54 protein-coding genes (2 of these 54 cut by a window edge) are annotated in these 56,775 nt (G+C 62.6%); 38 read left to right on the top strand and 16 right to left on the bottom strand.

Translation table 11 applies throughout. The features are described 5' to 3' along the window. Positions 1-224, bottom strand: partial view of a hypothetical protein gene (locus tag M1D88_RS00875; RefSeq protein ID WP_458112749.1) — the 5' portion only. 214 nt of this gene lie to the left of the window's left edge; 224 of the gene's 438 nt are visible here — the first part of the coding sequence; its start codon is at positions 222-224; its stop codon lies beyond the left edge, outside the window. Positions 225-415: 191 nt separating this feature from the next. Further along, on the bottom strand, positions 416-1,867 hold the full coding sequence (locus M1D88_RS00880; RefSeq protein WP_458112750.1) for an amidase: 1,452 nt from the start codon (positions 1,865-1,867) through the stop codon (positions 416-418). A gap of 151 nt (positions 1,868-2,018) precedes the next feature. Between M1D88_RS00880 and M1D88_RS00885 the strand changes: the two genes are divergently transcribed. The 3 genes from M1D88_RS00885 to M1D88_RS00895 all read left to right on the top strand — a co-directional run bounded on the left by M1D88_RS00885 (position 2,019) and on the right by M1D88_RS00895 (position 3,679). Next, entirely contained in the window at positions 2,019-2,345 is a 327-nt protein-coding gene (locus tag M1D88_RS00885) for a rhodanese-like domain-containing protein (protein ID WP_458112751.1), read from the top strand. A 40-nt stretch (positions 2,346-2,385) separates the two neighbouring features. Further along, on the top strand, positions 2,386-3,369 hold the full coding sequence (gene pheA, locus M1D88_RS00890) for a prephenate dehydratase (RefSeq protein ID WP_458112752.1): 984 nt from the start codon (positions 2,386-2,388) through the stop codon (positions 3,367-3,369). Positions 3,370-3,460: 91 nt separating this feature from the next. Further along, on the top strand, positions 3,461-3,679 hold the full coding sequence (locus M1D88_RS00895; RefSeq protein ID WP_458112753.1) for a hypothetical protein: 219 nt from the start codon (positions 3,461-3,463) through the stop codon (positions 3,677-3,679). A gap of 66 nt (positions 3,680-3,745) precedes the next feature. Here the strand turns inward: M1D88_RS00895 and M1D88_RS00900 are convergent, their stop codons facing one another. Next, a complete protein-coding gene (locus M1D88_RS00900; RefSeq protein WP_458112754.1) occupies positions 3,746-4,834 on the bottom strand; it encodes a diacylglycerol/lipid kinase family protein in 1,089 nt (362 codons plus the stop codon). Positions 4,835-4,913: 79 nt separating this feature from the next. On the opposite strand from M1D88_RS00900, the gene serS reads away from it, so the two are divergent. After that, complete coding sequence (serS, locus tag M1D88_RS00905; protein ID WP_458112755.1) at positions 4,914-6,194, top strand: serine--tRNA ligase; 1,281 nt, start codon at positions 4,914-4,916, stop codon at positions 6,192-6,194. Between the two features lie 8 nt (positions 6,195-6,202). On the opposite strand, the gene M1D88_RS00910 is transcribed toward serS, so the two are convergent. From M1D88_RS00910 to M1D88_RS00920, 3 genes are read right to left on the bottom strand one after another with little or no spacing between them, the layout of a single operon-like run. Then, the gene (locus M1D88_RS00910; RefSeq protein WP_458112756.1) at positions 6,203-7,321 is read right to left on the bottom strand and encodes a Gfo/Idh/MocA family protein; all 1,119 of its coding nucleotides are present in this window, start codon (positions 7,319-7,321) and stop codon (positions 6,203-6,205) included. After that, positions 7,306-8,001, bottom strand: a complete 696-nt coding sequence (locus M1D88_RS00915) for a ThuA domain-containing protein (protein WP_458112757.1) — start codon at positions 7,999-8,001, stop codon at positions 7,306-7,308. The genes M1D88_RS00910 and M1D88_RS00915 overlap by 16 nt, the downstream gene beginning before the upstream one ends. A 1-nt stretch (position 8,002) precedes the next feature. After that, positions 8,003-9,181 carry a Gfo/Idh/MocA family protein gene (locus M1D88_RS00920; protein ID WP_458112758.1) on the bottom strand — a complete coding sequence of 393 codons (1,179 nt, stop codon included), beginning with the start codon at positions 9,179-9,181 and terminating at the stop codon, positions 8,003-8,005. A 239-nt stretch (positions 9,182-9,420) separates the two neighbouring features. Between M1D88_RS00920 and M1D88_RS00925 the strand changes: the two genes are divergently transcribed. Then, on the top strand, positions 9,421-10,464 hold the full coding sequence (locus tag M1D88_RS00925) for a LacI family DNA-binding transcriptional regulator (protein WP_458112759.1): 1,044 nt from the start codon (positions 9,421-9,423) through the stop codon (positions 10,462-10,464). Between the two features lie 14 nt (positions 10,465-10,478). Here M1D88_RS00925 and M1D88_RS00930 read toward each other — a convergent pair whose 3' ends face one another. After that, positions 10,479-10,865, bottom strand: coding sequence for a nuclear transport factor 2 family protein (locus tag M1D88_RS00930; protein WP_458112760.1), 387 nt, complete (start codon positions 10,863-10,865; stop codon positions 10,479-10,481). 89 nt (positions 10,866-10,954) lie between these two features. Here M1D88_RS00930 and M1D88_RS00935 point away from each other — a divergent pair, with 89 nt between their 5' ends. Both M1D88_RS00935 and M1D88_RS00940 read left to right on the top strand, forming a co-directional pair. Continuing rightward, positions 10,955-11,563 carry a TetR/AcrR family transcriptional regulator gene (locus tag M1D88_RS00935; RefSeq protein WP_458112761.1) on the top strand — a complete coding sequence of 203 codons (609 nt, stop codon included), beginning with the start codon at positions 10,955-10,957 and terminating at the stop codon, positions 11,561-11,563. Positions 11,564-11,688: 125 nt separating this feature from the next. Next, complete coding sequence (locus M1D88_RS00940; protein WP_458112762.1) at positions 11,689-12,633, top strand: HAD family hydrolase; 945 nt, start codon at positions 11,689-11,691, stop codon at positions 12,631-12,633. Between the two features lie 24 nt (positions 12,634-12,657). Here M1D88_RS00940 and M1D88_RS00945 read toward each other — a convergent pair whose 3' ends face one another. Continuing rightward, positions 12,658-13,257: a MarR family transcriptional regulator gene (locus tag M1D88_RS00945; RefSeq protein WP_458112763.1), complete on the bottom strand. Its 600-nt coding sequence runs from the start codon at positions 13,255-13,257 to the stop codon at positions 12,658-12,660. Positions 13,258-13,438: 181 nt separating this feature from the next. Here M1D88_RS00945 and M1D88_RS00950 point away from each other — a divergent pair, with 181 nt between their 5' ends. Then, positions 13,439-15,844, top strand: coding sequence for a phosphoketolase family protein (locus M1D88_RS00950; protein ID WP_458114599.1), 2,406 nt, complete (start codon positions 13,439-13,441; stop codon positions 15,842-15,844). Positions 15,845-15,904: 60 nt separating this feature from the next. Here M1D88_RS00950 and M1D88_RS00955 read toward each other — a convergent pair whose 3' ends face one another. Continuing rightward, entirely contained in the window at positions 15,905-16,396 is a 492-nt protein-coding gene (locus M1D88_RS00955; RefSeq protein WP_247041291.1) for an inorganic diphosphatase, read from the bottom strand. Between the two features lie 148 nt (positions 16,397-16,544). Here M1D88_RS00955 and dacB point away from each other — a divergent pair, with 148 nt between their 5' ends. From dacB to hpt, 4 genes are all read left to right on the top strand, one after another. Next, positions 16,545-18,032, top strand: coding sequence for a D-alanyl-D-alanine carboxypeptidase/D-alanyl-D-alanine endopeptidase (gene dacB / locus M1D88_RS00960; protein ID WP_458112764.1), 1,488 nt, complete (start codon positions 16,545-16,547; stop codon positions 18,030-18,032). An 82-nt stretch (positions 18,033-18,114) separates the two neighbouring features. Continuing rightward, complete coding sequence (locus tag M1D88_RS00965) at positions 18,115-19,233, top strand: zinc-dependent metalloprotease (RefSeq protein ID WP_458112765.1); 1,119 nt, start codon at positions 18,115-18,117, stop codon at positions 19,231-19,233. Positions 19,234-19,340: 107 nt separating this feature from the next. Next, positions 19,341-20,390 (top strand): tRNA lysidine(34) synthetase TilS, encoded by a 1,050-nt coding sequence (tilS, locus tag M1D88_RS00970; RefSeq protein WP_458114600.1) that lies wholly within the window; start codon positions 19,341-19,343, stop codon positions 20,388-20,390. Between the two features lie 30 nt (positions 20,391-20,420). Continuing rightward, on the top strand, positions 20,421-20,972 hold the full coding sequence (gene hpt, locus M1D88_RS00975) for a hypoxanthine phosphoribosyltransferase (protein ID WP_458112766.1): 552 nt from the start codon (positions 20,421-20,423) through the stop codon (positions 20,970-20,972). A gap of 48 nt (positions 20,973-21,020) precedes the next feature. On the opposite strand, the gene M1D88_RS00980 is transcribed toward hpt, so the two are convergent. Beyond that, positions 21,021-21,398 (bottom strand): YegP family protein, encoded by a 378-nt coding sequence (locus tag M1D88_RS00980; RefSeq protein ID WP_458112767.1) that lies wholly within the window; start codon positions 21,396-21,398, stop codon positions 21,021-21,023. A gap of 248 nt (positions 21,399-21,646) precedes the next feature. Between M1D88_RS00980 and M1D88_RS00985 the strand changes: the two genes are divergently transcribed. Next, positions 21,647-22,744 (top strand): alanine racemase, encoded by a 1,098-nt coding sequence (locus M1D88_RS00985; protein WP_458112768.1) that lies wholly within the window; start codon positions 21,647-21,649, stop codon positions 22,742-22,744. Positions 22,745-22,784: 40 nt separating this feature from the next. On the opposite strand, the gene M1D88_RS00990 is transcribed toward M1D88_RS00985, so the two are convergent. The 3 genes from M1D88_RS00990 to M1D88_RS01000 are packed head-to-tail and all read right to left on the bottom strand — an operon-like array spanning position 22,785 to position 26,323. Next, positions 22,785-23,810: a LacI family DNA-binding transcriptional regulator gene (locus tag M1D88_RS00990; protein ID WP_458112769.1), complete on the bottom strand. Its 1,026-nt coding sequence runs from the start codon at positions 23,808-23,810 to the stop codon at positions 22,785-22,787. 17 nt (positions 23,811-23,827) lie between these two features. Then, entirely contained in the window at positions 23,828-25,408 is a 1,581-nt protein-coding gene (locus tag M1D88_RS00995) for a family 43 glycosylhydrolase (protein WP_458112770.1), read from the bottom strand. A 6-nt stretch (positions 25,409-25,414) separates the two neighbouring features. Further along, positions 25,415-26,323, bottom strand: a complete 909-nt coding sequence (locus M1D88_RS01000) for a DUF6807 domain-containing protein (protein ID WP_458112771.1) — start codon at positions 26,321-26,323, stop codon at positions 25,415-25,417. Positions 26,324-26,607: 284 nt separating this feature from the next. On the opposite strand from M1D88_RS01000, the gene M1D88_RS01005 reads away from it, so the two are divergent. The 17 genes from M1D88_RS01005 (at position 26,608) to M1D88_RS01085 (ending at position 44,634) form a co-directional block, all read left to right on the top strand. Continuing rightward, complete coding sequence (locus M1D88_RS01005; protein WP_458112772.1) at positions 26,608-27,912, top strand: ABC transporter substrate-binding protein; 1,305 nt, start codon at positions 26,608-26,610, stop codon at positions 27,910-27,912. A 32-nt stretch (positions 27,913-27,944) separates the two neighbouring features. Continuing rightward, positions 27,945-28,898, top strand: a complete 954-nt coding sequence (locus tag M1D88_RS01010; RefSeq protein WP_458112773.1) for a carbohydrate ABC transporter permease — start codon at positions 27,945-27,947, stop codon at positions 28,896-28,898. Between the two features lie 10 nt (positions 28,899-28,908). Further along, on the top strand, positions 28,909-29,817 hold the full coding sequence (locus M1D88_RS01015) for a carbohydrate ABC transporter permease (RefSeq protein ID WP_458112774.1): 909 nt from the start codon (positions 28,909-28,911) through the stop codon (positions 29,815-29,817). A 72-nt stretch (positions 29,818-29,889) separates the two neighbouring features. Further along, positions 29,890-31,917, top strand: coding sequence for a pectinesterase family protein (locus tag M1D88_RS01020; protein ID WP_458112775.1), 2,028 nt, complete (start codon positions 29,890-29,892; stop codon positions 31,915-31,917). Position 31,918: 1 nt separating this feature from the next. Further along, complete coding sequence (locus M1D88_RS01025; RefSeq protein ID WP_458112776.1) at positions 31,919-33,424, top strand: pectinesterase family protein; 1,506 nt, start codon at positions 31,919-31,921, stop codon at positions 33,422-33,424. A gap of 72 nt (positions 33,425-33,496) precedes the next feature. Continuing rightward, positions 33,497-33,676, top strand: a complete 180-nt coding sequence (locus M1D88_RS01030; protein WP_458112777.1) for a PspC domain-containing protein — start codon at positions 33,497-33,499, stop codon at positions 33,674-33,676. A 200-nt stretch (positions 33,677-33,876) separates the two neighbouring features. Beyond that, entirely contained in the window at positions 33,877-35,943 is a 2,067-nt protein-coding gene (ftsH, locus tag M1D88_RS01035; protein WP_458112778.1) for an ATP-dependent zinc metalloprotease FtsH, read from the top strand. Positions 35,944-35,952: 9 nt separating this feature from the next. Further along, complete coding sequence (gene folE / locus M1D88_RS01040; protein WP_458112779.1) at positions 35,953-36,597, top strand: GTP cyclohydrolase I FolE; 645 nt, start codon at positions 35,953-35,955, stop codon at positions 36,595-36,597. 9 nt (positions 36,598-36,606) lie between these two features. Then, the gene (folP, locus tag M1D88_RS01045) at positions 36,607-37,527 is read left to right on the top strand and encodes a dihydropteroate synthase (RefSeq protein ID WP_458112780.1); all 921 of its coding nucleotides are present in this window, start codon (positions 36,607-36,609) and stop codon (positions 37,525-37,527) included. Positions 37,528-37,556: 29 nt separating this feature from the next. Next, positions 37,557-37,916, top strand: coding sequence for a dihydroneopterin aldolase (folB, locus tag M1D88_RS01050; RefSeq protein ID WP_458112781.1), 360 nt, complete (start codon positions 37,557-37,559; stop codon positions 37,914-37,916). Next, positions 37,913-38,461 carry a 2-amino-4-hydroxy-6-hydroxymethyldihydropteridine diphosphokinase gene (gene folK / locus M1D88_RS01055; protein ID WP_458112782.1) on the top strand — a complete coding sequence of 183 codons (549 nt, stop codon included), beginning with the start codon at positions 37,913-37,915 and terminating at the stop codon, positions 38,459-38,461. Before folB ends, folK begins: the two co-directional genes overlap by 4 nt. A 3-nt stretch (positions 38,462-38,464) precedes the next feature. Beyond that, on the top strand, positions 38,465-38,992 hold the full coding sequence (locus tag M1D88_RS01060) for a DUF3180 domain-containing protein (RefSeq protein ID WP_458112783.1): 528 nt from the start codon (positions 38,465-38,467) through the stop codon (positions 38,990-38,992). Beyond that, complete coding sequence (locus M1D88_RS01065) at positions 38,973-39,485, top strand: PH domain-containing protein (protein ID WP_458112784.1); 513 nt, start codon at positions 38,973-38,975, stop codon at positions 39,483-39,485. The genes M1D88_RS01060 and M1D88_RS01065 overlap by 20 nt, the downstream gene beginning before the upstream one ends. Further along, positions 39,482-41,089 (top strand): PH domain-containing protein, encoded by a 1,608-nt coding sequence (locus tag M1D88_RS01070; protein WP_458112785.1) that lies wholly within the window; start codon positions 39,482-39,484, stop codon positions 41,087-41,089. Before M1D88_RS01065 ends, M1D88_RS01070 begins: the two co-directional genes overlap by 4 nt. After that, the gene (locus M1D88_RS01075; RefSeq protein ID WP_458112786.1) at positions 41,082-41,990 is read left to right on the top strand and encodes a Rossmann-like and DUF2520 domain-containing protein; all 909 of its coding nucleotides are present in this window, start codon (positions 41,082-41,084) and stop codon (positions 41,988-41,990) included. The genes M1D88_RS01070 and M1D88_RS01075 overlap by 8 nt, the downstream gene beginning before the upstream one ends. Beyond that, positions 41,991-42,893 carry a pantoate--beta-alanine ligase gene (panC, locus tag M1D88_RS01080; RefSeq protein WP_458112787.1) on the top strand — a complete coding sequence of 301 codons (903 nt, stop codon included), beginning with the start codon at positions 41,991-41,993 and terminating at the stop codon, positions 42,891-42,893. It abuts the gene before it with no gap. A 166-nt stretch (positions 42,894-43,059) separates the two neighbouring features. Beyond that, on the top strand, positions 43,060-44,634 hold the full coding sequence (locus tag M1D88_RS01085) for a DHA2 family efflux MFS transporter permease subunit (protein WP_458112788.1): 1,575 nt from the start codon (positions 43,060-43,062) through the stop codon (positions 44,632-44,634). Positions 44,635-44,790: 156 nt separating this feature from the next. Here M1D88_RS01085 and M1D88_RS01090 read toward each other — a convergent pair whose 3' ends face one another. Further along, a complete protein-coding gene (locus M1D88_RS01090; RefSeq protein WP_458112789.1) occupies positions 44,791-45,624 on the bottom strand; it encodes an alpha/beta fold hydrolase in 834 nt (277 codons plus the stop codon). Between the two features lie 130 nt (positions 45,625-45,754). Between M1D88_RS01090 and lysS the strand changes: the two genes are divergently transcribed. The 4 genes from lysS (at position 45,755) to M1D88_RS01110 (ending at position 50,891) form a co-directional block, all read left to right on the top strand. Further along, positions 45,755-47,287: a lysine--tRNA ligase gene (gene lysS / locus M1D88_RS01095; RefSeq protein ID WP_458112790.1), complete on the top strand. Its 1,533-nt coding sequence runs from the start codon at positions 45,755-45,757 to the stop codon at positions 47,285-47,287. Between the two features lie 3 nt (positions 47,288-47,290). After that, positions 47,291-47,479 carry a hypothetical protein gene (locus tag M1D88_RS01100; protein WP_458112791.1) on the top strand — a complete coding sequence of 63 codons (189 nt, stop codon included), beginning with the start codon at positions 47,291-47,293 and terminating at the stop codon, positions 47,477-47,479. 178 nt (positions 47,480-47,657) lie between these two features. Then, positions 47,658-47,984, top strand: coding sequence for a histone-like nucleoid-structuring protein Lsr2 (locus M1D88_RS01105; protein WP_458112792.1), 327 nt, complete (start codon positions 47,658-47,660; stop codon positions 47,982-47,984). A gap of 414 nt (positions 47,985-48,398) precedes the next feature. Beyond that, positions 48,399-50,891: an ATP-dependent Clp protease ATP-binding subunit gene (locus M1D88_RS01110; RefSeq protein WP_309106030.1), complete on the top strand. Its 2,493-nt coding sequence runs from the start codon at positions 48,399-48,401 to the stop codon at positions 50,889-50,891. Positions 50,892-50,987: 96 nt separating this feature from the next. On the opposite strand, the gene M1D88_RS01115 is transcribed toward M1D88_RS01110, so the two are convergent. Continuing rightward, the gene (locus M1D88_RS01115; protein ID WP_458112793.1) at positions 50,988-53,138 is read right to left on the bottom strand and encodes an amylo-alpha-1,6-glucosidase; all 2,151 of its coding nucleotides are present in this window, start codon (positions 53,136-53,138) and stop codon (positions 50,988-50,990) included. A gap of 54 nt (positions 53,139-53,192) precedes the next feature. Beyond that, positions 53,193-54,278, bottom strand: a complete 1,086-nt coding sequence (locus M1D88_RS01120) for a glycosyltransferase family 4 protein (protein ID WP_458112794.1) — start codon at positions 54,276-54,278, stop codon at positions 53,193-53,195. Positions 54,279-54,525: 247 nt separating this feature from the next. On the opposite strand from M1D88_RS01120, the gene M1D88_RS01125 reads away from it, so the two are divergent. The 4 genes from M1D88_RS01125 to dhaM all read left to right on the top strand — a co-directional run. Then, positions 54,526-55,035 carry an amino-acid N-acetyltransferase gene (locus tag M1D88_RS01125; RefSeq protein ID WP_458112795.1) on the top strand — a complete coding sequence of 170 codons (510 nt, stop codon included), beginning with the start codon at positions 54,526-54,528 and terminating at the stop codon, positions 55,033-55,035. Positions 55,036-55,117: 82 nt separating this feature from the next. After that, on the top strand, positions 55,118-56,119 hold the full coding sequence (dhaK, locus tag M1D88_RS01130; RefSeq protein WP_458112796.1) for a dihydroxyacetone kinase subunit DhaK: 1,002 nt from the start codon (positions 55,118-55,120) through the stop codon (positions 56,117-56,119). Next, positions 56,119-56,748, top strand: coding sequence for a dihydroxyacetone kinase subunit DhaL (dhaL, locus tag M1D88_RS01135; protein WP_458112797.1), 630 nt, complete (start codon positions 56,119-56,121; stop codon positions 56,746-56,748). Before dhaK ends, dhaL begins: the two co-directional genes overlap by 1 nt. Beyond that, on the top strand, positions 56,745-56,775 hold the 5' portion of the coding sequence (gene dhaM, locus M1D88_RS01140; protein WP_458112798.1) for a dihydroxyacetone kinase phosphoryl donor subunit DhaM. 674 nt of this gene lie beyond the right edge of the window; the window shows 31 of its 705 coding nt (coding positions 1-31); the start codon lies at positions 56,745-56,747; its stop codon lies off the right edge, out of view. Before dhaL ends, dhaM begins: the two co-directional genes overlap by 4 nt.

Genomic DNA, 56,775 nt, shown 5'->3' on the forward strand with positions numbered 1-56,775 from the left:
CCTACCGTGAATCCCTCGAAACCAAGGCCCGACTCAAAGACGTGGTGGTACATGCCGAAGTCTCCAAGTTCAGGCATTTCCCGAAGAACGGCTAGAAACGCGGCCATCCGGGGGTCCTCCTCGAACACCTGCGTTTCGCCGGCAGCGAGCCGCGCGAGGATCTCCCGCTCGATTGGCCAATGGATGCGCAGTTTCCGCACTCGCTTCATGCCCGAAATTCCCATGTGATTCCTTTTTCCTGTGGCCAGGCCTTGCCTGGGAACGCTCCTGTGCGTTCACTTGTGCCTTCATGGTGACACACCTCACTGATCATAACAAGCACGTACATATGTTCATTATGCACACATGATGGAAACGCAGGCGCTCCAAAAGCAAGGAAGAGCCAGATGTGCCACGAGCAAAAAGGAAAAGGGGCTTAGAAGCCCAGTTGCGCGGCGACCTGGAGGAGAAGCGCTTCCGAACCCATCGGCCCGATGAGCTGGATTCCCATAGGAAGGGAAGTTCCTGACGTTTCATCAGTCCAGTGGACGGGCAAAGTGATGGCAGGGAGTCCGCAGGCATTGACCATCGATGACCACGGCGCGTACTCGCACTGCCGGCGGTAGTCTCCGTCGGCGTCGCCCGCCCACTCGGTTGGCCAGGGCCCGTCTCCATGCGTTCCAGTGAACCAACCCACGGGCCTTGGCGTCTGCGCCAAAGCCGGAGTCATGATGAGATCCCACGCCGCGTACTGAGCGATGGTGTCACGCTGGAACTGGCGCAGAAAACCCACCGCTTCGGCGAGCTTGGTGGCGCTCCGCTGCTGGGCCCGCCGCCTGAACGTCCGGGTGAGCGGGGTCAGGAGCGGCTCGCGCCGTGGGCTGATACGCGCGGCACCCACTCCGGCAGTCCAGGCAGTGGTGAACGCATCCGGGTAACGGTTGTCATAGCGGATGGCTGCCTCCGACGTCGAATGTCCTGCCGCCTCCAGCAGCCTCACCCCCTCAGCTAGAGCCTCGAGGGCCTCCGGGTCTGGAGTGAAAGGGAAAATGCCCTGCCACGGGCTGTCCAGGCTGATGCCAATACGGAGCTTTCCGGGTTCTCGTTTCAGTGTTTCAAGATAGCCCCCCGCGGGACCCCTCTGTTCCGCGGCGTCGGGCTTCAGGGGGTCGAGCGTCAACGCGTCCAGCATGAGCGCCGCGTCCTCGGCCCGCCTTGCAAGGGGGCCCGTGACTACCAGGCCCGCCGGGTCGCCGGTGCTTTCCCCCGCTGGCACCAGCCCGCGCCCAGGCTTAAGTCCGACAAGGCCGCATGCTGCAGCAGGAATTCGAACGGACCCGCCGCCGTCGGTCCCGGGAGCGAACGGGACGAGCCCTGCTGCTACCGCCGCGGCGCTGCCACCGGAGGAGCCACCGGAACTCCTGCTCATCGCATAAGGATTGCGCGACGGCGGCGCGACCCTGTTTTCGCTGTAGGCCGTCAGCCCGAACTCGGGAACCTGCGTCTTTCCGAGGGAAATGACTCCCTGCGCCCTGAGTGCTGCTGCCAGTACTCCGTCAGCAGGAGCCGGCCGGTGATCCAGCGCAGCGCTTCCGTGAGTGGTCACAACACCGGCCACGTCCGTCAGGTCCTTGAACGCTACCGGCACGCCATGGAGGAGTGGAAGGGCATCTGCACCGGAATCATTGGCCGTCCGCGCGTAGAGTTCATCAGCGGCCGCAGCGTCGCGCATTGCCTGGTCGGCCGTCACCGTGATGAAAGCACCCAGCCCCTTGTTCCGTGCCTCGATCCGGCGAAGGTAATGTTCCGTTGCTTCCCTGGCGGACAGCTTGCCCTCCGCGAGGGCGTCCCGCAATTGCACAGCGGAGAGTTCATGGAGGTCAGCCACGACAGGCCGTCCTTGTGATGGTGGCTCTTACCGGCACGCGATTCTCCTTTGCGTTGTCCACAGAAAGCGTAACGTGGCACCTGCTGGGGGATGGCTCCGGCTGCTGGCGATACGCTGGAGTCAGACCTAGAAAATCCAGGAGAGGACTCCCATGAGCGATTTCGAAACCGTAAAAGTGAATGACATTCCTACCGGTGCCCGCCTTCTTGACGTGCGGGAGGACTATGAGTGGTCAGCCGGGCACGCTGAATCTGCGCTGCACATCCCGTTGGAACAGCTTCCCGCGCGCCTCGATGACCTGGATCCGGACGAGGACCTCTACGTTATTTGCCGTACCGGCGGACGCTCCTTCCGCGCTGCCCAGTGGTTGGTGGGCCAGGGATATTCCGCTTTCAACGTGGCGGGAGGCATGGACCAGTGGCTTGAATCCGGTTTGCCTTTGGTCTCCGAGAGTGGCCTCAAGCCCGTCATCCTGTAGTCCCTCTTCCGCCTCCACCCGTTCAACTGAAGGATTGCCGATGTCCGCAGTTCCCGTTACCTACACCTTCCTGGGCCCCGAGGGTACCTTCACCGAAGCGGCCCTGCTGCAGGTTCCGGGGGCTGCCGATGCGATGCGCATCCCGTCGTCGAACGTCAACTCGGCCCTGGACAAGGTGCGGGACGGATCCGCCGACGCCGCAATGGTGCCAATCGAAAACTCTGTGGAGGGCGGTGTGACGGCCACGCTCGATGCCATAGCCACAGGGGAGGAGCTGCGGATCATCCGTGAGGCCCTTGTTCCCATCAGCTTTGTGCTTGTGGCAAGGCCCGGGGTGAAAATTTCGGACATCCGCAGCATTTCCACGCATGGACATGCCTGGGCGCAGTGCAGGCTGTGGGCCGAGGCCAATATTCCAGGTGCTGAATATATTCCCGGCTCCTCCACTGCTGCAGCGGCGCTCGGCCTGCTAACCGACGACGGCGTCCATTACGACGCCGCCATTTGCGCCCCCATTGTGGCTGAGGAGCAACCAAGCCTGCAGGTACTGGCAGAAAACATCGGGGACAATCCTGGAGCTGTAACACGCTTCGTACTCGTCAGCCGGCCTGGTTTACTGCCGGAGCGCACGGGCGCAGACAAGACGACTGTGGTGGTGCCGCTGCCGGAGGACCGTCCTGGAGCCTTGATGGAGATTCTGGACCAGTTCGCTACGCGGGGAGTGAACCTGAGCAGGATCGAGTCACGCCCCACCGGACAGTATCTGGGGCACTACTTCTTCAGTATCGATGCTGACGGCCACGCAGCGGACGCCCGGATGGCGGATGCCCTAGCAGGTCTGCACCGGATCAGCCCCGCAACACGCTTTCTTGGCTCCTACGGCAGGGCAGACGCGCAAAGCCCGGTGGTGGAGCCCCACACCTCGGACGAAGCATTCCAAGCGGCGCATGCATGGGTACAAGGAATTCTCTCAGGCGCATCTGTAAGCCCGGATCCGGCCCCTGAGGCTTCGCGCACAGCGTAGACAAATGCCGCTTATGGCACTTCCGCCCCTGCTGAACTGTGCGTATGCTTGCCAGATCAATGGGGGAAACCTCTACCGGAGGGAGCGGGACATGTCAGCAGCCAGTACCGAGAATGACGGCCAAGGGATGATCGTCAATCCGAAGCCGCGTGCCGAAAACCAGGACTGGGACGGCGATGAGGCAGACCGCGCCGATCGACTCCGTTTTGAAGAAGAGCAGGCCATGATTCGCGAGCAGACCGAAGCCCGTGCGGCAGCGAAGGCAGCCGCGGAAAAGCTGGCCGCTGAAGCAAAGGGATCCGGCTCCTGAGAGCAGCCTTGACCTTATAGGGGAAACCAGTCCCGGAAGGTGACCTGATTTCAGGGGCGCCGCGCGCTAGAGCGTAGAACCGTCTGGCATCCAATGCGCCGCGGAGGTGCCCTTGACCCGGACCAGCAGTGACCGGGGGTCAACCCTGACAGTTACCGAGGTGGCCTCCCCTGACGGATCCCCGTCCAACTGGGTAGGCATGGGCTCAGCGCAGCGGATCACTGCCTTGCCTGAGCGGTAGTAGGTCATCACAGGTAGATGCCGCTTGTGCTTGAAGACGATCTTCGCATACATGGCCACCCAGCCGATGGCGCTCCGCGGACTCATGACCACAACGTCGAGCATGCCGTCGTCGATCATGGCCTGCGGGACAAAATCGATCCCGCCAGGGATGAGTCCGCAGTTCGCAAAGAGCAGGCTTCGGATTTTCCGTGTTTGCTCCGGCTGGTCATCCAGGGCGATGGACACCTTCTTACGTCTGCCCGGCATGTGGCGAACGCCGGCCTCCGTGTAAGCCAACCAGCCGACGGCCCTCTTCAGCCCGTCATTGGTATCGCCAAGGATCTCCGCGTCCAGGCCGATCCCTGCGATCACCAGGAAGGTGTGTTTGGACGAATGCCCGGTCCGTGAATTGACGATGCCCATTTGGGCCGTGTCAATGAAGCGTTGATGGCCGAACAGTGCTGTGTCGATACTCCCGGCCAGGTCATAGACGTCCAGGTCCAGGTTGCGGGCCAGGAGATTTCCGGTTCCCAGCGGTACCAGGCCCATGGGGATCTTGCTGCCGGCCAGCGTCTCAGCCACAACCCGGACGGTTCCGTCGCCGCCGCCCACCAGAACGACGTCGGCCGCGTACGCAAGCGCCGCTCGCGCCTGTGAAAAGCCGGGATCCTCAATGGTGGTTTCAAAGAAACGGGGTTCATCCCACCCGGCGGCGAGACAGGCTCGTGTGATGGATGCGCGCGCTTCCTCGGACTTGGCCTTGATTGGGTTTAACACGACCGCCACTTTTTGCTTTTCCAGGCCAGGGTGGTGGGCCTCTTCGCGCACGGCGCTGCGGACATGCCGTTCCTTTAGCTTGCGCACACCCCACCAACTGGAGAAGGCGAACGCCAGCGCGCCGAGGGTGATGAGGTAGATCAGCAGGTCGCTCATTGTGCTCCAACAGTATCCCGGCCCGGAGGTTCGCCAGGGCCCGCGTCGGTGTGCGTGGTGGATTAGATACTCTTGTCTGGTGATCGACGTAAAAGACCTCAGCGACAATCCGGACAAGTTCCGTGCCAGCCAGCGCGCCCGCGGCGCCGACGAATCCGTAGTGGATGCGATCATTTCGGCTGATTCGGCTCGCAGGGCGGCTCTGATTCGCTTTGAGAACCTGCGCGCCGAGCAGAATGTCTTTGGCAAGAAGGTGGCCCAGGCCAAGGGCGAGGAAAAGCAGGCCCTGCTGGCTGAGGTCAGGGAACTCGCCAACTCCGTGAAGGCTGCCTCCGCCGAGGCTGACGCCGCCCAGGCCAAGCAGGAGGAGCTGCTGCGCAGCATCCCTAACCTGATCGAGGACGGTGTTCCCGAAGGCGGCGAGGATGACTACGTCGTAGTCAAGACTGTCGGCACTCCGCGTGAATTCCCGGACTTCGAGCCCCGAGACCACCTGGAAATCGGCGAGCTGATTGGCGCCATCGACATGGAACGCGGCGCCAAAGTCTCCGGATCCAGGTTCTATTTCCTCCGCGGAGTGGGCGCCCGGCTCGAAATGGCCCTCCTGCAGATGGCCATGGAACAGGCCATCGACGCCGGATTTGTTCCCATGATTACCCCTACCCTGGTGCGCCCCGAAACCATGCAGGGGACCGGCTTCGATGTTAAGCACGACGCCGAGATCTACCGCCTCGCCGAAGACGACCTTTACCTTGTGGGAACGTCGGAGGTTGCCTTGGCGGGGTACCACGCCGACGAAATCCTCGACCTCTCCAATGGTCCCGTCCGGTACGCGGGCCAGAGCTCCTGTTACCGCCGCGAGGCGGGATCGCACGGTAAGGACACCCGCGGGATCATCCGTGTGCACCAGTTCAACAAGGTGGAAATGTTCATCTACACCACGGTGGAGGAAGCCGCTGCCGAGCATGAGAGGCTTCTGGCGTGGGAAGAGGAAATGCTGGGGAAGTGCGAGCTGCCGTACCGGGTCATTGACACTGCTGCCGGCGACCTCGGCATGTCCGCCGCCCGGAAGTTCGACTGCGAAGCCTGGGTTCCCACGCAGGGCGCCTACCGGGAGCTCACCTCAACGTCCAACTGCACCACGTTCCAGTCCCGGCGGCTCAACATCCGTGAGCGCACGGTCAATGAAGAAGGCGTCTCCAAGGGAACGCGTGCGGTCGCAACCCTCAACGGAACCTTAGCCACCACCCGCTGGATCGTAGCCATCCTGGAGCACCACCAGAACGAGGACGGTTCCGTCAACGTCCCGGTGGCCCTGCAGAAGTATCTCGGCGGCCTCGAAGTCCTGCCGGTGCTGTAGTCGGTTACCTACGAGCGGACCGGCTGGGCTCTGGAGTCCTCCGGCGATGCTGTCAGTTGCACGGGTTCCGGTCGCGATGCCCTGCTCCGGATCGGGACAGTGACGCCGGTGCGGGCTGACTCGAGCACCGACTCCATCACCTCGAGTACGTGATAGGCCAACCTGCCGCCGGCGCGCGGTTCTTCTCCCGGCGGTGTTAGTGCGAGGTCTGCGATGCCGAATCCTCTGCCGGAGTCGATGTACCCGGCCGATACCGGTAGAGTCTGCCAGGAGTCGGCACCCAGCGTGAAAAGTTCGACATCTCCGTCAAAGAGATTCGGGTCCGGGATGGCCAGGGAACCGCGCTCGCCATGGACTTCGATGTTTGACGCCTTCGTCCTGACGGCGTCGAAGCTCATGACGAGCGTGGACAACGCCCCGCTTTCGTGGGTCAGGACGCCGGTTACATGGGAGTCGATGCTGACCGGTATCACCTCTCCCTGCCGTGAGCCGGAACCGATAGTGCGTTCGGCACGGGTGTGGCTGGCCGCGCCTGTCACCGAGACCACCGGCCCCAGCAGGGTGACCAGGGCACTGACGTAGTAAGGGCCCATATCCAGCAGGGGACCGCCGCCGGGTTGGTAATAGAAGTCGGGGTTGGGGTGCCAGCGCTCGTGGCCCGGGGTGACCATCGTGGCGGTCGCCGAAATGGGCGTTCCGATCAGTCCGTCGTCGATCGCTTTACGGGCTGTCTGGATTCCGGTTCCGAGAACGGTATCCGGGGCGCAGCCGACGGCGACGCCCGCTGCTTCCGCTGCTCTCAGTACCTGACTGGCTTCGGCAGTGGTAGCTGCCAGCGGCTTTTCCCCGTAAACGCTCTTGCCTGCGGCAATCGCCTTGAGTGCGACGCCGGCATGGGCGGCAGGGATGGTCAGGTTCAGGACCAGGTCAACGTCACCGGCGCCGATCAATCCGTCAACGGTCAGAGCCCGGACGCCGTCGTTATCATCGGCTACAGCCTGGGCCCGTAACGGGTCCAAATCCGCTACTGCCACGAGTTTGATGGCTTCCAGGCGGTGGAAGGTGGCGAGGTACTGGGCAATGATGGCCCCGCAGCCGATAATTCCGACGTTTATCGGCTTGCCCACAGAAGGCCCCTTTCGATGATGGTGCGGACATTTCTGTCCCGGAGAACTTCCAGATTGTGGCCCGGAGTGGAGACGAAGATCCGCCCCTTGCCCCATTGACGCGTCCAGATAGCGGGCGATATCACTTCGCGGTTCCAGGGATCCCACTCACGGACCTTCTGTGTCGTAGTAGCCAAAACGTCAATGTAATCGTCCGCCAGAACCCAATACTGTTCGGTGACGAGGTCGAAATCGCCGATGCCTCGTGTGACGGGATGGTCCAGGCCGGGGAGCATGTTGATGGTGTACGGAACATAGTTGTCGTTCTGTTCCCCCGTGCGTTCGTCAGGGTGTTTGCCCGGATGGCAAGCGAATTGCCCTCCTATGAGGTGGAGGTAATCGGAGGTGTTCCGGTAAGAGTCGGCGATTCCTCCGTGCCACCCGGCCAAGCCGGTGCCGTTTTCGACAGCGGTGCGGAGCCCTTCGAATTCCTCTCTTTCAATGGTGGACATGGTCATGCATTGCATGATGAGGTCCACACCGGCGAGGTAGCCGGCATCGACATAGATCTTAGGGGATTCCTCCACCCGTACGTCGTAGCCGTTCTCTTTCAGATGTGGAATGAAGAGGTCTGTCGCCTCGACCGGTTGGTGTCCGTCCCATCCGCCGCGGACCACCAGCGCTGTTTTCGCCTCTGTCATCTCAGACTTCGTGCCAGCGGCTGGCGGCGGCAGCGCTCGATTCGACGGCGCCGAGTACCCGCTGCACCTGCAGGGCGTTGGCGAAGGATGGTTCCGGCTGGCGTTTCCCGGCAATCGCGTTCACCAGGTCCACCACCTGGTGGGTGAAGCCGTGTTCGTAGCCGAGACCGTGGCCCGTGGGCCACCAGTTCCCCACATAAGGGTGTTCCGGCTCCGTGACCAGGATCCTCCTGAAACCGGCGTCCGGCGAGTCATCATCGTCATAGACGGAGAGGACGTTCATGTCCTCGAAGTCGAAGGCGAGGGATCCCTTTGTGCCGTTGAGTTCCAGCCGCATCGCGTTTTTCCGGCCCAGGGCGTAGCGGGTGGCTTCGAAGACGCCGATGGGACCATTCGCAAACCGGGCGGAGAATATAGCGGCGTCATCAACCGTTACCGCGCCCCGTGGAGCTTCTCCCGTAACGTCGCCGTGGCCGCCAAGGCCGACCCGGTCACCGGCAAGCGGGCGTTCAGTGACGAAGGTTTCCAGCAGCGCCGACACGCCCGTGATGTTCTGACCTGTGACCCATTGTGCGGCGTCGATGATGTGGGCGCCGATATCGCCCAGCGATCCGGACCCTGACTTCGCTTTGTCCAGCCGCCACGTCATAGGGGCGTTTGCATCGCTGAGCCAGTCCTGCAGGTATTGTGCGCGGACCTGGCGGATGGTTCCGAGGCGGCCCTCATCCACCATCCGTTTGGCCAGCGACAAAGCCGGAGTACGTCTGTAAGTGAAGCCGCACATGGAGTAGATCCCGCGGCCGAAGCCGGCTTCTGCTGCCTGGGCCATACGTTCTGCTTCGGCCACTGAGTTTGCCAGCGGCTTTTCGCAGAGCACGTGCTTTCCGGCTTCAAGTGCGGCGACCGCGATCTCGGCATGTGTGTCGCCAGGAGTACAGATGTCAATCAGGTCAATGTCGTCACGCTCGATCAGGCGCCGCCAATCCGTTTCAACCGAGGTCCAGCCAAGCTTCTCTGCTGCTGCCGTGACGCCTGTCCGGTCGCGCCCGGCCACGGCCGTAAGCTCCGGCGCAAGCGGCAGGTCGAAGAACCGGGGTGCGGTCTGCCATGCGTGGGAATGGGCGGCGCCCATGAAGGCATAGCCCACCATTCCCACCCGTAATGGCTGTGCGGAAGTCATCGAATACCTTTCGTGAAAGCTCGGTCAATGTTTGTCTTGCTTTGGCTGAATTGATCCTGAACTCCGCGCCCAAAGCTCCGAAAAGTTTCGCCAGGATAACGGGAGAGTGAGATAAAAGTAATCGTGAGCACAGGGGTTGGTCAAGCCTTTCGGCAACAATTACATGGCAGTTGATTGACGTTCAGCGGTCCCACTGCAAGACTTACTCGTCGAAATATTTCGAAGTTCTAGGAGTGGCTATGCCTGCCATTGAGCCCAAGCCAAAACTGACGCTGGCGGCAGTTGCTCGCGAGGCAGGGGTTTCTGCGCCGACCGTATCCAAGGTGATCAACGGACGCAACGACGTAGCGGAGGAAACCCGCTCCAAAGTCATGGCGGTGCTGGCGCGGACCGGGTACAAATCGCCGCTTCAGCAGCGCAGGAGCCTCACCGGCAGGCAGGCCGTCGAGGTGGTCCTTGACTCACTGAACACCGCCTACGCAATCGAGGTCCTCAATGGAATCCTGGAAGCAGCGGGGGAGTCGAACATTGAGGTCCTGCTCAAAGTCACGAGTAAGCAGGGCGCCCCGCGGCTGTCTGCGGAACAGCGCGCCGCCCGGATAATCGACGAAGGCCGCTGCGGAATGATTGTGGTGACATCCGCCTTCAACGAGGCCCAGTTGGATGCCTTCCGCCGCAGGGGAGTACCCACCGCAGTCATTGACCCGTTCAATCCGCCTCCCGGCGATGTGGTGAGCGTTGGGGCCACCAACTGGGCAGGCGGCAAAGAGGCAACCTCCCACCTGCTTGAACTTGGACACCGCAGGATTGCTTACTTGGGCGGGCCTGACGGCGTCGAATGCAACCAGGCGCGGCTCCATGGATATTTTGCCGCTATGGGGGCAAGCAGGGTAACGGTGGATGAGCGCTCTATCATTTCCGGATCTTTCCGGTCCGAACACGGAGTTGAGGGGCTGAAGTCCCTGCTTCAACTGGAACAGCGACCCACCGCCATCTTTGCCGCAAATGACAGCATTGCCCTGGGTGTGCTTGCCGAGGCGCGTCGGCAGGGAATTCGGGTGCCGGACGACATAAGTCTGGTCGGATTTGACGGCACCTCCCGGGCGGAGGAGTCCGTGCCTGCCCTCACTTCAGTGGCTCAGCCGCTGCAGGAGATGGGACGCGCCGCTCTGCGGTCCATCCTCAGCCAAATGCACGGAGAAGCGCTGAGTTCCCGCAGGGTGGAGCTGGCTACGCACCTCGTAATCCGTGAATCCACGGCCCCGCCGCCAGCTGATGCCTAAGAACATCCCAAGGCTTACTGAATCGCCGTCGCCTGTGACCACACAGCCTGCCATTCACCGTCGTTCAGCTCGTAGGTATCGGTGTGCCAGTATCCGGTCCGGGCAACGCGATGACCGCTGAAGATGACTTCGAGATCTGCCTGGTATCGGACCGTCGCAAAGGGCCCGGAGTGCCGGACGTTAATGAGCCCCGGCTCCCAGGAGACGTAGGAGATCTGGCCCGTTGCAATGGCTCCCAGGCACTGCTCTTTGTTGAGGAGCGCCCCGATCGGTGTAACGAGTTGGAAGTCGCTTGAGTGCAGCGGATCAGCAGTCTGAATATCGCCGCCGACCAGCGCTTTGAGCCGGGATCGTTCGACGCCGCGGATTCGTTCCGCTTCGAGGTTGGCTTCTGTGCTCACTCGGCTGTCCAATCGTGTGTGGCGGGATGTCTTCCCGTTCGCGTTTCGACAGATTGACACTTTGTGCCCAAACTGTCAATGTTTTTATCGTGAGTTCTTCTGAATCGAAGTCCGATGGAATTCTGGACGCGTCGCTGGCTGTGTTCTGCCGTTACGGATTCCGGAAGACATCCATGCGCGACATCGCCGAGGCAGCCGGAATCTCTCGTGCCGCGGTCTATCTGCATTTCAAGAACAAGGAAGAAGTGTTCCGGGCCGGCTCCATTCGCGCCCACGGGCAAGTAATGCACGCCGTCGAGCGTGAGTTGTCACGGAATCTGGAAGTTTTCGAACGGATTGAAGCTGCGCTTTCCACCTACTTCGCAGGCCTGCTGGAAGAAATCAGCGGGAGCCCTCACGGGTCCGAGCTCTTTGATGCAAACGTGGAACTGGTCGGCGACGTCGCACACGAGGCGCGGCAACGGCTCGTCCGGCTCATCGCCACTGCCCTCAGCGAGGCTGACCATTCCGGCGAGATAAAGCTGGCGAATATTGGCGCTTCGAGCGAACAGCTGGCAACCCTGATTTTCGCCACGATTGATGGCCTCAAAAATGCCGGCGCACCTGCACTGCCGGGACGGTCAGGGCTGGCTCTGCAGCTGCAAATGATGGGGGCATCGCTCGGAACTACTCAATCATCTGCAGGGAGGCCCCGCTGAGCCCCCGCTCGGAGAAAAGTTCGAGGGCAGCAGCAACCACTCATTTGGCCACTCGTTAGCGAACACAAGATGAATCTGTGGTCTGCGTCCTAGCGAGGACCGGGGGCGTCTGCTCTACTAGATAAATGAGTACATTGACTGAAACCTCAGTCGCTGGCAACGATGACCGGCGAAATGAAAATAAGAGAAACAAACTGACCGCCTTTCTGCCCGATGCTGCCAGCCAGCCAACGAGCCAAAAGGGCAACGGCCACGGGCACAACGGCAGCAACGGTTTCAAACACAAGCTGATGGTTGCCCTGGACGTGGACGGCACCCTGGTGGACCACGATGGCCACATGTCCGCCCCAGTCCGGGAAGCGGCCCAGGCCGTGGTTGCGGCCGGTCACGAAGTGATGATCGCTACCGGCCGTTCGCTCAACGCCACGCTTCCCATCATTGAGCAGCTTGGAATTGAGACCGGCTACGCCGTGTGCTGCAACGGGGGAGTGACCCTGCGGCTGGACCCCGCCCACACCGACGGCTACAAGGTCCTCCACAAGGCAACGTTCGACCCCGGCCCTGCACTCCGCGCACTGCGGGAACGTCTCCCCTCGGCCAAGTACGCGCTGGAGGATGCCGACGGTAATTTCCTGTCCACGGAGCGGTTCCAGGACCCCAGCTTCGGTGTCGAGGCCGTCGGCGTCGACTTCCACACCCTGCTCCAGGCAACGGCCGTCCGTGTGGTGGTTTTCAGTTCAGAGAACACGCCGGAGGAATTCACGGAGGCGATCCAGCACGTTGGCCTGGCCGGCGTGACGTACTCCGTGGGATGGACAGCCTGGCTGGACATCGCCGCCGCCGGGGTCACGAAGGCGAGTGCCCTTGAGCGGATCCGAGGCCACCTGGACATCCCCGAGCACCGCACCGTGGCCATCGGGGATGGCCGGAATGACATCGAGATGCTCGATTGGGCAGGCCGTGGTGTAGCCATGGGCCAGGCGCCGGATGAAGTTGCGGCAGCGGCGGATGAAGTCACACTTTCTGTCTACGACGACGGCGCTGCCCACGTGCTGCGCAGCCTGCTGTAGAGGGGACGGGCCGGCTCTACAGCGTCAGCGCGCTTCCAGGATCATGTGCAGCAGCCGTGCAGCAGCGGGGCGGGCGGCATGTTCATCAGCCCATTGGGCCCTTGCCACTGCTTTGCTGACCGCCTGTGTGGTGATGCCCAGTTCTTCGGCCACAGCTTTCTGCTGCCCCCGCACTCCGGGTGTCAGCAGATCCAGCACCCGCCATTCCGCAGGGCTCCTGCCATGCACAATGTTGCCAAGGAGCCGCAGCACGGCCTCGGCCTCCCCGGACAGGTCCGCCAAGGGCCCTTCGACTGCCACCGGAACCCTGTCCTTGCTGTTCCGCAGCCGGTCCACTGCCCGCCGCGCATAGATGAGTCCATGACCGGACGCGTCCTTGATCTGATTGGGCAGGGGTTCATTGACTGGCCCCACACCTATCCCCACAAACCAGCTGCCGCAACGCAGGGCGATCAGGGCGGCCTCCACTGCCTGCTCAGGGGCGTCCACAATGCCCTGGACTTCGTCCTCCACTGACCGATCGAAATCCAGGCGCGCGGGGATGTGGCGCAGGTCCTTGAGGAGCTGCGGAACCCGGTCACCATCGCGCCGGCTGTCCCTCTGGTTGATGGTCAGCGTGAACATTGTGGGTCAAAGACTACCGGCTGCCACTTAAGAGGCAAGTTGAATTCTTCTCCGGTGCGACGGATCCCGGGCCCGAAACAAGAATTACGCTGCGCAGCAGAACACGGTGGCTCATAGGTTGTGCCGGCGCAATGAAGATGTTGCCATGGGAGTTGGCATTGCCGGCAATGGTGAGGACGTCATGGATCAGAACACGGGCACATCAACGACGACGGAACTGGACCTCGTGGACCGCTGGTGGAGGGCAGCCAACTATCTCTCAGTGGGCCAGATCTACCTTCGTTCCAACCCCCTCCTCTGGAAACCCCTGAGCGCGGAGGACACCAAGGCCAGGCTGCTGGGCCACTGGGGTACTACGCCTGGCCTGAACTTCGTTTACTCCCACCTGAACCGGGTCATCCGGCGGGACCGGCAGGAGATGCTGTTCATCGCAGGCCCGGGCCACGGCGGACCTGCGGTGGTCGCCAACGCCTGGCTGGAAGGGACTTACTCCGGGATCTACAGCAACGTAGGCAACGACGAACAGGGGCTGGCCGAGCTGTTCCGACAGTTCTCCTACCCGGGCGGAATCCCCAGCCATGCGGCTCCCGAGACGCCCGGCTCCATCAGCGAGGGCGGCGAACTGGGGTATTCGCTTGCGCATGCCTACGGGTCGGTATTCGATAACCCAAAGCTGATCACCGCCGTCGTTATCGGTGATGGCGAGGCGGAAACCGGCCCACTGGCTGCTAGCTGGCACTCCCATAATTTCCTGGACCCGGTGGCTGACGGCGCCGTCCTGCCCATACTGCACCTGAACGGTTACAAGATCGCCAACCCCACGGTGCTGGCCAGGATGCCCGAAGCCCAGTTGGAACAACTGCTTCGCGGCTACGGACACTCGCCGCACTTTGTCACAGTGGATGACCCTGACAACACGGTCCAGGCGCACCGGGACTTCGCCACGGTGCTGGACAAGTGCCTGGCCGAGATCCGCGCTATCCAGGAGGAGCGCCGGACCGAGCAGGATTCACCAAGGGATGCCGCGCCGAACGATGCTGCCCCGCAGTGGCCCATGATCGTTCTGCGCTCGCCGAAGGGCTGGACCGGTCCCCGGATAGTGGACGGGCAGCAAGTGGAGGGGACCTGGCGCAGCCACCAGGTCCCTCTGGACCAGGTACGCACTAACCCTGATCACCTCGTACAACTGCAGGAGTGGTTGGAGTCTTACCGGCCCGAAGAATTGTTCGACGACGACGGTCGCCTCCGCGCCGACGTCGCCGCCAACGCCCCCGAAGGTGAGCTGCGGATGAGTGCCACTCCCTACGCGAACGGCGGCGTCCTGCTCCGCGACCTGAAGCTGCCGGACTACGACCAGCATGCCGTCGAGGTTTCCAGACCAGGGGTGGAGCGTGTGAGCCCCATGATCGCCCTGGGCTCCTGGCTGCGCGACGTCATTGCCGGGAACCCGGAGACGTTCCGGCTGTTCGGCCCTGACGAAACGGCCTCAAACCGGCTGCAGAACGTCTACGAGGCCACGGACAAGGTGTGGCAGTACAGGATTGACGCCCTGGATGAACACCTTGCCCGCGCCGGACGGGTCATGGAAGTCCTCAGCGAACACTTATGCCAAGGGTGGCTGGAAGGATACCTGCTGACCGGCCGCCACGGAGTGTTCAGCTGCTACGAGGCGTTCATCCACATTGTCGATTCCATGTTCAACCAGCACGCGAAGTGGCTCAAGGTCCACCGGGCGCTTCCCTGGCGCCGGCCGGTGGCATCGCTGAACTATCTGCTGTCCTCCCACGTCTGGCAGCAGGACCACAACGGCTTCTCACATCAGGACCCCGGCTTTATTGACCACGCCGTGAACAAGAAAGCTGAGGTCATCCGCGTGTATCTGCCACCGGATGCCAACACCCTGCTTTCCGTGATGGAGCACTGCCTGCGCTCCAGGGATTACGTGAACATTGTGGTGAGCGGCAAGCAGCCCTCACCCACCTGGCTTGGACCGGAGGAAGCCGCCCATCACTGCCAGCGTGGACTGGGGATCTGGGAGTTTGCCGGCTCGGAAGTCCCAGGCGAGGAGCCCGACGTCGTACTGGCCTGTGCGGGCGACGTGCCCACTTTGGAGACGGTTGCGGCGGCGGAACTTCTGAAAGCTGGAGCTCCCGGACTGAAGGTAAGGGTTGTCAACGTAGTGGACCTGATGCGGCTCCAGGATGCCGGAGAGCATCCTCACGGACTGACATCCCGGGACTTCGACGGCATTTTCACCGCCGCTAAACCCATCATTTTTGCCTACCACGGCTACCCTTCCCTGATCCACCGGCTGGCCTACCGGCGTACCAACCAGGAAGGCCTGCACGTTCGTGGGTATAAGGAAGAGGGCACCACCACCACGCCCTTCGACATGGCCATGCTTAACGGGATTGACCGCTTCCAGCTCGCCATCGATGCCATCGACAGGGTGCCCGGACTCACGGAAAAACACTCGCTGTTGCGCCAGTCGCTTCAGGACCGCAGGATCAAGGCACGGAACCACACCAGGAAGCACGGTGAAGACCCGGAGGAAATCCGCAACTGGTCACGAGCTGGCCGGCCTTAAACGTTCGACGGCGGTGGTGGGGTTCGAAGTGAACCGCACCACCGCCGTTGTGGTTGAGCGTCAGTGCCCTGCTGCCGGAACGTAGCGCTTGATGGAGGCTTCGAGCTCGGCTTCGGCTGCGGCGCGGTCCGCCCAGCCTTCGGCCTTGACCCATTTGCCGGGCTCAAGGTCCTTGTAACGCGTGAAGAAGTGCTCGATTTCCTTGATCAGGAATTCGCTCACGTCGGTGACTTCCTGGATGTGGTCGAAACGGGGATCCGCCGGAACGCACAGGACCTTGGCGTCTCCGCCGCCGTCGTCGGTCATGTTGAAGACGCCAATGGGGCGGGCCTCAACGATGACGCCCGGGTGGAGATCGAAATCCTGCAGGAGCACCAGTGCGTCCAACGGGTCGCCGTCTTCACCCAGGGTGTTCTCGAAAAAGCCGTAGTGGGTGGGGTACTGCATGGACGTGAAGAGGACGCGGTCCAGGCGGACTCGGCCCGTCTCGTGGTCGACTTCGTACTTGACGCGTGATCCCTTGGGGATCTCGATGGTCACGTCATGCTTCATGGAATGCTCCTCGACTTCAGGGGGTTCGCGGCACTCGTGACCTTCTGCTAAGGAGTGTCCGTGCCGCCGACTACTATTGAGGATATAGCGAGAGGCCCAGGTTTTCTGAACTAGTGGGGACATTCAGGACTTAAGGACCAGCTGCAGTATGAAAGACATCACCGGCCTGTCAGGCGTAAAAATGGCCCTGCGTGACACCCTCGGAGTCCTCCGGCGGCACTACCCGCTGATGCTGCTTACCCTCCTCGTTGCAGCCCTCGCCGTCCCTGCCGGTATGGTCATCGCCCCCGGCTTCACCGGCCAAGGGCTGTATCCGGCACAGCCGGCCCCTTCGATTCCTCCTTGGCAGCAGGCCCCCCGCGATCTTTCCCGGCCGGACGGCATCGAACCCCTCAGCGGATCCGCTCCCGTTCCTTGGCCGGACACTCTGGCCGCCCAACTCAACGCCACCCTTAAGCCCGACGGCGGGGGAAGCTTCACAGGGGTGGTCCAGGACGCGGCCACGGGCCAGGTGCTGTTTGATCGGGGCGGGGCGGAAAACCGGGTTCCGGCGTCGAACGTGAAACTCCTGACGGCGGTAGCGGCACTGAGGTCGCTCGGTCCGGACCGCCGTTTCAGCACTATGGCTGTGACGGGCCCCACGGCTGGTTCCGTCGTGCTCACGGGTGGCGGAGACGTGCTTCTTGCGGCCGGTGCATCATCAGGGAAGGACGCCCTGGGATACGCGGGGCTTGCCACGCTGGCTGAGCAGACAGTCCAGGCGCTGAAGGCCAACAGCGCAGCCGGGACTGTCTCCGTACTGCTTGACGATTCCCTCTTTACCGGTCCGGCCCTGAGCCCGGCCTGGAGCCCGGACGACGTTGCGGCGGGAGAGGTTGCCCCATTGTTCCCCCTGGCGCTTAATTCCGCGCAGTTTGAGCCTGGCGTAACCACCGGCCAGCGCCCTCAGGACGCCGCCCTGACTGCGGCGGAGGCCTTCTCCGCACAGCTCACTGCCGCCGGCGCCGCTGCAGGGCTTACGGTCGCCCCGGGCGTGCAGCGGGCCCCGGGTCAAGGACTCCAGGGCAAGGTGCTGGCAGAGGTGCAGTCAGCCACAGTGCGGGAACAGGTAAACCTGATGCTGGAAACCTCGGATAACTATCTAGCCGAGGCCCTTGGGCGGATGGCTGCCGCTGCTTCAGGCTTGCCTGGAAGTAACGACGGCGCCACCACCAACGTTATTGAGCAACTCAGCAGGCTGGGCATCCCCACTGGCGGCCTGCGCCTGGCCGACGTGTCCGGACTGACCCTGGCGAACCAGGTAACCGCGCGGCAGCTCTCTGAAGTTGTTCGCGCCATTACCTCAGGGGAGGACACCAGGCTCCGGGCGGCACTGGACGGGTTTCCTGTTGCGGGCCTGACCGGAACACTGGGGGCTCGCTACACCGAGGGTTCCACGGCATCCGGCGCAGGACTGGTGCGGGCGAAGACCGGCACCCTCAACTCCGTCATCGCGCTCAGCGGTTACGTGGTGGATGCCGAAGGAAGGCTGCTGGTGTTTTCCTTCATCGGCAACGATCTCACCCCCGGGGCGGCGGGAAACCGGGTTGCCTTGGACCAATCCGCGTCTGTTCTTGCATCCTGCGGGTGCCGCTAGCCAGAATCCCCGGAAGCCGCTTTGGTTCGCCGTTGGGCGAACTTAAGGACGCACAGCAGCGGGCTATGGTGTGATGGAAGTTATGGAGTCTTCAGCAGGCGAGTCAACAGTTCCGGCCCAGGCACTCATCAATTGGGAGCTCGCCGCTTCCACCGCGGCGAGGCTTGCTCCGGCCGGCCCGTCACTGGGGTCCTCAGAGATCGGCTCGGCCGTGGAGAACCTTCGTTTCATGGCCGACGTCTCAGTACCCCACGTCCACGACATCACCGGGCTTGAAGCCGCGCGGGACCTCAGGGATTCCTCAGTCCTGGTGGTGGACAGGGCATCCTGGTCCAGGGCCAACACGCAAAGTTTCGCGGTGATGCTCAAGCCCGCGATCGAAAAGCTTCTTGAAAGCAGGCGGGGCACGCTCACCCCGGGAGCCGCGGCGGTGAGCGGAGCCATTACCGGCAGCCAGCTCGGCGCCATCCTGGCCTTTCTGTCCAGCAAGGTGTTGGGCCAGTACGACCCCTTTTCAGCCTTGGCCGAGGACTCCAATGCGCCGGGTGGCGGACGGCTGCTCCTGGTCGCCCCCAACATCATCGCCGTGGAGCGCGAGCTCAACGTCACCCCGGAGGACTTCCGGCTCTGGGTCTGCCTGCACGAACAGACGCACCGTGTGCAGTTTGCGGCTGCACCTTGGTTGCGACACCACATGCTCAGCCAAATCGACGATCTCAGCGGCCATCTCCTCGGCAACGTGGATTCGCTCATGGAGCGGGCAACAGCTGCCGCGCGCTCCCTAAAGGACAGGTCGGCGTCGGGAACTACGCCAGGCCGTGGCGTCATTCTGGACCTGCTCCAGGACCCCGAAGAAAAGGCCGCCATCTCGCACTTGACGGCCGTGATGAGCCTCCTTGAAGGGCACGCGAACGTGGTGATGGACGCCGTCGACGCCAGCATCGTCCCGTCCGTTAAAACCATCCGGCAGCGGTTCAACGACCGTGGCAAGGACCGCGGAATTGTGGAAAAGTTCATCCGCAGCCTGCTCGGCCTGGACGCGAAGATGCGGCAATACACCGACGGCGCCAAGTTCGTCCGTGCCGTTGTTGAGGCTGCGGGCATGGAGGGCTTCAACCGGGTCTGGGAATCCGTGGATCACCTCCCCACGGAGCCTGAAATCCACGACGCCAAGATCTGGCTCGACCGAATGGGGCTCTAATTACCGTGCAAGGCGCTGGATCAGGCGCTGGATCAGGCGCTGTGCTCGGAACGGGCGGACGACGGCGTCCCGGCCGTCTTGCTCCCGTCGTCGGGACCGCCCGGAAGATGTTGCAGGACGCCTTAGCCTCCGCGGGCTACCCGGAACAAGTGCTCGTGGCGTGCAGCGGTGGCCCCGATTCACTGGCACTGGCAGCTGTTGCGGCCTACTTTGCCCGGCGAGGACATGTGGACGGGCACCGGGTCTCGGTAGGCGCAGTGGTTGTTGACCATCAGCTCCAGCGAGGCTCGGCGGACGTTGCGGCCAAAACTGCAGTTACGCTGGAGGAACTGGGCCTCTCCCCAGTCGTGGTGCGGGTGGTCGACGTGGCCACGACCGGCGTGGGCCCCGAAGCTGCCGCCCGCGACGCCCGGCACGCCGCGCTCGAGTCGGTGGCGGACGCCGTCGGAGCCGGCGCCATCCTGCTGGGCCATACCCTGGATGATCAGGCCGAGCAGGTGCTGCTGGGCCTAGCCCGAGGATCGGGTACCCGTTCGCTGGCGGGGATGCGTCCGGTCCGGGATCGTCTCCTGAGGCCTTTCCTTGGCCTGCGTCGGGCTGAAACCCTGGAAATTTGCGAGGTGGAAGGGTTGGAGCCTTGGCATGATCCCAGCAATGCAGATCCTGCCTTTGCCCGCTCCCGGACCCGGGTGGAGGTCCTCCCACTGCTGGAGGAAAAGCTTGGCCCGGGGGTGGCTGAATCCCTTGCCCGCACGGCCTCCATCCTGCAGCTCGACGCGGACCACCTGGAGGACGTGGCGAACACGACGTATGAGCTGTTGGCTCAGCGTTCCGGACCGGACCTGACCTTGCCGGAGGAAGAGCTGCGGGAACTTGCCCCGGCCATCAGGTACCGGGTCATCGCAAAGGCAGCTGCCGCCGTCGGGGGCCAACAGCCCAGCTACCAGCGGCTCCTGGCAGCGGAAGCCCTCCTGCGGCGGAAGGGCTCAGCGGGGCCGGTGGAACTGCCTGGAGGAGTCAGCGTGTACAGGCTTTCCCTTGCGCAGATCCTGGCCGAAGACCAGCTCAACCGGGAGACTGGCAGGCGCCCCGTTCCCTGCGAAGGCGCACGCTGTGGGAAGCTAGTATTCCGGTCTCACAAACCGCACCAGAAATAGTCGCACCCCGTATCTACACAGGAGCCATTGGTGGATTCAAACGACGTCCAGGCAGACCTTAAGCACGTTCTCTACACCAAGGAACAGATCCAGCAGCGTATTACCGAGCTCGCTGCGGACATCGACAGGGACTACGAGGGACGCGAGCTCCTTATTGTCGGCGTCCTCAAGGGTGCAGTGATGGTCATGGCTGACCTCGCCAGGGCACTCCACAGCCACGTCTCCATGGACTGGATGGCTGTTTCTTCCTACGGCTCCGGCACCCAGTCCTCAGGCGTGGTCCGGATCCTCAAGGACCTTGATACCGACCTCATGGGCAAGGATGTGCTGATCGTTGAGGACATCATCGACTCCGGCCTCACCCTGTCCTGGCTGAAGACCAACCTTGAATCCCGCGGCACCGCATCAGTGGAAATCTGCACGGCCTTCCGCAAGCCCACGGCCGCGAAGGTGGAGATCGACGTCAAGTACGTCGGGTTCGACATTCCTAACGAATTCGTGGTCGGCTATGGCCTGGACTACGCCGAAAAGTACCGCAACCTTGATTTCGTAGGCACCCTGGCGCCGCACGTCTACGAGTAACCCACCAGAGTCTCAAAATCGGGAAGGGGTCTGAGACCCCACACAGTCTCAGACCAGGTGGGTCCAGCGGGGCCCCGTTGCCGCCTGGCGCAAGGTCCTTGCACGCGTCCGGAAATGGTCAGCTGCTGTTCTGTGATCACCAGGTCTGAGATCAACCCTCTGGTGATCATCTCTTTGCCGGTCTCCACTTGGGCGCCGTGTGTCAACGGCAAGCGCCGGTTCCGGAGTGCGCGTGGACAGACCAGCCGGACACAGGTCAGTGATGAGTCCCATTCCCGCGTACTCACGTACGGCAGTAATGCCGGCCACCGCCGCGGGTTTGTCCTCAAAGGCCATGGAGACAGCCATGATGGTTCCATCCGGAGCCTTGAGTCGGAACCTGAAGTACGATTCCGAATCAACGAATACCTCAAACGATCCTGTCACGACTATCCTCTCCGGTCTGCGGACTCTGGCCGACGGCGTCATCGCCAAGAGCCGGAACGCGTCGAGGCGTTCGCGTCGCACGTGGTTTGGCCGAACGAATTCAGTCGATTACGTTCAATCGCCACGCGGATCCGTTCATCAGGTGAGAATGAGTCTGTCGCAGGCCGGCCATTCCGGCAAGACTTACCGCGTAAACCGCAGGTAAATTCCCTGCAACTCCAGCGGATCTTGACTAAAGGAGGCCCTCAATGACTGTTCCCGCTGAGATCACCACCCCTGGCGTCATGATCGACGTCGACATACTGGACCGAAATATCGCCAGGATGGCGTCGGCCACCAGCAACCGTGGCGTCAACTTGCGGCCTCACGCCAAAACCCATAAAGTCCTGGAAATTGCGGCCAAGCAGCTCGCCGCAGGGGCCGTGGGGCTCACTGTGGCAACTATCGGTGAAGCCGAAGTCTTCGCCAATGGCGGAGTGGAGGACATCTTCATCGCTTACCCCCTGTGGGTGGGCGTCCGGCAAGCCGAAAGGCTCCATCGCCTCGCGGAGAGCGCCCGCATTACGGTAGGCGTGGATTCTGCCGAAAGCGCCGCCTTCATGGCCAGGAATCTCGGAGCCGACGCGGGAAAAATCGCAGTCAGGGTGGAGCTCGACAGCGGCCACCACCGCAGCGGCGTCCATCCCGACTCAGCCGCCGTCGTCGCGTTGGCAGCAGCCGAGGCCGGCCTCAACGTCACAGGGGTGTTCACCTTCCCCGGCCACAGCTACACGCCCGGAATGTCCCGTCAGGCTGCCGGGGAAGAAGATACGGTCCTTCGCCACGCCGCGGCGGCCCTTGCTTCCGCAGGCTTCACTGAGATGGAGCTCAGCGGCGGATCGACGCCAACCGCCCTTCTGGGCGGGGAAACAGCAGCCACAGAACTGCGGCCGGGTGTCTACGTTTTTGGTGATGCGCAGCAGCTCGAGCTTGAGCGGTGCAGCCCCGGGGACATCGCACTCACAGTCGCCAGCACGGTTGTCAGCCACCATAAGACCGGCCCGGAGGAGCCCGGGCGCTTCATCATTGATGCCGGAAGCAAGATCCTGGGCAGCGACCGTGCCCCGTGGGCCACCGGGTATGGGCGGTTGCTCGACTACCCTGCAGCGAGAATCATCGCACTGTCGGAACATCACGCCACAGTGCAGTGGCCGCAAGGAGCGGCAATACCGGAACGCGGGCAGCGGCTCAGGGTCATTCCCAACCACGTCTGCCTGACCATGAACCTCGTCGACGAAGTGAGTCTGGTCAGAGACGGGACGTTTAGTGGCACATGGGCAGTTGCCGCCCGGGGCAGGAATAACTGAACGCTGTTCCTCTAACCAAGCCGGGGAACACTCAAGCAGGCTACGGGTACGGTGCGGTGGAGCCCCTCTGGATCAGCTCCGTCGCCAGTTCTATGGAGCGTGGACCGGCTGTGGCGTTTTCGATCTGGTCCACCAGCATGCCGACGGCGAGCCCTCCCATCTGCTCGGAAGGCTGCCGGATGGTTGTCAGGGGCGGTGATGTCAGCGCTGCCTGGGCAATGTCATCGAAACCAACCACGCTGAGCTCCTCAGGCACCCGGATTGACCTCACCGCGGCGGCACTCATCAGGCCCAGCGCCTGAAGGTCGTTCCCGGCGAACACAGCGGTGGGCCTCTGATCCAGATCCAGGAGTTCCCCGCCGAGCCGGAGTCCGGCCTCAATGCTGAAATTGCCGTCGCGCACAAAATCGGGATTCAGCTCGATCCCTGCCGACCTGAGCGCTGCGGCATAGGCGGCATAGCGGGCCGGACTGTGGACGGAATCAGCGCCGCCGCCGGTAATCATTCCGATCTCCCGGTGTCCCAGCTTGAGAAGATGCTCGACGGCGAGCATCGCCCCGGAGAACGACGCCGGCCCAACGCTCGGAATTGCGAGTGCCTCGCTGCCTTGGGGGTCAAGGGCGACGGCGGGGATGTTCAGCGAGCGCAGTGCCGTCACCAATCGTGACCCTCTATGGGGAGCCAGCAACATCACCCCGGCGAGCTGATTCGTTGAGGAGCGCCGGAGTTTCCGCCACTCCTCTGACGACACATGTTCCGTCTTGGTGCACAGCACGTTGTAGCCCTGGCGGGCAGCGGCGGCCTCCGCCCCTTTGAGGATCTCAAGCACCCAGGGGCTGTCGAAGTTGTTCACCACGAGCTGCAGCAACCGTGCGCCGTTGACCTGGGTTTTTCTCTTGTTGTAGCCCAGTTCTTCGACGGCGGTGTTGACGCGGTCCCGGGTCTCTTGGGAAACATGGGCACGGCCATTGAGGACTTTGGAGACCGTTGGAACGGACACACCCGCAGCCGTTGCCACATCCGCAATGGTGGAGCGGGGAGCGGGCGTGGATGGTGGGGTGGCCAAAGTGGAAGTCCTAGGAGTCATAGTTGTGCGGATCCCGCAAACTCCGGCGATTGTTCCTGTGCAGTACGTGCGGCTTCCAGCTGTACTGACCCCACGATAACATCGCCCGTCCCGCTGGAACCTCTGGGCGAGGTGGCGAAGATCCCCAGCTCCGCCCCGATCCAATGGCCTTTCGCCAGCGTGAATTCCCAATCCTGCTCGTGCCATTCGCCGGTTCCCCGCGGACGCCATGCGAAATGCGCCCGATGCTTTGCATCAGTGCGGACCCGCAGCTCTATTGCACCGGCCGGGAGGTCCACCGGGGCCCCAAGCGGTTCCTCCTGTGGCGTGCTCCCTCCGGTGCCAGCGGTCAGCTGCACCCCGGTTGGGGTTCTCCTGAGGCCAAGCCAGGCGTACTCCAATCCCAGCACCACCACACCGGCCCGGGTTCCCGCCGGAACATCGCCCAGTTCGATTGACGTGCTGAAGACGGACGGGACACCCGGAAGGATCTGGCCCAGGACGTTCGGCAGCTCCCGGAGGTTGCCGGGATCGTTGGGCTGGCAATGCAGGATGGCCCGCCCGTCGCCGGGCAGGGCCAGCCAGTCCGCCTGGGGGTTGGCCTGCCAATGCCATTGGTTCCCTAAGGTCCTTTCACGGAAGTCGTCCGACGCCGGGAGGTGGACGGCGTCGGGAGCGGTCCCGCGTGGATACGCGTGGGCCAGCACCGGAGTCCCGGCCGGAGCGTCAGCGGTCCGGGCACCCATCCACGGCCAGCCGTCGTCGCCCCATCCCATGGGCTGAAGATGGACGACGCGGCCGTAGGGGCCGCGATCCTGGAAATGGAGGAACCAGTCCTGGCCAGCAGGGGTGGTGACCCAGGCGCCCTGATGGGGGCCGTTGACAGGGCTGTTTCCCTGCTCCAGGACCTTACGCGCTTCATAAGGTCCGAAGGGCGAGCGCGCGCGGAACACTGACTGCCATCCCGTGGCTACTCCTCCGGCGGGTGCAAAGATCCAGTACCAGCCGTCGCGTTTGTAGAATTTGGGTCCCTCGATGGTGGTGTATCCCGGAAAATCTACGCCCTTAATAACGTGGGTGCCGCTGTCCAGTAGCCGGGAAGCGTCCGGGCTCATTCGATGCACCGTCAAGACGTTCTTAAGTCCGATCCTGCTCTTGGCCCAGCCGTGGACCAGATAGGCCTTACCATCCTCATCCCAGAGGGGGCAGGGATCGATGATTCCACGGCCGGGGTAGAGCAGGTGCGGATCGCTCCAGGGACCCTCTGCCTTCTCCGAATGGAGCACGAATATGCCGTGGTCCGGGTCCGGGTAGAAAATCCAGAAACGGCCGTCGTGGTAACGGAGCGCCGGCGCCCAGACCCCGCTTCCATGCCGGACCAGGGAAAAGTGGTCCACAGGCGGGAGTGCTTTGAGTGCATGCCCAAGATGCTCCCAGTCCACCAGATTGCGCGAACGGAGGACAGGCAGTCCAGGGGCGCGGTTGAAACTGGACGAAATGAGGTAGAAGCAGCCATCCACCTCGATGGCATCTGGATCAGGCCAGTCGGCATTGAGGATGGGATTGTTGAACGTGGGCTGGCGGTCTTGGGAAGTCACTGGATCCTATCGATGGGTGAGGGCCGGCTGGGTAGTCTGCCGGCGGAGCGTCGGATGAAGGTCCAACAGCCTCCGGGCAAGGGCGGGGGAGTCCACAACCCCGTCCATCACGACGGCGTGAAGGGTCAGATTCAGCGGGTTGTGCCGCGAGACGGTCCTGCTGTTGTCCCAGGCGACGGCGGGGCCGGCCCCCAGATAACCTTCGGTCCGCAGGAACCAGGGAAGAGCCTGTCCAGGATCCTGGGCCAGCACTACGCTCGCCCGCCTTCCCGCGACGATTACCGCGAGAGACAACCAGGGTGAAAGTGAGCCGTGGGCAAGATCAGTGCCGGTTCCGGCTTCAGTCAGCACCCGTTCCGCGCGGGCGTCCCGGGGGAAGCGCCAAAAGATGCCGCCGTATCCTGCCCCCGCCCTTCCTTTGACCGCTGAGGAGGATACGTCAAGGCCGTCCAGTTGGTCCGCGGGCCTGATGGTGGAACTGATGCTCATGGCCCAAGCCCGAGGATCAGTGTGCCTCATCACCTGGATGCGACGGCGCTCGATTGCCTGCACGCCGCCGTCGGCTCCGATCCAGTCCAGATTCTCACTGATGGAGTCCTTTCCGGAATAGACATCAGTGACCTGCTGCCGGCCATGATTTGCCAACAAAACCGAGCCTTCCCCTGGCTTGAACGTACGCCCACCCCAGTAATTGCTGCCGCTTACGTCGGAGAAGGCTACTGAAATGCCCAGGTGATGCGAATGGTCCGGAGGCTCGGAATCTGTGACCAGCGTGCCTGACAGGGTTTGGACCGGGTGCAGGAAAGGCCGCGGAGACTGCCTGCCGTCCAATGCACTTCCGCTCTGATAGCGGAGAATCCCTGCCCCGCCGACTGTGAGGTCCACGGCATTGCTGTGATGGTGACCGGGGACCATTGCAGTTCCTTTCGTCCGGAAGTTCGTGGGTTGGATGAGACTAACCAATCGGAAATAAATAGGCAAGTAGTCAGAAAGTTTCCTAATGAACGAATTTCCCAGCATGTGTTGACAGTCACAGTAGTTCCTTGCTAGAAATCGTTTACTGAGCCGAACGTAATGGGGGAGTGTCGGAACGTTCTAGGTCTTCAGTCCACCAGTTCCTTTCAGAAACTTTCGTCCCTACTCCTCCGTTCCCTACGGGCTTCCAACAGAAACTTTCAAATCAGAGAGGTTGTCATTCGATGAAGATGACACAGCAGCTCCACTCCCGCAGAACCGTCCTTGCAGCCGCCGGGCTCACGCTTGGCCTGGCCCTGACCGGCTGCGCCGGTTCGGGAAACCCGGCTGGTCAGAACGGCACGGTGGAACTCAACTTCGTGTTCTGGGGTGATGCCAACCGGGCGAAGGTCACTGAGGCTGCACTCCGCGTCTTTGAGGAGAAGAACCCCAGCATCACGGTCAAGACCGAATACCAGGACAGTGGACCCTACGCCGACAAGCTGGCTACGCGTTTTGCGGGCGGAAATCCGCCGGACGTCCTCGCGATGGCGAACCGCAGCCTCCTCGAATACGCCCAGCGCGGCGCTCTGGCAGACCTCAAGACTCTTCCGGAACTCAAGCTCGACGCCGTACCGGAGACGGTGCTCAGCCGCGGAACCGTCGACGGCAAGCTGTATGGACTGGCCACCGGAGTAACAACAATCGGCATGGTGGTCAACAAAACCATCACGGACCAGGCCGGGGTGACCATTCCCGACGACAAGACCTGGAGCTGGGAAGACTACGCCAAGTTCGCCAGCGATGTGACCCGGAAGACCGGTGGAAAGGTCTACGGCGCAGGCTATGACGTGGCCACCGAAACCGGGCCGATCCTTCTCGCCCGCCAGCGTGGCGAGGACTTCTACACCAAGGACAACAAGCTCGGTGTCAGCGAGGAGACTATCCGTGACTGGTTCCAGTACAGCGTGGACCTTCGCAAAGCCGGGGGATATCCACCCGCAGGTTTCTTCGAGCAGATCGGTGGATCGCCCGCCCAGTCTTACCTGGCCAAGGGCACCGTTGCCTCCCAGATCATCCCCATCAATAACTTCAAGGGCTACAACGATGCTGTAGAAGGGGACCTGGTCCTCCTTCGGATGCCCGGCGAAACCACGGCTGAACGGCGGGGCTACTCCGCTGATCCCACCATGCTGTGGTCAGTCGCTGCAAAGTCCAAGCACCCAAAGGAAGCAGCAAAGCTGGTGGACTTCCTGACCAACGACACCGACGGCGCGGCGCACACCCTGACGCAGCGCGGCGTGCCGATCAATCCCGACGTTGCTGAATCCATCACGTCCAAGCTCAGCAAGGATGACAAAACGTTCGTTGACATGATGGCGGCCATCCAGGAGGACGAACTCCCTGAGGCCTACGTCTACCCCAAGGGCGCAAGCGTCGTTGCCGACACCCTCAAGCAGCTGACTACAGAGGTGGAGTTCGGGCGGATCAGCCCGGCCGATGCTGCAAAGACCTTCCTTGAGAAGAGCAATGCAGCCATTAACAAGTAGCCCGGCCGTCCTCGCGATTGGAGCCTGAGACCATGTCGGTCCTGACCAAACAGCCAAAGACCCTGCCGGCGGGTCCCGTTGCGGACCCGCCCGGTCGGGGCTCCCGCAAGGTTTCTTCCCGGAAACGGCAGCCGTCCGGTTACCTGTTCCTGCTGCCGTGGTTCATCGGCATGCTGTTCACGGTGATCCCGTTCTTCGCTTCGCTGTATCTGGCTTTCACGGACTACAACCTCTTCAACCAGCCGGCCTGGGTGGGGCTGGCCAACTTCGAGGCCATGTTTGAGGACCCGAGGCTCTGGCAGTCGCTGAAGGTCACCTTCATCTATACATTCGTGTCAGTTCCCATCTCGCTGGCCGCGGCCCTGGCGGTGGCACTGGTGCTGAACCGCGGTATCAGGGGCCTGCCGATCTACCGCTCCGTTTACTACCTTCCCTCCCTCCTGGGCGGGAGTGTAGCGATCGTCATGCTGTGGCGCTACATCTTCGGCAATGACGGCATCGTGAACAGTTTCCTGGGGCTGTTCGGCATCCAGGGGCCCGCCTGGGTCACTGACCCCGAGTTCGCCCTGAGCACCCTGATAGTGCTCAACGTCTGGACCTTTGGCTCACCCATGGTGATCTTCCTCGCCGGACTCCGGCAGGTTCCGTCGATGTACTACGAAGCCGCGTCCATTGACGGAGCCTCGAAATGGCGCCAGTTCCGAAGCATCACCATTCCGCTGATCAGCCCAATCATCTTCTTCAACCTGATCATGCAGCTCATCGGTTCGTTCCAGACGTTCACCCAGGGCTACGTCATGAGCGGCGGCACGGGCGGCCCGGCGGATTCCACACTCTTCTACAACCTTTACCTGTACCAGAAGGGCTTCACCGAGTTCGAGATGGGTTATGCCTCGGCTATGGCCTGGGTGCTGCTGATGATCATCGCGATTTTCACCGCCATCAACTTCATCGCGTCCAAGTTCTGGGTCTTCTACGACAATTAAGGCAACCGACATGGCTTTGCTAGATCTTCCCTTGAAACGGTCACAAAAACAGCCGCAACGGAGCCCCGCCATCCCGGACGGGGAAACTGAAGGAACCCCCGCCCAGCGCTTCACCAAACACCTCATCCTCTGTCTGGTGGGGCTGGTGATGCTCTATCCGCTGCTGTGGCTCATTTCCAGCTCGGTCAAGCCCAGTGAAGACATCTTCCGGCAACTGGGCCTGTGGCCGCAGAACTGGAACTTCGCAAACTATGCCGAGGGCTGGACGGCCCTGAACCAGCCTTTCCACGTGTACCTCTTTAACTCCCTGATCATCGTGGTGCTGTCCATCGTGGGCAATATCTTCTCCTGTGCCCTGGCCGCCTACGCGTTCGCCAGAATGGAGTTCACCGGGCGGAAGCTCTTCTTCGCCTTGATGCTGGGGACACTGATGCTGCCCGGCCACGTCCTGCTGGTGCCGCAGTACATCATCTTTTCCCAGCTGGGCTGGCTGGACACCTACCTTCCCCTGGTGGTGCCGAACTTCATGGCCACCAACGCGTTCTTCATCTTCCTGATGGTCCAGTTCATGAAGTCCCTGCCGGTCGAGCTGGATGACGCAGCGCAGATCGACGGCTGTGGCCCCTTCCGTACATTCATCAAGGTGATCCTGCCCTTGTGCGTCCCGGCCATGGCCACCACAGCGATCTTCACGTTCATCTCCACTTGGAACGAATTCTTCGGGCCTCTGATCTACATCCAAAACCAGGACCTGTACACCGTCCCTCTGGCGCTCCGGGCCTTCATGGACTCCGAAGGCCAGAGCATGTGGGGGCCCATGTTCGCCATGTCCGTGGTGTCCATTGCGCCCATCATCGGCTTCTTCATCGCGGGTCAGAAGTACCTCATCAGCGGCATCGCTACCACTGGCCTGAAGTGACGGCGTCGGCCATTCACTGAACTCCGGCGTCAACGCCGAACCAGCAAGTAATCACACACAAAGGAGTATGGGATGAAAGTTCTATCGATGTTTGGCGCCCTCATGGCGGCGAGTCTGTTGGGGGGACTGGCGGCGGCTCCTGCGCACGGTGCGCCACCCCACAACGTCGCGGGAGCGCAGAAGACGGGCACCACCGACGACGACGGCCGGGCGCAGGCGCTCTGGAAACAGGCGCCTGACGGCTTCGCTGCGCTGCCCGGGAACGGGCTCAGCGGCACCACGGGAGGCCAGGCCGGCCGGGTGGTCAACGCCGGGACCTTCGAGGAGCTGAAGAGCTATGCGGCGGCAGCAGAACCCCTGGTGATTCTCATCCCGGGCTCCATCAAACTTGAGTCGTATTTCAAGATCCCGGTGGCGTCGAACAAGAGCTTCATCGGTGTGGGCGACAGTCCTGAGCTTGTCAATGGAGGCTTCAAGCTCATCAATGTCTCCAACGTCATCTTCCGGAACTTCACCATCAGGGATTCCTACATTCCAGGCGACTGGGACGGCAAGACAGGGGACCACGACGGGATCCAACTGGACACAAGCCACCACGTGTGGGTGGACCACATGGCCTTCGAGCGCCTGGGCGACGGCATGATCGACACCCGCAAGGACTCGGACTTCCTGACCTACTCCTGGAACGTTTTCGCGGACCATAACAAGGCGCTCGGCGTGGGCTGGACGAACAACGCAGTTACCCGGATGACCCTTCACCACAACTGGATACGCAACACCGTCCAGCGCAACGCCAGCCTCGACAACACCGCCGCTGCCCACGTTTACAACAACTACCTGGAGGACATCGGCCAGTACGGCATGATGGGCCGGAACGCGGCCAAAGTCGTGGTGGAGAGCAATTACTTCGACACTGTGGCAGATCCCATCGTCGCAAAAGACCCCGCAACACAGGTGGTGAGCCGCGACAACATCTTCAAGGGCCAGACCTACGGCCGCAAGGACAACATCGGCGTGGCGTTTGAGCCGTCGTCCTTCTACCAGTACCGGAAGGACGCGACGGCGGACGTCCCCAGGATTGTTTCGGAAGGTGCGGGTCCCCGGAACTCTTCCGCGAAGGTGCCCGGGGCAAACATCACCGTGGCTCTCGATGGTACAGGCGATTTCGGAAGCATCCAGGCCGCGATCGGAGCCATCCCGGACCACAGCACCCAGGCACGCACCATCACCGTGAAACCCGGCGTCTACCGGGAAGTGGTTAATGTCTGGCCTGACCGTAAGAACGTCACCATTACTGGAGCGACAGGCAACCCGGCCGACGTCGTTCTCAGCTACAACACCGCAGCCGGCCAGCCGAAGTTCTTCGGCGGAACGTGGGGCGCCAAGGGCAGCCCCACCATGACCGTCGCCGCAGACAACACGACGGTTACGAACCTGACTGTCGAGAATACGTACGACGAGGCCGCAAACGGCTCCAGCCAGGCGCTCGCCGTCCGCTCCGTCGGGGACAAGGTCACGTTCGAGAACGCACGCTTCCTCGGGAACCAGGACACCTACCTGGCAGACACCACCGGCCGCGATGCCAGGGCACGCACGTATCTGAAGAACTGCTACATCGAGGGCGATGTCGACTTTATCTACGGCCGCGGCACGGCCGTCCTGGACGGCTGTACCGTTCATTCCCTCGACCGGGGCAGCGCAACGAACAACGGCTACATCGTGGCCCCAAGCACCAAGAACTCAAACCCGTACGGGCTGCTGATCATCAACAGCAGGCTGACCGGTGACGCAGCCCCCGGGACCGTCAGCCTCGGCCGGCCCTGGTTCGCGAGCAGCGATCCTGATGCCCACCCCCAGGCCGTCATTCGTGACTCGTGGCTTGGCGCACACATCGCCGAGCAGGGCTGGGCGGATATGAGCGGACACTCCTGGACGGAAGGGCGGTTCGGGGAACACAGCAACAGCGGGCCGGGAGCCTGGCTCAACGCTTTCCACCCGCAGCTCGATGTTGCCGGAGTGCAGCAGTTCACCATTGCCAATTACCTGGGGGACTGGACGCCGTATGCCGGAGCACAGGCGCTGACAGAGGCGGGCAACTGAAATGACCGCGAAATGTGCACTTTTTCAGGCAACGGCCATCACCCCGTCCCGCAGATCCGTGCTGACAACAGGCCTGCTCGGGGGAGGGCTGGTGGCCGCCACCTCCCTGGGAAGCGGAGTTTCGGCCGCGGCGGCCACAGATGGCTTGCGATACGGCCCTGAGCCCAGCCTTGGGGAGAGCGGATTCGACGAGGCAGGGTTGCCCAACAGCAGCGCCCTGGGCGGAACGGTCTGGTCCCACCAGCCCGCAGGATTCGCGTCGCTGCCCGGACTTGGACTCGACGGAACAACCGGGGGCGCCGGGGGAAACATTGTCCACGCCCGCACAACTGCAGAATTGCGGAGCTTCGCTAACGCCAGCGAGGCGCTCGTGGTCATCCTGCACGGCAGCATCGTCTTCGATGCCTATGAAAAGCTGCGGGTCCAGTCGAACAAGTCCTTCCTTGGCGCTGGTTCTGACGCAGAAGTGGTCAATGCCGGCTTCAAGCTCATCAACATTGCCAACGTGATCTTCCGGAACTTCACAGTGCGAGATTCGTACATCCCGGGAGATTTCGAAGGCAAGCGGCCAGATAACGACCGCGACGGAATCCAGGTGGACACCTCGCACCATATCTGGGTGGACCACATGTATTTCACCCGGCTGGGGGACGGCCTGGTGGATACCCGCAAGGATTGCGACTACGTGACCTATTCGTGGAACGTCTTCGCGGACCACAACAAGGCCATCGGGGAAGGCTGGACGGAGAACGTCGTTACGCAGCTGACCTTCCACCACAACTGGATCAGGAACACGCATCAGCGCAATGCCAGTCTGGACAACGTGCTGGCCGGCCATGTGTACAACAACTATCTGCAGGACATTTCAAGCTACGGAATGCTGGGCCGCAACGCTGCCAGGCTCGTCGTCGAAGGGAACTATTTCCAGGACGTCAGGAATCCGCTGAACATCCAGGACGCCGAAGGTGAACTGGCTGCCTCGGGAAACATTTTCGAGGACTGCGCGGGAGAGAACAGTCCTTCCCGCGGGGCCGCATTCGATCCGGCGGCGAGTTACCACTACAGGCCTGACCCTGCCGAGGCGGTCCCCGCCCTCGTCGGCAGGTTCGCCGGTCCGCTAGGAGGGACCGTCACGCCTCCGGCCGGGGTCATCACTGTTGCCCTGGACGGCTCAGGCGACTACGGGAGCATCCGGGCAGCTGTTGGGTCCATCCCGTCCGGTTATTCCCGGCCGGTCACCATCCGGCTCGCTCCTGGGGTCTACGACGAGCCTGTAGTTATCTGGAAGGACCGTAGCAACATTACGTTGGAGGGCAGGACCGGCAACGCAGCCGACGTCGTTCTTACCTTCAAAGAGGGGGTCACCCTTCTGGTCGCCGGAAACAGGACTGCCGTGCGTCATCTGACAGTCACATCGGGAAAAATCCAAACGGGTTTTGTAGTCCTGACCACCGGTGAGGATGTTTCCTACGAGAACGTGACCGTCCTGAACGGGCTTCACGGATAGGGGCCTCATAAGGCGTGCCTTCGTGCCGGCTCGATGGTTCCCTCCGTTGAGCCGGCCCGTTAGCATGAGCGCATGGACGCAACCCTGGTTCGACCCCGGAATGGCAAGATCATCGCAGGTGTCTGTGCAGCACTCTCTGCACGCTTCGGCATCCCCAAATTCATCGTCCGCCTGGCCTTTGTGATCTTCGGCCTGGTGGGTGTAGGAGAGCTGGTTTACATTGCCCTGTGGATCCTGATCCCCAAGGCCTGATCGACGGAAAGCTGGCGAGGATGCAGGCTCACAAACCCAGCCTTTTTGTGCTGCAACAGCTACGCCCATAGGGAACTTTTGCGCTTCACCGTGCGTGAATTACTCCGTACGGTGTATAGCTAGTAGCTGACGCAGTACCTCACGCGCGCGCAATTGCGCCGTGCAGCACTACCAGGAGGGACGGGGCGAGCCCCGAACAAATGAAAGCTAAGAGTTTCTTCAAGGGTCCGGGAATTTGGATCATTGTTGTTGTCGCAATGCTCCTGCTGGCCTTTGCCACCCTCGCCCCCGGCGGTGCCTCACGAATAGACACGGATAAGGGCCTTGAGCTGCTTTCGCAGAGCGGCCAGGTGGAACAGGCAAAGATTTTTGACGCCGAGAACCGCGTGGACCTGACCCTCAAGGACAACCTGACCATTGACGGTCAGGACAAGGGCAAGAGCGTCCAGTTCTTCTTCGTCAATGCCAGGGCGGACGACGTCGTCAAGGCAATCACCGACGCCAAGCCGGCCAACGGCTACACGGACCAGCCGATCGAGAGCAACTGGTTCTCAGGCCTGTTCTCCCTCCTCGTCCCGGTTATCCTCCTCGGCCTCCTCTTCTGGTTCCTGCTGTCCCGTATGCAGGGCGGCGGCTCCAAGATCATGCAGTTCGGCAAGTCCAAGGCCAAGATGGTCAGCAAGGACATGCCGCAAGTGACCTTCATCGACGTCGCCGGCGCCGACGAAGCTGTTGAGGAGCTTCAGGAAATCAAGGAGTTCCTGCAGGAGCCCGCCAAGTTCCAGGCTGTGGGAGCCAAAATTCCCAAGGGCGTCCTCCTGTACGGCCCGCCGGGCACCGGTAAGACCCTGCTGGCGCGTGCCGTAGCTGGCGAAGCAGGCGTTCCGTTCTTCTCCATCTCCGGCTCGGACTTCGTTGAGATGTTCGTGGGTGTCGGTGCGTCCCGAGTCCGCGACCTCTTCGAGCAGGCCAAGGCCAACTCACCGGCCATCATCTTCGTTGACGAGATCGACGCCGTCGGCCGTCACCGCGGTGCCGGCATCGGCGGCGGCAATGACGAGCGCGAGCAGACCCTTAACCAGTTGCTGGTTGAGATGGACGGCTTCGACGTCAAGACCAACGTCATCCTGATCGCGGCCACTAACCGTCCCGACGTTTTGGATCCGGCGCTCCTGCGCCCGGGCCGCTTCGACCGGCAGATCTCCGTCGAGGCTCCGGACCTTGTGGGACGCGACCAGATCCTCCAGGTTCATGCCAAGGGCAAGCCGATGGCGCCGGGCGTGGACCTCAAGGCTGTGGCCAAGAAGACTCCGGGCTATACCGGTGCCGACCTCGCCAACGTCCTGAACGAGGCAGCCCTGCTGACGGCACGGTCCAACGCCAACCTGATCGATGACCGCGCCCTGGATGAAGCGATTGACCGCGTCATGGCGGGTCCGCAGAAGCGCAGCCGCGTCATGAAGGAACACGAGCGCAAGATCACCGCCTACCACGAAGGCGGACACGCCCTCGTTGCCGCAGCCCTGCGGAACTCGGCGCCGGTCACAAAGATCACCATCCTGCCGCGCGGGCGTGCGCTCGGCTACACCATGGTGGTTCCGGACAACGACAAGTACTCGGTAACCCGCAACGAACTGCTGGACCAGATGGCCTACGCCATGGGAGGCCGCGTCGCTGAGGAAATTGTGTTCCACGATCCCTCCACGGGGGCTTCCAACGACATCGAGAAGGCCACCTCTACGGCCCGCAAGATGGTTACTGAGTTCGGCATGAGCGAACGCGTTGGTGCAGTGCGCCTGGGCCAGGGTGGCGGCGAGCCGTTCCTGGGCCGGGATGCCGGGCATGAGCGCAACTACTCAGACCAAATCGCGTACATCGTCGATGAGGAAGTCCGGCGGCTGATCGACCAGGCGCATGACGAGGCTTACGCCATCCTCACGGAAAACCGGGACGTCCTGGACTACCTGGCCCTTGAACTTCTGGAACGGGAAACCCTGAACCAGGCCGAAATCGCCGACATTTTCCGTGACATCCGCAAGCGCGATTTCCGCGAGGTTTGGCTGTCCAAGGAGTCACGTCCGGTACAGATGGCGGGCCCTGTTGAGTCGCGCCAGGAAAAGGCTGCACGCGAAGCCCAGGAGGAGGCCAAGGAGGCCCGTCTGGATGAGCCGCTGGACGCCCAGCCTCCGCATCCGCAGGGTGTGGCAGGCCAGGAGGTCTTCGAGGGCGGAACCGACGTCGGGCCCGATGTGCCCGGCCACGGCTAAACTCGTCTTGTGAACCACTACGACCATGACGACCTCACCGAGGTCGGTTACCTTTCTGCTGCCGAGAATCCTGCGGGACACCGGGGCATCAAAGTTGACCGGCGGCGGATCGAAGCGGCAGTCCGGGAAATCCTGCTAGCAATAGGCGAGGACCCGGACCGCGGCGGGCTTATGGACACGCCTAAACGGGTGGCCAAAGCCTACTCCGAGATGTTCGCCGGCCTCCACCACGACCCCGCGGAGATCCTATCCACTACCTTCGACCTCGACCACGAGGAATTGGTGCTGGTCAAGGACATCCCGTTCTATTCCACCTGCGAGCACCATCTGGTGCCGTTCCATGGGGTGGCCCACGTTGGGTACATCCCCTCGCACGACGGTAAAGTGACTGGCCTGAGTAAGCTGGCCAGGCTCGTGGACATGTTCGCCAAGCGTCCGCAGGTTCAGGAACGCCTCACCACCCAGATTGTTGAGGCCCTGGTCACCCACCTCAAACCGCGGGGTGCGATCGTCGTTGTCGAATGTGAACACCTGTGCATGTCCATGCGCGGCATCCGCAAACCCGGTGCCAAAACCGTCACCAGTGCGGTACGTGGGCAACTGCATGACCCGGCAACCCGCGCAGAAGCAATGAGCCTCATCATCGGAAGGTAACAACAGACTATGGACTCCCTAGCTGCAGCACCTGGAACCGGACCCGCAACATCTCCGCTGCCTATACTTCGCAAACCGCGGCCGGCCGCAACATTGGATAGCCTGCCCGCTGACCGAACCCTTGTGATGGGAATCCTGAACGTCACTCCCGATTCCTTCAGCGACGGCGGGAAGAACCCCACTCCGGACACCGCCATTGCGGCCGGACTGAGGATGTTTTACGCCGGAGCGGACATCATCGACGTCGGGGGCGAGTCCACCAGGCCAGGAGCCGAGGACGTAAGCCCTGAGGAAGAACAACGCCGCGTCCTGCCCGTGATCGCCGCCCTGGTCAAGGCCGGCGCCCTCGTGAGCATCGACACCGTCCACACCTCGACCGCCGCTGCTGCCCTGGACGCCGGCGCAGCCATCATCAACGACGTCTCCGGACTCAGCATCGAGCCGGGCATGGCCGATCTTGTGGCTGCGAGCAAGGTGCCCTATGTGCTGACTCACCGCCGCGGTGACGCCCGCACCATGAACTCCCTCACGGAGTACTCGAATGTGGCCGAGGACGTTGTGGCCGAGCTGATCGGTGTCCGCGACAAGCTGTACGCGGCAGGCGTGGCACCAGGGCAGATCATTCTGGATCCGGGGATCGGGTTCTCCAAGACGGATGAACAGAACTGGGAACTGCTGCGGAACCTGGACAAGCTGGAAGCCTTGGGCCACAGGGTCCTGGTGGGGGCATCGCGCAAGCGGTTCCTCGGTACCCTCCTAACGGTTGCTGGCAAGTCCGCTGCTCCCGACGAGCGTGACGCCGCCACAGCCGCCATCACCGCTGTCTGCGCAGCCCGCGGCGCTTGGGCCGTCCGCGTGCACGACGTCGGCCCCAGCCTCGACGCCGTCAAGGTTGCTGCCCGCCTGGCTCCGGCACGCGACAGCAACTGAAGCACCACCAACCGACAAGGGAAGGCTGGATGGACAAGATCACGTTGAGCGGCGTTACCGCTATGGGGAATCACGGAGTGTTCGACTTCGAGCGCCGTGACGGCCAGCCGTTCATTGTTGATGCCGTGCTGCACCTGGACTTCGCAGAAGCAGCCGCCTCCGACGACGTCTCCGACACTGCGCACTATGGCGAGGTCGCGGACAGGATCAGGCAGTGGATCACCGGCGAACCGGTAAACCTCATTGAGGCCCTTGCCGTGCGTATCGCTGAAGATCTGCTGCAGGAGTTTCCCCTGTCCGCCGTCGACATCACTGTCCACAAACCGCAGGCGCCCATCGACGTCGAGTTCGGCGACGTCTCCGTAAGCGTCCACCGGGAGCGACAATGATTTCGCGGGCTACGCTGCCGTACACACACGCCGTCCTGGCGCTCGGCAGCAATCTGGGGGAGCGGAACGACACCCTTTCCAGCGCCGTCGCGGATCTTGTGGACCGGCCGGAAGTGCGGCTGCTCGCAGTCTCACCTGTCATGCAGACGAAGCCCGTCGGCGGGCCGCAGGACCAGCCGGACTTCCTGAACATGGTGATCTCGGTGGAGACCACGCTCAGTCCGATGGAGTTGCTGCGGCACTGCCAGGCGGTGGAAAACAAGCACCTCCGCGTCCGCGATGTGAGGTGGGGGCCGCGCACCCTTGACGTTGACATCATTGTTTACGGTGATGTGGTGAGCTCCGATCCCGAACTTACGCTTCCGCATCGCCGGGCGGCAGAGCGCGCATTCGTGCTCTACCCGTGGTCGCTCATCGAGCCGGCAGCCGAGCTCAACGGCGAACGGGTCGGCGTTCTTGCGGCCCAGGCCGAGGATCTTTCCGGGCTCCGCCCCTTCGATGGCTTCGGCGACTTCAACGGTCTCCCTACCGCCGGGGCGGTGTAGCACGTGAAACCCATCAATCCCCTGCTGCTCCTCGCTATCGGCCTGGTCCTCGCAGTCGCGGGCTGGCTCGCCACCCTGCTGGCCAACCGCTTCAGCTTCGCCACCCCGGTCCTGCCTCTCACGGCCCTGGTCACCATGGGCGTGATTGTTGCCCTCACCCTGGTGCTGGGAATCCGTGTTCTTCGCTGGCGTAACGGCAAAAAGAAGAAAATGCTCAACCCCATCCTGGCCGCCTGGACCTTGGTCCTCGCGCAAGCCTGTGCCTACACGGGCGCCATGCTGCTCGGCTGGCACGCTGGGATCTTCGTCGAGTTGTTGCAGATCTGGAGCATGCGGAGCAGTCAGCCGCTGATGTGGCTCGCGCTAGGCATGGCAGGAGGGGGCCTGGTCATGATCATTGTGGGGCTCCTCGTGGAGCGGTTCTGCCGTATTCCTCCTGAAGACGGCGACGGCGACGGCACAACCAAGCTCCCGGGACGCGCCCGCGGAGAGGCAAAGGGGGAGGGCGGCTATGCCTACCAAGGCGATTGATCCTCCCGGGATCACGTGGCTGCGTGTCTCACCGAAGTACGTGACCGTCCGAATTGTGGAATGGGCGATCGGTAACCTGATTGCCGTCGTCGTCCTGTCCCTGCCCCTGATCTTTGTACTTCTGGGCTGGTGGACCTGGCCTCCGCTCTGGCTTGCGGTGACTGTACCGGCGCTCATGCTGATTCTGGCGGTATGGCGGCTCGTGCTGATTCCCCGGCAGGTTCGTGCCATCGGTTACGCCGAGCGCGACGATGACCTCCTGATCCGCGGCGGCATCTTCTTCCAACGCGTCATGGTGGTTCCCTACGGACGCATGCAGTACGTGGACATCGGCGTTGGCCCGCTCGAGCGTTGGCTGGGCCTGTGCACTTTGAAACTCCACACAGCCTCCGCCGGAACCAACGCCCAGATTCCCGGCCTTCCCGAGAGCGAAGGCGCCCGCTTGCGCGAGCAGCTTTCCGCCCGCGGTGAAGCCAGGCTGGCAGGACTGTGACGGTGGAAGCCGCCGGAGATGCCGGTGCAGCCGGAGTTTCCCCCGGCAATGCGGACGGCGAATGGCTCCGGGTCCATCCGGCGTCGCCGTTTGTGCGGGGGTGGATAGCCCTCGCGGCCATCGGCTACTTCTTCGGCCGGGACATTTTCGAGCGGCTGATCCAAGGCGGTCCGCTCATCGATGACCGGATGGCGGGCCGTGCACCCTGGCTGCTTGCTGCCGGGGGCGTCATCCTGCTGCTGGCCATTTTCGGTTTCATCATGACCTGGTACTTCACCCGCTATCAGGTCGCCGGGGGCTATGTCCGGGTCAAGACCGGTTTCCTGTTCCGCCAGCAGCGCCAGGCCCGCCTGGACCGGGTGCAGGCCATCGACATCGTGCAGCCTTTACTGGCCCGGATCTTTGGCCTCGCGGAGCTCCGGTTCGAAGTGGCCGATGCCGGGGAGTCAGCCGTCCGGCTCGCTTTCCTGCGGATGGACGACGCCCGCCAGCTCCGGGCCACCATCCTCGCCCGTGCTGCGGGAGTCACGCCGGATCCCGAGAGCCCGGACGGCGTGGTCCCGGAGGCACCGGAGCAGGCCGTACTGTCCGTCCCGCCGTCGAGGCTTGTGGGTTCCCTGCTCCTGAGCGAACAGAGTGTCTTGGTGCTGTTGGGCGCGGTCGGCTCAGTGCTGCTCTCGGTCCTCACGGGCAATAGCGGATTTTTCCTGTACCTGATCCCGGCCGCCCTGGGTCTTGCTGCCGCCTACTGGTCCTCCTTCAACAAGGGCTATAACTTCACCGCAGCCATCTCCCCGGACGGTATCCGGCTGCGGTACGGCTTGCTGGATACGCAGGCACAGACATTGCCCCCGGGCAGGATCCAGGCGCTTAGGGTTTTTCAGCCGCCCATTTGGCGGATCTTCGGCTGGTACCGGATGCACGTGAACGTTGCGGGTTACGGTGCTGCCGGCGGAAACGGCGAAGGCGGCTCGCGGACCACGCTCCTGCCGGTGGGAAAGTTTGCGGACGTCATGACCATGATGTCGCTGGTCCTGCCGGACCCCGGAACCTCTGATGCGGCCCGCGTGTTTGCGGCCGGCATCAACGGCAGGGAGAACGACGGCGGCTTCGTCACCACCCCTGAACGTGCGCGCCTCCTTGCGCCGCTGGCGTGGCGCCGCAATGGCTACGCGGCAACCGACACCGCGTTGCTGCTTCGTTCCGGCCGGTGGTGGCGGCAGCTCGTGGTGGTGCCGCATCAGCGAACGCAGTCCATGGCGCTGCACCAGGGCCCGATTGCGAGGCGGTTCGGCGTCGCGGATCTTGTCCTGCACACGACGGCGGGCCCGGTTGTGCCGAGGCTGATCCAGGCTGACGTCGATGTGGCACGGGCGCTGTTCCAGGAACAGGCGGCGCGGGCGCGGGCCGCGAGAAAGCGGCAGACCAGCGAACAATGGCTGGCCCAGGTAGCCCCGGCAACTCCCGTAGCTGAACCCCCTGCCTCTGGCGAGCCCCTGGCCCACCGCGAACCCTTGGCTCCGAGCGAACCTCTCGCTGCCCGTGAGCCCTTAGCCCCCCGCGAACCCTTAGCCCCCAGTCAGGACGGTCCCCAGAATGGCTAAGCCCGGACGCCTTGGTGTTGGAATCATCGGCGCGGGAAAGGTGGGTGCAGTCCTCGGTGCGGCCCTGCGCGCTGCTGAACATGCCGTCGTCGGGGTTTCCGCCGTATCAGACGCAAGCCGTGAGCGCGCCGAGACGCTGTTGCCCGGTGTCCCCATCCTCGAGGTTCAAGAAATCGTGGAGCGTTCGGAGCTGGTGCTTTTGGCCGTTCCGGATGATGCCTTGGGCGCCCTTGTGGAGGGGCTCGCCAAGCTTGGCGCCTGGCAGCCCGGGCAGCTTGTGGCGCACACGTCCGGCCGCTTCGGAGTGGGAATCCTCCGCCCGGTGCGGGCCGCTGGTGCCGTGCCGCTCGCATTGCACCCTGCCATGACGTTCACCGGCATGAGCCTTGACCTGACCCGGCTGCTGGATTGCACCTTCGGCGTCACAGCGGATGCTGCCATGCTGCCCATCGCGCAAGCGCTCGTCGTGGAGATGGGCGCTGAGCCTGTGGCCATCGCCGAGGCTGACCGGACGCTCTACCACGCCGCGCTGGCGCACGGCTCAAACCATCTGGTGACCCTCGTGGCGCAGTCTTCGCAGCTGCTCCGGGAAGTAGGAGTGGAATCACCCGAACGCATGCTCGGGCCGCTGCTCCGCGCCACCTTGGAGAATGCCCTGGCTTCCGGCGAATCGGCGCTGACGGGCCCGGTAGCCCGCGGCGATGTGGGAACCGTTACGGCTCATGCCGAGGCTTTAAAGGAACACGACGGCGGTGCCGGCGGAGACATTCTGGCCGCCTACCTTGCCATGGCGCGGGCAACTGCGGGACGCGCCGCGAGCCGGGGCCTGTTGAAAGAGGATCAGTTCGGGGAGATGAATCGCGCCCTTGGTGACGGAACCCCGCCGCCGGAAGGACCATAGATGGCGATCAAACTAGTTACCACCGCGGCCGCGCTTCGAACGGAAAGCGCCCGGCTGCTGACGGCAAAGCAGGGCAGCTCGCAGGGATTGGTGCCAACGATGGGAGCCCTGCACGAGGGACATGCCCAACTGGCCCGTACCGCCGTCGAACAAAACGACGTGGTGGTGGTCAGCATTTTCGTGAATCCCCTCCAGTTCGGCGAAGCGACTGACCTTGAGCGCTATCCGCGGACCCTTGATGCCGATCTGGAACTCCTCGAGGCCGAAGGCGTCGATCTGGTCTTTGCTCCAGACGTTGAGGAGGTTTATCCCAACGGCGGACCCATGGTGCGCATTACAGCGGGCAAGCTCGCGGAGAAGTGGGAAGGCGCCTCCCGGCCAGGTCATTTCGACGGCGCACTGACCGTGGTGGCCAAACTGCTCCATTTCGGCATGCCCGGCGCCTGCGGAAACAACGGGACGCCGCCGCGCTACCGGGCTTACTTCGGCCAGAAGGACGCCCAACAGCTGACGCTTGTCCAGCGGATGGTGGCTGACCTGAACTTTCCCGTGAAAATCGTCCCCGTCCCCACGGTGCGTGCCGGCGACGGTCTGGCCCTGTCCAGCCGGAACCGCTTCCTTTCGGAGGAAGAACGTGTGGCAGCCCTGGTGCTGTCGCGGGCGTTGCGGCTGGTCGAGGAACGTGCCAACGCCCACCAGCCACTGGATCTCGATTCCGCCGTGGCGCTGGTGGAGTCGCAGCCGCTCGTCAAACTGGACTACTTCGAAGTGGTGGATCCAGGCACTTTGGAGCCCCTCGCCGAGAACTGCCGGGAGACGCCGTTCCGTGGTGAGGGCCTGGCAATCATCGCGGCGCGGGTGGGCCCGGTCCGCCTGATCGACAATGTTCCGCTAAGTTCCTGACCCTCGCACAGGCCCGCCCCTGCTCCCTCAAAAGGAGTCGTCGATTCCGAAGAGTTTTTTCTCACGGTTTTTCCCTCACAGGGAATTGGTGTGCAGGCTAGACTGTTGAACTCTGCAGCGACGATGCTCGCCGGATCTCACGCCACACTTCCTCGGGGGAACTTTCATGTCCACAGACCTTACTTCGAACGCGGGCGACAACGTGCAAAGCGAATCTCAACAGGCTCGGTCCAAGGCGGCCCTTGCTGACCCTGCCGCTATAGCCGTCCCGGCCGCGACGTCTGGTTCAGCCGGTTCTGCCGCGACGTCGGTTTCAACCGGTTCTGCCGCGCCTTCGCCGGCGAAAATGTCGCGTGAATCGGTCACGATCATCGCTACCCTGTTGGTTGCCACCTTCGTGGTGATCCTGAATGAAACCATCATGAACGTTGCCCTGCAGCGCCTCATGGTGGACCTGCGGGTGGACGCCCCCACGGTTCAGTGGCTTTCCACTGGCTTTATGCTCACCATGGCCGTGGTTATCCCCACCACCGGCTTCATCCTCCAGCGGCTCTCAACCCGTGCGGTTTTCATGCTGGCGATGGGCCTCTTCTCGGGCGGCACACTACTGGCCGCACTGGCGCCGGGGTTCGTGGTCCTGCTTTTCGCGAGAATTATCCAGGCCGGCGGCACGGCAATCATGCTTCCGCTTCTGATGACCACCATCCTCACCCTGGTGCCGCTGCAGCGCCGCGGTGCTGTGATGGGCAACGTCAGCATCGCCATCTCGGTGGCCCCGGCGCTGGGCCCCACAGTCTCTGGTTTCATTCTTGAGCACTTCTCCTGGCGCTTCATGTTCGTGTTTGTGCTGCCCATCGCCCTTGCCGCTTTTGCCATCGGTGCAAAGTACCTCACAAACGTCGGCGAGAAGGAGAAGAACCGCCTTGATTTCCTGTCGGTGCTGCTGACCATCCCGGCCTTCGGCGGACTGGTCTACGGCCTGAGCCAGATCGGCGGTGGCCATGGCGGCCAGTCCGGTCCAGGTGCTGCCGCCATTGCCGCCCTGGTGATTGGCGTGGTGAGCCTGCTGGCATTTGTGCTGCGGCAGCTGCAGTTGCAGAAAGCCGACGCTCCGCTGCTGGATCTCCGGGCGTTCAACTTCCGCATGTTCACCATCTCCGTCCTGCTGCTGGTGGTGGCCATGATTGCCCTGTTCGGCGCCGTCATCCTCTTGCCGCTTTACTTGCAGGAGATCCGCGGGCTTAAGTCGTTGGAAACCGGGCTGGCATTGTTGCCGGGCGGGCTGGCCATGGGACTTTTGGGTCCGTTCATTGGCAGACTCTTTGACAAGGTGGGGCCGCTTCCGCTGACTGTCACGGGCTCGATCATGATGGTGCTGGCCCTGTGGCAGTTCTCGTTGCTGAATGCGCAATCGCCCGTGGCATGGATCGTTGCTCTGCACGTGGGCCTGAGCCTTGGTCTTGCGCTCCTTTTCACGCCGGCATTCACAACGGGCCTCAACCCGCTGCCCCCGCACCTTTATTCGCACGGCTCGGCCATCATGAGCACGCTTCAGCAGGTGGCCGGAGCTGCGGGAACGGCTCTGCTGGTATCCGTTTTCGCGGCCGTATCCATTGGTTCAGGAGTGGTCGCGGGCATGCAGGCAGCCTTCCTGACTGCCGCCGCGCTCGCCGTCGCCGCCGTCGTACTGTCCCTCATGATGCGCAAGACGGCTGGCGCAGAAGGCGCCCACGCGCACTAGGCCCACTAAGTCCCGGCTGCGATCTCATGCGGGGCTGGCGGAATTGCGTAACTTTTGCTGCGCCGTGGCAGTCTCTTGGCCTGGCTCCCGCTGGATGACGCCGTTCATGCAGGATGCAGACGTCAAAAGTTACGCAATTCAGGTGGCGTCTGCGGATCAGCCTGAGAAGAATTCGCTCAGTTCCGTGATGAGTTTGTCGGGGGCCCTGTTGACGCCGTCGTGTCCGTAGCCCGGCAGGATGGTGTAGCTGGAACCTGACAGCACATCGTGGATCTGCCCGCACGCGACGCCGAAGTAGGCCGGGCTCTTTTCGCCCACCACGATGAGCGTTTCAAGCGGCAATTCCAGGAAGGGCTCTGCCGGCATATCGGCGGCGATGATTGCCTTTATCTCGCGGACACCGGTCTTCATCAATTCCCGGTTCTGCTTGCCGAGGGGAGTGCCTGCTGTGAGCTTGTTTGCCAGCGTCAGCATGCTCAGCGGCATCCTGGCAAAGGCGCCGCCCGTCTCCATCCCCCTGATCATGACGGCGAGGGCGCGGTCGTCGTCTCCGGCCGCCGTCGCCCGTTCATATTCCTCGGTCCAATCAGCCTTGACGCTCTGGTTGACGGAAACGGCGGGGTCGTAGACGGCCAGCCGCTCAACGGGAAGCGAGCGGGCAGCGTGAAGCGCAACCGCGCCGCCGAAGCTGTGCCCGAAGACGTCAGTGCTGGAGGTATGTTTCATCACCGCCTCCAGGTCCCGGATGTCAGAGTCCAGCGTGTAGTCCTCCGGCTGGGAAGAAGATTGTCCGCGCCCGCGGCGGTTGAAGGTGTGCACCGGGCGCCCCAGGGCTGCACTGAGTTTCTGGGCGAAACGGGTGTAGTCGGCAGCGGTGACCATCGAGGGGTGCACTACAACGACTCCCGAACCGTGCCCCGCCAATTCGGCCCCAGTGCTGAAGAGCTCGAGGGTGCCGCCGTCGGGGGTTCTGATGTTCTCGCGGGTCATGATCCGAGCCTAACCGAGGCCGCCGCACGCGTGCACCAACCACGTGGCCTGCTGGGTGAATACAGCCATGCGTTACGACGGACTCATGAGGGGAAGGCTGCTGTGGAATTCGACGGTAAACTTGGGGATTGTGACTTCCCAAAACAACCCCGCCCCCAACAACGCCGCCCAGCCTGCGGACGCCAGCGAACAGATGCGCATCCGCATGGAAAAGCGCGCCAAGCTGATTGAGCGCGGCGTGGAGGCGTACCCGGTCGGTGTGGAGCGCACACACTCCCTCAGCGAGATCAGGGAAAAGTACGCCCATCTTCAGGCAGACGACACCACTGGGGACGTCGTAGGAGTCACCGGCCGAGTGGTTTTTGTCCGGAACACCGGAAAGCTCTGCTTTGCCACGTTGCAGGAAGGCGGTGTGGACGGTACTGCCACCCGGCTGCAGGCCATGCTCAGCCTCGCGAACGTCGGGGAGGAAGCCCTGGCCGAATGGAAGGCCCTGGTGGACCTTGGCGACCACGTCTTCATCAAGGGCGAAGTCATCTCTTCGCGTCGGGGTGAATTGTCGGTTATGGCGGAGTCCTGGTCCATGGCTTCAAAGTCCTTGCGGCCGTTGCCTGTCCTGCACGCCGACCTCAACGAGGAAACCCGCGTCCGGCAGCGTTACGTGGACCTCATGGTCCGTGACGAGGCCCGCGAAATGGTCTACACGCGTGCGGCCATCACACGGTCCATCAGGGAGAGCCTGCACCGCCGCAACTATGTTGAGGTGGAGACCCCCATGCTGCAACTGGTGCACGGCGGTGCCACTGCCCGCCCGTTTGAAACCCACATGAATGCGTTCGACCAGAAGATGACCCTGCGCATCGCCACTGAGCTCTACCTCAAGCGGGCAGTCGTTGGCGGCATTGACCGTGTGTATGACATGGGCCGCGTCTTCCGCAACGAAGGCGTCGATTCCACCCACAGCCCGGAGTTCACCACGCTGGAGGCCTACGAGGCCTGGGCTGACCAGTTTGTAATGGCCGACCGCATCAAGGAAATCATCCTCGACGCCGCTGACGCAGCCGGTGTCGGGCGGGTAATCCAGACACCGGCAGGGGAGGTTAACCTCGACGGCGATTGGGCATGGCTCTCGGTTTACCCTGGCCTCTCCGAGGCTGTGGGACAGGAGGTCACTCCTGACACATCCGTGGCGGAATTGCAGGCTCTCGCGAAACAGCATGAGGTCAAGTTTGATACCGCCTGGGACGCGGAAAAGCTGGCGGTGGAGCTCTTCGGCGAAATCGTGGAGCCAACCCTCCTCAACCCGACGTTTGTGTACGACTACCCGCCGTCCGCCCAGCCGCTGGCCCGTCAACACCGCGAGAACCCCAGGCTGATCGAGGCCTGGGACCTGATCATCGGCGGCATGGAACGCGGCACGGCGTTCTCCGAACTCATAGATCCGGTGATCCAGCGGGAACGGCTGACCGAACAGTCACGGCGCGCGGCCGCGGGTGACGACGAGGCCATGCAACTGGATGAGGACTTCCTCCGGGCCCTCGAATACGGGGCTCCGCCCATGGGTGGCCTCGGCCTGGGAATTGACCGCCTGGTGATGCTCTTCACCGGAGCCGGTATCCGCGAAACGATTCTGTTCCCGCTCCTGAAGCCGGAAGGCCACTAGGTCATGGAGTATGTGGCCGTCTTGCTTCCGTCCGTTGTGGTGGGCCTCCTCTTCTGGTTCGCCATGAAGTCCATTTTTAACGCGGACAAGGCAGAGCGGCAGGCAGAGGCCCGGGCCCAGGCTGAAGCGGACGCCAAGGCCGTTGATCCCAAACGGGAAGAGCCTCCTGCCGGAACCGGGCCTAACTCTTAGTTCCCATCTGCCCTGAATGTCTTCAATGACAGTTGGGCAAAACAAATGTGCGACCTTGAGCGTGCACTTTCCACAGGAACCTTTTTCTGTTTTGACGCGTTGCCATAAACCGGGGGATACTTTATTTGTAACATCCTGCTTTTCTGAATACCCGTCCTTTCCAAAAGAGAGAATTTCCATGGCACAGAAAGTAAAAATCATCCTTGTGGATGATCTGGATGGGGGAACCGCGGACGAAACTGTCCGTTTTGGTCTTGATGGCGTCAGTTACGAAATTGACCTGTCATCAGACAATGCGTCGGAACTGCGCTCCGCACTGGGGCGCTTTATTTCCAGCGCCCGCAAGACGTCCACCGGCCGCGCAACGCGCACAAAGGTCTCAACCGGCCGGAACCAGGACTCTGCACAGATCCGTCAGTGGGCACGGGAGAACGGTTATGCGGTTAACAGCCGCGGCCGTATCCAGGCCGAAATTCAGGAAGCGTACCAAAGGGCCAATTCCTAGAGTTGAAGTATCTATGCGTTGCAAAAGTCGAAGCCCCCGCCGGTTGGAGGGGGCTTTCGACTTTTTTGCTTGTTTACTGTCCACCCGCTTTTTCCGCCGCGGTTTTTCAGGTTGAAACCGCCCTTGCCGGACTTTATCGGGAAAAGGCCGAGAGTTTGAACCTTCGGCCGTCCAGGCGAAAGTCAAGCGGCCTTTCCTCACGGCACCAAGCAGGCCACATACTCCCCGGGCAGCAGCGCTCCATTGGCCCGCATCGTTCGTGTTTGACGCCCGCTGACCGAGCTGCCGGCCCACCCGATTGTGGCTCCAGTCCGCGGCAAAGTTGGTCCCGGGTTTCCCCCGTGGCGAACAAGCTCCAAAAGTGGCGCTCCTCCACGTAGCATCAAAGTACGTCGTAGCTAGGAGTGTGGCGAAATGTTTGAGCGATTTACGGACCGTGCCCGTCGCGTAGTTGTGCTTGCCCAAGAAGAGGCACGCATGCTGAACCACAATTACATTGGTACCGAACACATCCTCTTGGGTCTGATCCATGAGGGTGAGGGCGTTGCCGCCAAAGCTCTTGAGTCCTTGAGCATTTCGCTCGACGGCGTACGCGAGCAGGTGCAGGAGATCATCGGTCAGGGCCAGCAGGCTCCTTCCGGCCACATCCCCTTCACCCCCCGTGCCAAGAAGGTACTGGAGCTGTCCCTGCGTGAAGCACTGCAGCTGGGCCACAACTACATCGGGACGGAGCACATCCTCCTGGGACTCATCCGTGAGGGTGAAGGTGTTGCCGCCCAGGTGCTGGTCAAGCTTGGTGCTGACCTCAACCGTGTCCGCCAGCAGGTCATCCAGCTGCTCTCGGGTTACCAGGGCAAAGAGACCACCGGTGCCGGCGTTGGCCCAGGCCAGGCCGAGGGAACCCCGGCAGGCTCCGTGGTTCTGGACCAGTTCGGCCGGAACCTGACGCAGGCTGCCCGCGAGAACAAGCTGGACCCCGTGATCGGGCGCGAACAGGAAATGGAACGCGTTATGCAGGTCCTTTCCCGCCGCACGAAGAACAACCCTGTGCTGATCGGTGAACCGGGCGTCGGCAAGACCGCCGTCGTCGAGGGCCTGGCCCAGGCGATTGTCCGCGGGGACGTACCTGAGACCATCAAGGATAAGCAGCTTTACACGCTGGACCTTGGCTCCCTGGTTGCAGGTTCCCGTTACCGCGGTGACTTCGAAGAGCGCCTGAAGAAGGTCCTCAAGGAAATCCGCACCCGTGGGGACATCATCCTGTTCATCGACGAGATCCACACCCTTGTAGGTGCCGGTGCCGCCGAGGGCGCGATTGACGCAGCTTCCATCCTGAAGCCAATGCTGGCCCGCGGTGAGCTCCAGACCATCGGCGCCACCACGTTGGACGAATACCGCAAGCACATCGAGAAGGACGCCGCCCTTGAGCGCCGCTTCCAGCCGATCCAGGTCAAGGAGCCATCGGTTGCACATGCAATCGAAATCCTCAAGGGCCTGCGTGACCGCTATGAAGCCCACCACAGGGTCACCATCACCGACGGCGCCCTCGCGTCGGCAGCGAGCCTCGCCGAACGCTACATCTCGGACCGCTTCCTTCCGGACAAGGCGATCGACCTAATCGACGAAGCCGGTGCTCGTCTCCGTATTCGCCGGATGACCGCCCCGCCGGAGCTCAAGGCCATGGACGAGCGCATTGCAGAACTGAAGATGGAAAAAGAGTCTGCCATCGACGCCCAGGACTTCGAGGGCGCCGCTTCACTGCGCGACAAGGAGCAAAAGCTCATTGCCGAGCGGGCCGAGAAGGAACGCCACTGGAAGACCGGCGGGATGGACGACATCTCCGAGGTGGATGAGGATCTCATCGCTGAGGTGCTGGCCAACTCCACCGGCATCCCGGTCTTCAAGCTGACCGAGGAAGAGTCCTCGCGCCTGCTGAAGATGGAAGACGAACTCCACAAGCGCGTTGTCGGCCAGAACGAGGCCATCAAGGCCCTGTCGCAGGCCATCCGCCGGACCCGTGCGGGTCTGAAGGACCCGAAGCGCCCGGGCGGCTCGTTCATCTTCGCCGGCCCCACCGGCGTCGGAAAGACGGAGCTCGCCAAGGCCCTCGCCGAATTCCTCTTCGGCGAGGAGGATGCCCTCATCACGCTGGACATGTCCGAGTACTCGGAGAAGCACACCGTGTCGCGTCTCTTCGGTGCACCTCCCGGCTACGTTGGCTACGAAGAGGGTGGGCAGCTGACTGAAAAGGTCCGCCGTCGTCCCTTCTCCGTGGTGCTGTTCGACGAAGTTGAAAAGGCCCACGCGGACCTCTTCAACTCCCTCCTGCAGATCCTGGAAGACGGCCGGTTGACCGACTCTCAGGGCCGTGTGGTGGACTTCAAGAACACAGTGATCATCATGACCACCAACCTGGGTACCCGTGACATTTCCAAGAGCGTTGCAACGGGCTTCCAGTCGGGCACAGATACGCAGACGGGCTACAACCGCATGCGTGCACGTGTCACGGAGGAACTGAAGCAGCACTTCCGTCCGGAGTTCCTGAACCGTGTGGATGACGTTGTGGTGTTCCCGCAGCTGACCCAGGACGAGATCATCGAGATCGTGGACATGTTCGTAGGCCGCTTGGAGAAGCGGCTCAAGGACAAGGACATGGGCATTGAGCTGACGCCTGCAGCGAAGGTGCTCCTGGCAACCCGCGGCTACGATCCCGCCATGGGCGCCCGGCCGCTGCGCCGGACCATCCAGCGCGAGATCGAGGACCAGCTCTCCGAGAAGATCCTCTTCGGCGAGATCCACGCCGGGGACATCGTGGTGGTGGATGTGGACGGCGAAGGCGACGACGCCAAGTTCACGTTTGCCGGCAACGCCAAGCCGCGCATCCCGGAGATCGCGCCCAGCGTTTAGGCGCACACCGCTGCAACAACCGGCCCCGTCCTCACCGCAAGGTGAAGGCGGGGCCTGTTCGTTGACCGACTATCTTCGGCGGGCGGGCCCATGCTGCTAGGGGCTCCCGCCCGGCGCCTCGTGCAGATAGCTTTCAAGTTGGGGACGCGGGTTCATGACGAGCTGGATTCCTGGCGGGAGCCCATCCATAACGGCCTCCCCGTCGCTGACACGAAGCGTTATTCGGGAATGACCAAGGTGGATATTGTTGGCCCGGAATTGCCCAAGATGGTCCGGCATGATTGGCGCCAGGTGCACAACGTCCCGGGTGAAGTCCGGATCGAAACGTAAGAGAACCCGCGCGAGCTGCGCTGGCGCCGCCGCGGCCCAGGCTTGGGGTGAGCAGGCGGTGGGGTAGGGCACTGGTTCGGGAAACTCGTTCCTGTCGAAGCCACAGAACAGCTCGGGCAGTTGGCTGTCAAAATGCTCAGCCGCGTCGAACAAACTGCTGGCGATCCTGCTGGCTTCCTTGACGAACCCGTAACGCATGAGGCCGGTGGCGGCCAGGGCTGTGTCATGAGGCCAAACCGAGCCGTTGTGGTAGCTCACCGGATTGTAGGCCTCCATGTCAGAGGCCAGAGTCCGGATGCCCCATCCCGTGAACATCTCCGGCGACATCAGCCGCTCCGCCACCAAGGCCGCCTTGTCGACGTCGACAATTCCGGTCCAAAGGCAGTGGCCCATATTCGAAGCGCAAGCATCAACAGGGCGCTTGTCCTTGTCCAGGGCAATGGCGAAGTAGCCCTCTTGGGGAAGCCAGAATTGTTCGTTGAAAGCACGTTTCAGGACAGCGGCACGCTCGGCCCAATGCCGTTCGCCCGCACCGTCGCCAGCCGAACGGGCAAGCAGCGACCGGGCAATATACGAGCTGAAAACGTAGGCCTGGACCTCACAGAGAGCGATTGGAGGCTCCGCCATCCGTCCATCAGCAAAGTTGATGCCGTCCCAGGAGTCCTTCCAGCCCTGATTCATAAGTCCGTGCGGGTTGGGCCGCATGTATTCAACAAAACCGTCCCCGTCACGGTCGCCGAAGCGCTCGATCCATTCGATGGCCCGGTCAGCGTGGGGCAAGAGCGAGTCGATCACGCCGTCCGCCAGGCCCCAGCGGCTGAGTTCACCCAGCAGCCCGATGAACAGGGGAGTGGCATCAACGCTGCCGTAGTAGGCCTTGCTGCCGGTTGCAAGGCCGGAGGTCACGCCGAGCCGGACCTCATGGGGGATCTTGCCGGGCTCCTCTTCCGAGTCGACGTCTACTTTGGTTCCCTGGATTTGGGCGAGTGTCTGCAATGTTCCTGCCGCAAGGTTGGGATCAACCATGAGGGACATGTAGGAGGACAGCAGGGAGTCCCGGCCGAACAGGGCCATGAACCACGGTGCGCCTGCGGCGACGGCTACCCTGTCCGGATGCTCGGCGTCGAAAATCCGTAGAGAGCCGAGGTCGCTTTGGCTGCGGGACAGGATTTCCTGCACATTCCGGTCGGAAACGTAGATTCGCGGAACGTTCTCTTCCCATTCCACATGCCTGCGAACACCCTCCCTGAAGTGTGGGGCGGTTGATTCAGTGAAGGGCCTGGCCGGTGGTTCCCCATCAATAAGCGGAACCACAATCACACTGGTTTTCCATTCCTGCCTCGGCGGGACGGTAATGCGGAGGGACAGCCCGACTTCGGTTACCTCTGCTCCGGCAGCCCGGATGGTCACGCCCCTGCTGTGTCCGCCGGCCACGGCCTGGATGGTCAGCCCGCCATCGCTGACTTTTTTGCTGACCACACCCGCGCTTCGGGCCCTGCCTCCTTTTACGTCAAAAAGATCAGCCAGGTCTGCGTCCAGGCTGAGCTGGACAAAACATTCGGAAGGCTCGGGCGAATAGTTCCTGATAGTGATGTCGTCCTGCAGCCCGGGACCTACATGGCGTTGCTGCTCCACGACGAGCGGGCTGTCAAAACGGCCATCCTGCCAGCTGGCCCGGCCGACGAATGTGGCATGGTACGCCGCTGGTGTACGGGCGACCAGTGGTTCCCGCCGCACTCCGTTGATGAGGAGGATCCATTGTGAAATGATGCGGGTGTCCTGGTAGAAAACGCCCTGTGCGGCGCCGGGAAATATGTCACCGCTGTGTGATGAGATGCAAAATGAGGATCCTTCGACGACGGTTACAGCCCCCAACTCCGAGGCCCCCGCCACAGTTTCTGCATTCCACGCAGTCATGGTCCGTACCCCTTCCAGACGTCCAGAAGTTGATGATGGTTTTCTTGGGTTGTTTCAGGCGTGCGCCAGTGGGCCCTGCCTAAGATTCTCGTGCCAGGCTGGTCGCACCCGGTTCCGCGCGCTCAGGTCCTTTTGGAGGATCTGCCCGTACAGGCTCAAATGGTCAGCCACCATACGTTCTGCGCTGAAATTGGCCTCGACCGCCGCCCTGCACGCCGCGCGGTCCAGGCCTTCTGCCAGGAGCAACAGAGACGAGAGCTCTTCTGTGGGCGCCAGATAGCCCGTAATCCCATGCTCCACGATCTCTGGTGCTGACCCTATGGGCGTTCCAACCACCGGCGTGCCTGTCGCCATTGCTTCAATCATCACCAAGCCGAAGGGTTCGTGCCATTGAATGGGATTCAGCAAGGCAACTGCGTTTCCCATAAGCTCGTATTTTTCGGCATCCCCGATCTCGCCAATGTACTCCTCGTTGCTTCCCAAGACCGGCTCGACGACGTCGCGGAAGTACCTGATTTCGTCCTTTTCGCGCATCTTGGCGGCGATATGCAAGGGGATACCCGCCTCCCGGGCAATTTTGATGGCTTCCAGGACCCCCTTGTCCGGGCAGATCCTGCCCACGAAACAGGCGTAGCCGCCTTTTCCCTTTCCCAGTGGGACACTGGAGGGATCCAGTCCATGGTGGATAACGCGGGTCACGTGCACATCCGGAGCCTGGGCTGCCTGATCGTGTGAAATAGCAACAACGCTGCTGTTCTTCTGCATGGCCCGGTACATGTCCACCGCATGAGGCACAAGGGGGCCGTGGATAGTGGTGACTACGGGAATATGTGGCGGGCGGCGAATATACAGCGGGCCTGCCATTGTGTGGTCGTGAATGAGGTCCATGCCGTCCATAGCGTCATAAGCCCTCACCACATGGCTCAATTCGGAGAGTGTGCCTCCCATATCGCCCGGCTCCGATTCAGACATTCCGGGGGCGAGGGGTACGGGACATTCACTATCCGACGGTGCAGCCAGTAATACTTCGTGGCCGGCAGCCGTCAGGCCCCGGGCGAGATGATCCACTACCCGTTCAATGCCGCCGTATGTCAGTGGAGGCACCGGGATCCAGGGGTTTCCGATTAGTCCGATACGCATGCCGACCTCCCCGGTCCGCCTCGTCAACGGACCTGCTTATGAGACCAGTCTGCAAACTTCGTTTTCCGCGCCCCAGCCCGCGGCACTGCTTCTCCGGCACCACAAAACCATCTGCGCTGCCTTTGAACACACCATAGGATCCCCTCCCGGTCCCGGGCAAGGGGTATTTGGTCCTTCGCGCCTCCTTACTCCGTACTCCGCAATGACCGTCACAGGGGCATGAGTTCGCGGCCGTAAGATTGGGGCTGTGACTGAGTCCTTCCGCATCCGCCCTGCCCGTACCAGTGATGTCGCTGCCATCAAACAGCTTGTGGCGCCTCTGGCGGATCAGCGGATCCTCATGGCCAAGGAGACGGTGGCTTACTACGAGAGCCTCCAGGAGTTCCGGATAGCCGAGTCAGACGGAGGCGAGGTGATTGGCTGCGGTGCCTTGCACGTGATGTGGGAGGACCTGGCGGAAGTGCGCACTCTTGCGGCCTCCGACGGGTGGCGCGGAAGGGGAGTGGGCCACGTTCTGGTGGAAACCCTCCTGGAAGATGCCAAGGCACTGGGTGTCTCCAGGGTTTTTTGCCTCACGTTTGAAGTGGACTTCTTTAAACGCCATGGTTTTGAGGTCATGCCAGACCAGACGGCAGTTGATCCAGTGGTCTACTCCGAACTCCTACGCTCGCATGACGAAGGTGTGGCGGAATTCCTGGACCTTGCGCGGGTTAAGCCCAATACCCTCGGCAACACCCGGATGATCAAAGTTCTCTAGACCCGGGGCAAGTGCTACCGCGGGACCGCTCCCCAGTAGTAGGGTCAGAGCAAACCGGCAGGTCCATTTAGGGAGCATAGCTATGAAAAAGCTCATCAACGATCCCCGTGCAGTGGTGGACGAATCCGTACAGGGATTCGGCCTGGCGCATGCGGACATCGTAGCCGTCTCGACGGAACCGAAGTTCATTACGCGCAAAGACGCTCCCGTTGCCGGCAAGGTGGGGCTCGTCTCCGGAGGAGGCAGCGGCCATGAACCCCTTCATGGCGGTTTCGTGGGACTCGGCATGCTCGACGCCGCAGTTCCGGGGGCTGTATTTACGTCGCCGACACCCGACCAGATCATTCCGGCAACGCTGGCAGTCAACTCCGGCGCCGGCGTCGTCCATATTGTGAAGAACTACACCGGGGACCTCCTCAACTTTGAAACCGCAGCGGAGATGGCGCAGGCCGAAGGCGTGGAGGTTCGAACAGTCCTGGTCAACGATGACGTCGCCGTCGAAGATTCGTTGTACACGGCAGGGCGCAGGGGCGTCGGCGGCACAGTCCTCGTTGAGAAGATCGCCGGAGCGGCAGCCGAACGCGGTGACGACCTCGAGGCCGTCGCCGCCATTGGCAACCGCGTCAACAGCAACGTCCGCAGCATGGGAGTTGCTCTGACGGCGTGTACTGTGCCCCATGCGGGAGGCCCGAGCTTCGATCTTGAAGAGAACGAGATCGAGATCGGAATCGGCATCCACGGCGAACCCGGCAGACACAAGATTCCCATGGAAAACGCGGACGGCATCACCGACCGGTTGCTTGAACCCATCCTGTCTGACCTGGGTCTCGATGCGGGGGAGCGGGTTCTGCTGTTCGTCAACGGGATGGGCGGCACCCCCCAAAGCGAGCTTTACATCGTGTACCGCCGGGCAGCCCAGGTCCTGAAGGAGCGCGGGATCATCGTGGAACGCTCCTTGGTTGGCAACTACATCACTTCGCTGGAGATGCAGGGCTGCTCTGTGTCAGTGCTCCGCCTTGATGATGAAATGACGGCGCTCTGGGACGCCCCTGTCCACACTGCGGCCTTGCGGTGGGGGATCTGATGGCCCTGGACGTCATGTGGGCCTTGAAATGGCTGACCTTGTGCGCGCAGGCCATGGCCGAGCACCGGCTCGAGCTGATCGAACTGGACCGCGCCATCGGCGATTCCGATCATGGGGAGAACATGGACAGGGGGTTCCAGGCCGTGCTGGACAAGTTGGCTGAGTCCCAGCCGGAAACGCCCGGCGCCGCCCTGAAACTGACCGCGATGTCCTTGATGTCAAAAGTGGGTGGGGCAGCGGGACCCCTCTACGGAACAGCGTTCCTTCGCGCCGCCACAACTTTGGGGGACGCTCCTGACATCAGCCCTGCGGCTCTCGCACAGGCTCTGGAAGCGGCACGGGACGGCGTAGTGGCCCGCGGGAAGGCCGAGCCCGGAGACAAGACCATGGTGGATGCCTGGACCCCCGCCGTTGAGGCAGCCGGAGCGGCCTCGGCCGCTGGCGCCAACGTCCTTGGGGTACTGGTCGCCGCCGCCGAGGCTGCCGAGGAAGGCGCTGCGGCAACTGATCCGCTGATTGCCCGGAAGGGCCGGGCAAGCTACCTCGGAGAGCGCAGCATCGGCCACCGCGATCCCGGAGCCGTGTCTACTGCCCTGATTCTTCGGGCGGCTGCAGGAGCGGCCGCGTGACGGTCCGGCTGATCGTGGTCTCCCATA

The sequence above is a fragment of the Arthrobacter sp. R1-13 genome (assembly GCF_054161475.1).

What these genes read in the sequence shown, in the direction of transcription:
- M1D88_RS00885 (WP_458112751.1), top strand. Translation starts at nt 2,019, where the DNA reads ATGAGCGATTTCGAAACCGTAAAAGTGAATGACATTCCTACCGGTGCC.
- pheA (WP_458112752.1), top strand. Translation starts at nt 2,386, where the DNA reads ATGTCCGCAGTTCCCGTTACCTACACCTTCCTGGGCCCCGAGGGTACC.
- M1D88_RS00895 (WP_458112753.1), top strand. Translation starts at nt 3,461, where the DNA reads ATGTCAGCAGCCAGTACCGAGAATGACGGCCAAGGGATGATCGTCAAT.
- M1D88_RS00900 (WP_458112754.1), bottom strand. Translation starts at nt 4,834, where the DNA reads ATGAGCGACCTGCTGATCTACCTCATCACCCTCGGCGCGCTGGCGTTC.
- M1D88_RS00915 (WP_458112757.1), bottom strand. Translation starts at nt 8,001, where the DNA reads ATGACAGAGGCGAAAACAGCGCTGGTGGTCCGCGGCGGATGGGACGGA.
- M1D88_RS00920 (WP_458112758.1), bottom strand. Translation starts at nt 9,181, where the DNA reads ATGACTTCCGCACAGCCATTACGGGTGGGAATGGTGGGCTATGCCTTC.
- M1D88_RS00925 (WP_458112759.1), top strand. Translation starts at nt 9,421, where the DNA reads ATGCCTGCCATTGAGCCCAAGCCAAAACTGACGCTGGCGGCAGTTGCT.
- M1D88_RS00940 (WP_458112762.1), top strand. Translation starts at nt 11,689, where the DNA reads ATGAGTACATTGACTGAAACCTCAGTCGCTGGCAACGATGACCGGCGA.
- M1D88_RS00945 (WP_458112763.1), bottom strand. Translation starts at nt 13,257, where the DNA reads ATGTTCACGCTGACCATCAACCAGAGGGACAGCCGGCGCGATGGTGAC.
- M1D88_RS00950 (WP_458114599.1), top strand. Translation starts at nt 13,439, where the DNA reads ATGGATCAGAACACGGGCACATCAACGACGACGGAACTGGACCTCGTG.
- M1D88_RS00955 (WP_247041291.1), bottom strand. Translation starts at nt 16,396, where the DNA reads ATGAAGCATGACGTGACCATCGAGATCCCCAAGGGATCACGCGTCAAG.
- dacB (WP_458112764.1), top strand. Translation starts at nt 16,545, where the DNA reads ATGAAAGACATCACCGGCCTGTCAGGCGTAAAAATGGCCCTGCGTGAC.
- M1D88_RS00965 (WP_458112765.1), top strand. Translation starts at nt 18,115, where the DNA reads ATGGAGTCTTCAGCAGGCGAGTCAACAGTTCCGGCCCAGGCACTCATC.
- tilS (WP_458114600.1), top strand. Translation starts at nt 19,341, where the DNA reads ATGTTGCAGGACGCCTTAGCCTCCGCGGGCTACCCGGAACAAGTGCTC.
- M1D88_RS00985 (WP_458112768.1), top strand. Translation starts at nt 21,647, where the DNA reads ATGACTGTTCCCGCTGAGATCACCACCCCTGGCGTCATGATCGACGTC.
- M1D88_RS01000 (WP_458112771.1), bottom strand. Translation starts at nt 26,323, where the DNA reads ATGGTCCCCGGTCACCATCACAGCAATGCCGTGGACCTCACAGTCGGC.
- M1D88_RS01005 (WP_458112772.1), top strand. Translation starts at nt 26,608, where the DNA reads ATGAAGATGACACAGCAGCTCCACTCCCGCAGAACCGTCCTTGCAGCC.
- M1D88_RS01010 (WP_458112773.1), top strand. Translation starts at nt 27,945, where the DNA reads ATGTCGGTCCTGACCAAACAGCCAAAGACCCTGCCGGCGGGTCCCGTT.
- M1D88_RS01015 (WP_458112774.1), top strand. Translation starts at nt 28,909, where the DNA reads ATGGCTTTGCTAGATCTTCCCTTGAAACGGTCACAAAAACAGCCGCAA.
- M1D88_RS01020 (WP_458112775.1), top strand. Translation starts at nt 29,890, where the DNA reads ATGAAAGTTCTATCGATGTTTGGCGCCCTCATGGCGGCGAGTCTGTTG.
- M1D88_RS01025 (WP_458112776.1), top strand. Translation starts at nt 31,919, where the DNA reads ATGACCGCGAAATGTGCACTTTTTCAGGCAACGGCCATCACCCCGTCC.
- M1D88_RS01030 (WP_458112777.1), top strand. Translation starts at nt 33,497, where the DNA reads ATGGACGCAACCCTGGTTCGACCCCGGAATGGCAAGATCATCGCAGGT.
- ftsH (WP_458112778.1), top strand. Translation starts at nt 33,877, where the DNA reads ATGAAAGCTAAGAGTTTCTTCAAGGGTCCGGGAATTTGGATCATTGTT.
- folP (WP_458112780.1), top strand. Translation starts at nt 36,607, where the DNA reads ATGGACTCCCTAGCTGCAGCACCTGGAACCGGACCCGCAACATCTCCG.
- folB (WP_458112781.1), top strand. Translation starts at nt 37,557, where the DNA reads ATGGACAAGATCACGTTGAGCGGCGTTACCGCTATGGGGAATCACGGA.
- folK (WP_458112782.1), top strand. Translation starts at nt 37,913, where the DNA reads ATGATTTCGCGGGCTACGCTGCCGTACACACACGCCGTCCTGGCGCTC.
- M1D88_RS01065 (WP_458112784.1), top strand. Translation starts at nt 38,973, where the DNA reads ATGCCTACCAAGGCGATTGATCCTCCCGGGATCACGTGGCTGCGTGTC.
- M1D88_RS01075 (WP_458112786.1), top strand. Translation starts at nt 41,082, where the DNA reads ATGGCTAAGCCCGGACGCCTTGGTGTTGGAATCATCGGCGCGGGAAAG.
- panC (WP_458112787.1), top strand. Translation starts at nt 41,991, where the DNA reads ATGGCGATCAAACTAGTTACCACCGCGGCCGCGCTTCGAACGGAAAGC.
- M1D88_RS01085 (WP_458112788.1), top strand. Translation starts at nt 43,060, where the DNA reads ATGTCCACAGACCTTACTTCGAACGCGGGCGACAACGTGCAAAGCGAA.
- M1D88_RS01090 (WP_458112789.1), bottom strand. Translation starts at nt 45,624, where the DNA reads ATGACCCGCGAGAACATCAGAACCCCCGACGGCGGCACCCTCGAGCTC.
- M1D88_RS01100 (WP_458112791.1), top strand. Translation starts at nt 47,291, where the DNA reads ATGGAGTATGTGGCCGTCTTGCTTCCGTCCGTTGTGGTGGGCCTCCTC.
- M1D88_RS01105 (WP_458112792.1), top strand. Translation starts at nt 47,658, where the DNA reads ATGGCACAGAAAGTAAAAATCATCCTTGTGGATGATCTGGATGGGGGA.
- M1D88_RS01110 (WP_309106030.1), top strand. Translation starts at nt 48,399, where the DNA reads ATGTTTGAGCGATTTACGGACCGTGCCCGTCGCGTAGTTGTGCTTGCC.
- M1D88_RS01115 (WP_458112793.1), bottom strand. Translation starts at nt 53,138, where the DNA reads ATGACTGCGTGGAATGCAGAAACTGTGGCGGGGGCCTCGGAGTTGGGG.
- M1D88_RS01120 (WP_458112794.1), bottom strand. Translation starts at nt 54,278, where the DNA reads ATGCGTATCGGACTAATCGGAAACCCCTGGATCCCGGTGCCTCCACTG.
- dhaK (WP_458112796.1), top strand. Translation starts at nt 55,118, where the DNA reads ATGAAAAAGCTCATCAACGATCCCCGTGCAGTGGTGGACGAATCCGTA.
- dhaL (WP_458112797.1), top strand. Translation starts at nt 56,119, where the DNA reads ATGGCCCTGGACGTCATGTGGGCCTTGAAATGGCTGACCTTGTGCGCG.